The sequence below is a fragment of the Ruegeria sp. F12 genome (genome assembly GCF_056533885.1).
Window position 1 is genome coordinate 110,192 of the sequence record NZ_JBQFOV010000001.1, and the last position, 54,941, is coordinate 165,132.

60 protein-coding genes (2 of these 60 running past the window's edge) are annotated in these 54,941 nt (G+C 59.3%); 36 read left to right on the forward strand and 24 right to left on the reverse strand.

Annotated features, from left to right (window positions below; genetic code table 11):
* Positions 1-1,035: the 3' portion of a trigger factor gene (gene tig / locus ACR0CA_RS00570; RefSeq protein WP_170788826.1), read on the forward strand. It extends 297 nt beyond the left edge of the window; only the last 1,035 of its 1,332 coding nucleotides appear in the window; its start codon lies off the left edge, out of view; the stop codon is at positions 1,033-1,035.
* A 93-nt stretch (positions 1,036-1,128) separates the two neighbouring features.
* Here tig and ACR0CA_RS00575 read toward each other — a convergent pair whose 3' ends face one another.
* From ACR0CA_RS00575 to rpsF, 6 genes are all read right to left on the reverse strand, one after another.
* Positions 1,129-1,986: an acyl-homoserine-lactone synthase gene (locus ACR0CA_RS00575; protein ID WP_480897159.1), complete on the reverse strand. Its 858-nt coding sequence runs from the start codon at positions 1,984-1,986 to the stop codon at positions 1,129-1,131.
* Between the two features lie 97 nt (positions 1,987-2,083).
* Positions 2,084-2,785, reverse strand: coding sequence for a LuxR family transcriptional regulator (locus ACR0CA_RS00580; RefSeq protein ID WP_170782633.1), 702 nt, complete (start codon positions 2,783-2,785; stop codon positions 2,084-2,086).
* Positions 2,786-2,960: 175 nt separating this feature from the next.
* Positions 2,961-3,437 (reverse strand): transglycosylase SLT domain-containing protein, encoded by a 477-nt coding sequence (locus ACR0CA_RS00585; RefSeq protein WP_170770479.1) that lies wholly within the window; start codon positions 3,435-3,437, stop codon positions 2,961-2,963.
* A gap of 152 nt (positions 3,438-3,589) precedes the next feature.
* Positions 3,590-4,213, reverse strand: a complete 624-nt coding sequence (gene rplI / locus ACR0CA_RS00590; protein WP_170782632.1) for a 50S ribosomal protein L9 — start codon at positions 4,211-4,213, stop codon at positions 3,590-3,592.
* Positions 4,214-4,225: 12 nt separating this feature from the next.
* On the reverse strand, positions 4,226-4,453 hold the full coding sequence (rpsR, locus tag ACR0CA_RS00595) for a 30S ribosomal protein S18 (RefSeq protein WP_005608650.1): 228 nt from the start codon (positions 4,451-4,453) through the stop codon (positions 4,226-4,228).
* 28 nt (positions 4,454-4,481) lie between these two features.
* Positions 4,482-4,835, reverse strand: coding sequence for a 30S ribosomal protein S6 (gene rpsF / locus ACR0CA_RS00600; RefSeq protein WP_480694082.1), 354 nt, complete (start codon positions 4,833-4,835; stop codon positions 4,482-4,484).
* Between the two features lie 285 nt (positions 4,836-5,120).
* Here rpsF and ACR0CA_RS00605 point away from each other — a divergent pair, with 285 nt between their 5' ends.
* Positions 5,121-5,639: a hypothetical protein gene (locus tag ACR0CA_RS00605; protein WP_480897160.1), complete on the forward strand. Its 519-nt coding sequence runs from the start codon at positions 5,121-5,123 to the stop codon at positions 5,637-5,639.
* Between the two features lie 126 nt (positions 5,640-5,765).
* On the forward strand, positions 5,766-6,338 hold the full coding sequence (locus ACR0CA_RS00610) for a YceI family protein (protein ID WP_170770485.1): 573 nt from the start codon (positions 5,766-5,768) through the stop codon (positions 6,336-6,338).
* A 68-nt stretch (positions 6,339-6,406) separates the two neighbouring features.
* On the opposite strand, the gene ACR0CA_RS00615 is transcribed toward ACR0CA_RS00610, so the two are convergent.
* A complete protein-coding gene (locus ACR0CA_RS00615) occupies positions 6,407-7,633 on the reverse strand; it encodes a cytochrome b/b6 domain-containing protein (RefSeq protein WP_480897161.1) in 1,227 nt (408 codons plus the stop codon).
* 171 nt (positions 7,634-7,804) lie between these two features.
* Between ACR0CA_RS00615 and fabD the strand changes: the two genes are divergently transcribed.
* From fabD to mltG, 7 genes are all read left to right on the forward strand, one after another.
* On the forward strand, positions 7,805-8,743 hold the full coding sequence (gene fabD, locus ACR0CA_RS00620) for an ACP S-malonyltransferase (protein ID WP_480897162.1): 939 nt from the start codon (positions 7,805-7,807) through the stop codon (positions 8,741-8,743).
* Positions 8,744-8,784: 41 nt separating this feature from the next.
* Complete coding sequence (gene fabG / locus ACR0CA_RS00625) at positions 8,785-9,522, forward strand: 3-oxoacyl-[acyl-carrier-protein] reductase (RefSeq protein WP_170782629.1); 738 nt, start codon at positions 8,785-8,787, stop codon at positions 9,520-9,522.
* A gap of 208 nt (positions 9,523-9,730) precedes the next feature.
* A complete protein-coding gene (locus ACR0CA_RS00630) occupies positions 9,731-9,964 on the forward strand; it encodes an acyl carrier protein (protein ID WP_008756330.1) in 234 nt (77 codons plus the stop codon).
* A 141-nt stretch (positions 9,965-10,105) separates the two neighbouring features.
* The gene (locus ACR0CA_RS00635; protein WP_170782628.1) at positions 10,106-10,645 is read left to right on the forward strand and encodes a GNAT family N-acetyltransferase; all 540 of its coding nucleotides are present in this window, start codon (positions 10,106-10,108) and stop codon (positions 10,643-10,645) included.
* Positions 10,646-10,763: 118 nt separating this feature from the next.
* Complete coding sequence (locus ACR0CA_RS00640; RefSeq protein WP_170770496.1) at positions 10,764-11,507, forward strand: 1-(5-phosphoribosyl)-5-[(5-phosphoribosylamino)methylideneamino]imidazole-4-carboxamide isomerase; 744 nt, start codon at positions 10,764-10,766, stop codon at positions 11,505-11,507.
* Between the two features lie 185 nt (positions 11,508-11,692).
* On the forward strand, positions 11,693-12,958 hold the full coding sequence (fabF, locus tag ACR0CA_RS00645) for a beta-ketoacyl-ACP synthase II (RefSeq protein WP_170770498.1): 1,266 nt from the start codon (positions 11,693-11,695) through the stop codon (positions 12,956-12,958).
* Complete coding sequence (gene mltG, locus ACR0CA_RS00650; RefSeq protein ID WP_170770500.1) at positions 12,959-14,119, forward strand: endolytic transglycosylase MltG; 1,161 nt, start codon at positions 12,959-12,961, stop codon at positions 14,117-14,119.
* A 39-nt stretch (positions 14,120-14,158) separates the two neighbouring features.
* On the opposite strand, the gene ACR0CA_RS00655 is transcribed toward mltG, so the two are convergent.
* On the reverse strand, positions 14,159-15,415 hold the full coding sequence (locus tag ACR0CA_RS00655) for a DEAD/DEAH box helicase (protein ID WP_170782625.1): 1,257 nt from the start codon (positions 15,413-15,415) through the stop codon (positions 14,159-14,161).
* Between the two features lie 372 nt (positions 15,416-15,787).
* On the opposite strand from ACR0CA_RS00655, the gene ACR0CA_RS00660 reads away from it, so the two are divergent.
* Together ACR0CA_RS00660 and ACR0CA_RS00665 are read left to right on the forward strand one after the other, a co-directional pair.
* On the forward strand, positions 15,788-16,666 hold the full coding sequence (locus ACR0CA_RS00660; protein WP_170770504.1) for a DMT family transporter: 879 nt from the start codon (positions 15,788-15,790) through the stop codon (positions 16,664-16,666).
* A gap of 557 nt (positions 16,667-17,223) precedes the next feature.
* Positions 17,224-18,510 (forward strand): DNA-packaging protein, encoded by a 1,287-nt coding sequence (locus tag ACR0CA_RS00665; RefSeq protein WP_480897364.1) that lies wholly within the window; start codon positions 17,224-17,226, stop codon positions 18,508-18,510.
* Positions 18,511-18,597: 87 nt separating this feature from the next.
* Here ACR0CA_RS00665 and ACR0CA_RS00670 read toward each other — a convergent pair whose 3' ends face one another.
* Entirely contained in the window at positions 18,598-19,032 is a 435-nt protein-coding gene (locus tag ACR0CA_RS00670; RefSeq protein ID WP_480897164.1) for a hypothetical protein, read from the reverse strand.
* A gap of 159 nt (positions 19,033-19,191) precedes the next feature.
* Here ACR0CA_RS00670 and ACR0CA_RS00675 point away from each other — a divergent pair, with 159 nt between their 5' ends.
* The 16 genes from ACR0CA_RS00675 to ACR0CA_RS00750 all read left to right on the forward strand — a co-directional run bounded on the left by ACR0CA_RS00675 (position 19,192) and on the right by ACR0CA_RS00750 (position 31,729).
* Positions 19,192-20,352: a phage portal protein gene (locus ACR0CA_RS00675; RefSeq protein WP_480897165.1), complete on the forward strand. Its 1,161-nt coding sequence runs from the start codon at positions 19,192-19,194 to the stop codon at positions 20,350-20,352.
* Positions 20,345-20,563 (forward strand): GTA head formation protein, RCAP_rcc01685 family, encoded by a 219-nt coding sequence (locus ACR0CA_RS00680; RefSeq protein WP_170399828.1) that lies wholly within the window; start codon positions 20,345-20,347, stop codon positions 20,561-20,563. Before ACR0CA_RS00675 ends, ACR0CA_RS00680 begins: the two co-directional genes overlap by 8 nt.
* Before the next feature lie 26 nt (positions 20,564-20,589).
* The gene (locus ACR0CA_RS00685; RefSeq protein WP_170770512.1) at positions 20,590-21,135 is read left to right on the forward strand and encodes an HK97 family phage prohead protease; all 546 of its coding nucleotides are present in this window, start codon (positions 20,590-20,592) and stop codon (positions 21,133-21,135) included.
* 36 nt (positions 21,136-21,171) lie between these two features.
* Complete coding sequence (locus ACR0CA_RS00690; protein WP_480897166.1) at positions 21,172-22,350, forward strand: phage major capsid protein; 1,179 nt, start codon at positions 21,172-21,174, stop codon at positions 22,348-22,350.
* Positions 22,351-22,524: 174 nt separating this feature from the next.
* A complete protein-coding gene (locus tag ACR0CA_RS00695; protein WP_480897167.1) occupies positions 22,525-23,124 on the forward strand; it encodes a head-tail connector protein in 600 nt (199 codons plus the stop codon).
* The gene (locus tag ACR0CA_RS00700; protein ID WP_170782621.1) at positions 23,121-23,459 is read left to right on the forward strand and encodes a phage head closure protein; all 339 of its coding nucleotides are present in this window, start codon (positions 23,121-23,123) and stop codon (positions 23,457-23,459) included. Before ACR0CA_RS00695 ends, ACR0CA_RS00700 begins: the two co-directional genes overlap by 4 nt.
* Positions 23,456-23,869: a DUF3168 domain-containing protein gene (locus ACR0CA_RS00705; protein WP_480897169.1), complete on the forward strand. Its 414-nt coding sequence runs from the start codon at positions 23,456-23,458 to the stop codon at positions 23,867-23,869. Before ACR0CA_RS00700 ends, ACR0CA_RS00705 begins: the two co-directional genes overlap by 4 nt.
* 20 nt (positions 23,870-23,889) lie before the next feature.
* Entirely contained in the window at positions 23,890-24,303 is a 414-nt protein-coding gene (locus ACR0CA_RS00710; RefSeq protein ID WP_480857436.1) for a phage major tail protein, TP901-1 family, read from the forward strand.
* A gap of 4 nt (positions 24,304-24,307) precedes the next feature.
* Positions 24,308-24,625, forward strand: a complete 318-nt coding sequence (locus ACR0CA_RS00715) for a gene transfer agent family protein (RefSeq protein WP_480897170.1) — start codon at positions 24,308-24,310, stop codon at positions 24,623-24,625.
* Positions 24,622-24,834: a rcc01693 family protein gene (locus ACR0CA_RS00720; RefSeq protein WP_170788810.1), complete on the forward strand. Its 213-nt coding sequence runs from the start codon at positions 24,622-24,624 to the stop codon at positions 24,832-24,834. Before ACR0CA_RS00715 ends, ACR0CA_RS00720 begins: the two co-directional genes overlap by 4 nt.
* Complete coding sequence (locus ACR0CA_RS00725) at positions 24,818-25,483, forward strand: phage tail tape measure protein (protein WP_480897171.1); 666 nt, start codon at positions 24,818-24,820, stop codon at positions 25,481-25,483. The genes ACR0CA_RS00720 and ACR0CA_RS00725 overlap by 17 nt, the downstream gene beginning before the upstream one ends.
* Positions 25,484-25,498: 15 nt before the next feature.
* Positions 25,499-26,131 carry a DUF2460 domain-containing protein gene (locus ACR0CA_RS00730; RefSeq protein ID WP_170770530.1) on the forward strand — a complete coding sequence of 211 codons (633 nt, stop codon included), beginning with the start codon at positions 25,499-25,501 and terminating at the stop codon, positions 26,129-26,131.
* Positions 26,131-27,018, forward strand: a complete 888-nt coding sequence (locus tag ACR0CA_RS00735; RefSeq protein WP_480548356.1) for a DUF2163 domain-containing protein — start codon at positions 26,131-26,133, stop codon at positions 27,016-27,018. The genes ACR0CA_RS00730 and ACR0CA_RS00735 overlap by 1 nt, the downstream gene beginning before the upstream one ends.
* Positions 27,015-27,461: an NlpC/P60 family protein gene (locus tag ACR0CA_RS00740; protein WP_480502553.1), complete on the forward strand. Its 447-nt coding sequence runs from the start codon at positions 27,015-27,017 to the stop codon at positions 27,459-27,461. The genes ACR0CA_RS00735 and ACR0CA_RS00740 overlap by 4 nt, the downstream gene beginning before the upstream one ends.
* Positions 27,462-31,430, forward strand: coding sequence for a baseplate multidomain protein megatron (locus ACR0CA_RS00745; protein WP_480897172.1), 3,969 nt, complete (start codon positions 27,462-27,464; stop codon positions 31,428-31,430).
* A gap of 2 nt (positions 31,431-31,432) precedes the next feature.
* Entirely contained in the window at positions 31,433-31,729 is a 297-nt protein-coding gene (locus ACR0CA_RS00750; protein WP_170770538.1) for a DUF7742 family protein, read from the forward strand.
* On the opposite strand, the gene ACR0CA_RS00755 is transcribed toward ACR0CA_RS00750, so the two are convergent.
* A complete protein-coding gene (locus tag ACR0CA_RS00755) occupies positions 31,710-32,048 on the reverse strand; it encodes a TraR/DksA family transcriptional regulator (RefSeq protein ID WP_170770540.1) in 339 nt (112 codons plus the stop codon). The two genes, ACR0CA_RS00750 and ACR0CA_RS00755, sit on opposite strands and share 20 nt — an antisense overlap.
* An 84-nt stretch (positions 32,049-32,132) precedes the next feature.
* Here ACR0CA_RS00755 and cysE point away from each other — a divergent pair, with 84 nt between their 5' ends.
* Positions 32,133-32,942 (forward strand): serine O-acetyltransferase, encoded by an 810-nt coding sequence (gene cysE, locus ACR0CA_RS00760; RefSeq protein WP_170770542.1) that lies wholly within the window; start codon positions 32,133-32,135, stop codon positions 32,940-32,942.
* A 7-nt stretch (positions 32,943-32,949) separates the two neighbouring features.
* Here cysE and ACR0CA_RS00765 read toward each other — a convergent pair whose 3' ends face one another.
* The 6 genes from ACR0CA_RS00765 to ACR0CA_RS00790 all read right to left on the reverse strand — a co-directional run bounded on the left by ACR0CA_RS00765 (position 32,950) and on the right by ACR0CA_RS00790 (position 38,807).
* Positions 32,950-33,186, reverse strand: coding sequence for a hypothetical protein (locus ACR0CA_RS00765; protein WP_480897173.1), 237 nt, complete (start codon positions 33,184-33,186; stop codon positions 32,950-32,952).
* Positions 33,187-33,340: 154 nt separating this feature from the next.
* Entirely contained in the window at positions 33,341-34,639 is a 1,299-nt protein-coding gene (locus ACR0CA_RS00770) for a pyruvate dehydrogenase complex dihydrolipoamide acetyltransferase (protein ID WP_170788803.1), read from the reverse strand.
* 12 nt (positions 34,640-34,651) lie between these two features.
* On the reverse strand, positions 34,652-36,022 hold the full coding sequence (locus ACR0CA_RS00775) for a pyruvate dehydrogenase complex E1 component subunit beta (RefSeq protein WP_480897174.1): 1,371 nt from the start codon (positions 36,020-36,022) through the stop codon (positions 34,652-34,654).
* A 15-nt stretch (positions 36,023-36,037) separates the two neighbouring features.
* Complete coding sequence (gene pdhA, locus ACR0CA_RS00780) at positions 36,038-37,027, reverse strand: pyruvate dehydrogenase (acetyl-transferring) E1 component subunit alpha (RefSeq protein ID WP_480897175.1); 990 nt, start codon at positions 37,025-37,027, stop codon at positions 36,038-36,040.
* A 164-nt stretch (positions 37,028-37,191) separates the two neighbouring features.
* Positions 37,192-37,491: an FtsB family cell division protein gene (locus ACR0CA_RS00785; protein ID WP_480897176.1), complete on the reverse strand. Its 300-nt coding sequence runs from the start codon at positions 37,489-37,491 to the stop codon at positions 37,192-37,194.
* Between the two features lie 128 nt (positions 37,492-37,619).
* Positions 37,620-38,807 carry a phosphoglycerate kinase gene (locus tag ACR0CA_RS00790; RefSeq protein WP_480897177.1) on the reverse strand — a complete coding sequence of 396 codons (1,188 nt, stop codon included), beginning with the start codon at positions 38,805-38,807 and terminating at the stop codon, positions 37,620-37,622.
* A gap of 132 nt (positions 38,808-38,939) precedes the next feature.
* Between ACR0CA_RS00790 and ACR0CA_RS00795 the strand changes: the two genes are divergently transcribed.
* A complete protein-coding gene (locus tag ACR0CA_RS00795) occupies positions 38,940-39,446 on the forward strand; it encodes a peptidylprolyl isomerase (RefSeq protein ID WP_170770558.1) in 507 nt (168 codons plus the stop codon).
* On the forward strand, positions 39,439-39,987 hold the full coding sequence (locus tag ACR0CA_RS00800; protein WP_170770560.1) for a peptidylprolyl isomerase: 549 nt from the start codon (positions 39,439-39,441) through the stop codon (positions 39,985-39,987). Before ACR0CA_RS00795 ends, ACR0CA_RS00800 begins: the two co-directional genes overlap by 8 nt.
* Positions 39,988-40,026: 39 nt before the next feature.
* Here ACR0CA_RS00800 and aqpZ read toward each other — a convergent pair whose 3' ends face one another.
* From aqpZ to ACR0CA_RS00830, 6 genes are all read right to left on the reverse strand, one after another.
* The gene (gene aqpZ, locus ACR0CA_RS00805) at positions 40,027-40,713 is read right to left on the reverse strand and encodes an aquaporin Z (RefSeq protein WP_170770562.1); all 687 of its coding nucleotides are present in this window, start codon (positions 40,711-40,713) and stop codon (positions 40,027-40,029) included.
* Between the two features lie 66 nt (positions 40,714-40,779).
* Entirely contained in the window at positions 40,780-41,589 is an 810-nt protein-coding gene (locus ACR0CA_RS00810; RefSeq protein WP_170770564.1) for a M90 family metallopeptidase, read from the reverse strand.
* Positions 41,590-41,679: 90 nt separating this feature from the next.
* A complete protein-coding gene (locus ACR0CA_RS00815) occupies positions 41,680-42,180 on the reverse strand; it encodes a bactofilin family protein (RefSeq protein WP_170770566.1) in 501 nt (166 codons plus the stop codon).
* Entirely contained in the window at positions 42,170-43,495 is a 1,326-nt protein-coding gene (locus ACR0CA_RS00820; protein ID WP_480897178.1) for a DUF5930 domain-containing protein, read from the reverse strand. The genes ACR0CA_RS00815 and ACR0CA_RS00820 overlap by 11 nt, the downstream gene beginning before the upstream one ends.
* Before the next feature lie 180 nt (positions 43,496-43,675).
* Positions 43,676-44,491: a ferritin-like domain-containing protein gene (locus tag ACR0CA_RS00825; protein ID WP_480549082.1), complete on the reverse strand. Its 816-nt coding sequence runs from the start codon at positions 44,489-44,491 to the stop codon at positions 43,676-43,678.
* Between the two features lie 81 nt (positions 44,492-44,572).
* Complete coding sequence (locus ACR0CA_RS00830) at positions 44,573-45,034, reverse strand: peroxiredoxin (protein ID WP_480502542.1); 462 nt, start codon at positions 45,032-45,034, stop codon at positions 44,573-44,575.
* 68 nt (positions 45,035-45,102) lie between these two features.
* On the opposite strand from ACR0CA_RS00830, the gene ACR0CA_RS00835 reads away from it, so the two are divergent.
* The 4 genes from ACR0CA_RS00835 to ACR0CA_RS00850 all read left to right on the forward strand — a co-directional run bounded on the left by ACR0CA_RS00835 (position 45,103) and on the right by ACR0CA_RS00850 (position 51,649).
* Entirely contained in the window at positions 45,103-48,489 is a 3,387-nt protein-coding gene (locus ACR0CA_RS00835; RefSeq protein ID WP_480897179.1) for a YhdP family protein, read from the forward strand.
* Between the two features lie 44 nt (positions 48,490-48,533).
* On the forward strand, positions 48,534-49,583 hold the full coding sequence (gene queA, locus ACR0CA_RS00840; RefSeq protein WP_480897180.1) for a tRNA preQ1(34) S-adenosylmethionine ribosyltransferase-isomerase QueA: 1,050 nt from the start codon (positions 48,534-48,536) through the stop codon (positions 49,581-49,583).
* Positions 49,584-49,692: 109 nt separating this feature from the next.
* Complete coding sequence (locus ACR0CA_RS00845; RefSeq protein WP_170788778.1) at positions 49,693-50,964, forward strand: MFS transporter; 1,272 nt, start codon at positions 49,693-49,695, stop codon at positions 50,962-50,964.
* 109 nt (positions 50,965-51,073) lie between these two features.
* Positions 51,074-51,649: a DUF924 family protein gene (locus ACR0CA_RS00850; RefSeq protein WP_170774599.1), complete on the forward strand. Its 576-nt coding sequence runs from the start codon at positions 51,074-51,076 to the stop codon at positions 51,647-51,649.
* Here the strand turns inward: ACR0CA_RS00850 and ACR0CA_RS00855 are convergent.
* Positions 51,646-52,080 (reverse strand): hypothetical protein, encoded by a 435-nt coding sequence (locus ACR0CA_RS00855; protein ID WP_170782598.1) that lies wholly within the window; start codon positions 52,078-52,080, stop codon positions 51,646-51,648. The two genes, ACR0CA_RS00850 and ACR0CA_RS00855, sit on opposite strands and share 4 nt — an antisense overlap.
* A gap of 216 nt (positions 52,081-52,296) precedes the next feature.
* On the opposite strand from ACR0CA_RS00855, the gene lpdA reads away from it, so the two are divergent.
* Positions 52,297-53,691 carry a dihydrolipoyl dehydrogenase gene (lpdA, locus tag ACR0CA_RS00860; RefSeq protein WP_480897181.1) on the forward strand — a complete coding sequence of 465 codons (1,395 nt, stop codon included), beginning with the start codon at positions 52,297-52,299 and terminating at the stop codon, positions 53,689-53,691.
* A gap of 132 nt (positions 53,692-53,823) precedes the next feature.
* On the opposite strand, the gene ACR0CA_RS00865 is transcribed toward lpdA, so the two are convergent.
* Positions 53,824-54,941, reverse strand: partial view of a dipeptidase gene (locus ACR0CA_RS00865; RefSeq protein WP_480897182.1) — the 3' portion only. Its footprint extends 268 nt past the window's final position; 1,118 of the gene's 1,386 nt are visible here — the last part of the coding sequence; its start codon lies off the right edge, out of view; it ends in the stop codon at positions 53,824-53,826.

Genomic DNA, 54,941 nt, shown 5'->3' on the forward strand with positions numbered 1-54,941 from the left:
AAAGAAGGCGACGACGTCCATGTCGAGATGTCCTATGAGGCGCTGCCTGCCATTCCTGAAGTTGACCTGAAATCGGTCGAACTGGAAAAGCTGGTCGTCAAAGCCGACGACGCGGCGATCGAAGAAGCGTTGAACAACCTGGCTGAAACCGCGCAGGATTTCAAAGCGCGCCGTAAAGGTTCGAAAGCCAAGGACGGTGATCAGGTCGTGATCGACTTCGTTGGCAAAGTAGACGGCGAAGAATTCGAAGGCGGTTCGGCCGAGGACTACCCGCTGGTTCTGGGCTCGAATAGCTTCATCCCCGGCTTTGAAGAACAGCTGGTTGGTGTGAAAGCCGAAGAGGAAAAAGACGTCAACGTCACTTTCCCGACCGAATACGGTGCCGAGCATCTGGCCGGTAAGGAAGCTGTTTTCACCTGCACCGTCAAAGAAGTGAAAGAGCCTGTCGCCGCCGAGATCAACGACGAGTTGGCCACCAAATTCGGTGCCGAAGATCTGGATGCGCTGAAGGGTCAGATTTCGGAGCGTCTTGAAGCCGAATATAACGGCGCATCGCGGGCCGTGATGAAGCGCGCTCTGCTGGACGTGCTGGATGAGAAGGTGTCGTTCGACCTGCCGCCGTCGCTGGTAGAAGCTGAAGCCAAGCAAATCGCGCACCAGCTGTGGCACGAGGAAAACCCCGATGTCGAAGGCCACGATCACGACCCGATCGAGCCCACCGACGAGCACAACAAACTGGCCGAGCGCCGCGTGCGTCTGGGTCTGCTGTTGGCGGAGCTGGGCCAGAAGGCCGAGGTTGAAGTCACCGATGCCGAGATGACACAGGCGATCATGAATCAGGCGCGTCAGTACCCTGGTCAAGAACGTCAGTTCTTTGAGTTCGTGCAGCAGAATGCCCAGATGCAGCAGCAACTGCGCGCGCCGATCTTCGAGGACAAAGTCATCGACTATATCGTCGAGCTGGCTCAGGTTGCTGACAAGGAAGTCAGCAAAGACGACTTGCAAAAAGCCGTTGAGGCGCTGGACGAGGAATAATCCCTTGTCGCCCGCGTAGCCGGGCAAAAGAATACGGAGCCGCCTGATAAAGGCGGCTCCGACTAAGTGGCTCTAACTTCTGAGGTGAGGGGGTCAGGCCCCATGAGCTAGAGCACGGGGGGAACGCATCAGGGCTATCTTCTGCTCGGGTGTGAACTTGTCCGAGAGTTCTTCTATCAAGCGCAATACGGCATTGACCTCTTCCTGGGTGGTTGCGGCGCTCATTTGTTCTACGAAGTATTTTTCCATTTGACTCAGTGGCTTGTGATCGAAGTTTGCGGGTTTGGGTTGTGGTTTGACGTTGGACTTGGCGAAAAGCTGGAGCGCTTGTTCGTCGGTCAGAAACACGTCATGGGCGATGCCAGCATAGTCGCGAATTCCTGAAATACGCTCGTCCGAGCAATCCATGAGGGCGGCCATCGCCACCACTTTCCCCATGGGTTTCGCGGTGCCCAGATAGTCATAAGGCGCGTTCCCGGATCGTTGCAGGACGCGGTTCATCACCGGGTCGATAACAGCGATCGAGTCCAGCACTCCGGCTGTCTTGGCGTATTCGAACGAACCGATCATGACCTCGCTGGTGACATAGGAGACCGAATTCTCACCCCTCCCGCGCCCCAACTTTTTAGTGTCGACACAAAACCGGGTTGCCTCCCAAATCTGGGCGCTGCGCACAGGCGGCTCGCCATCCAGGATCGCGTTAAACACATCGGCCAGCATATGAGGCCCTGTGGTCTGCAGCAGACGCATACAGCCAACGACGTTCCCCTCGTCGTTCAGACTGACCACGTGTGCAGGATTGAGCGTATCGAACCTGTCGATCTCTCGCCCGTCCTGGATGGTTACGTCCCATCCCAAGCGGTCGCCGAAGACCCGTGCGCGCAGTTGATACATCTCATCCAAGATGTCTTTGAATTTGTGTTGGTTCATCCCATCAATCACGATGATCATGTTCCATCCCCCTACAGATTGGTTACCGTGAACAGAGGATTAACAAAGTTGTGATCTGAGACTATTAGGGGATTCCCGTAGAATTTTAGTTTTTTTGTTAACCGGGAGCTATCAGGCCGAGACTAACGGCCCGTCCGATCGCCTGCGGCGTGGTCAATGCGCCTAGTTTTTCCCGCCCTGACCGCATATGCACTTCGACGGTCCGGTGCGAGATGGACAGGATATCACCGATATCCTGCTGAGATTTACCCACGGCCGCCCATTGAAGGATCTCTTTCTCGCGCGTTGACAGGGCAGGTAGGTATAGTGCTTTGCCCAACAAACCCGACTGCATGACCGTGTCATGGGCGTGTACGGCGGCAAGTTGCAGGTCCCCCATCACGTGCCGCTTGAGCTTGTCCCATTCGTCGTCCGAGCAGTCACGCGTTACGTTCAGCAGCCCGCATTCGCCGTAAGGGCCGCGCACCGGAACCGAAAGGCCTCGGGTCGTGATGCCAAAGTCATGGGCGTCCCGAAACACGGTGTGGAACTTGTCATCATGGTTAAAGCGACCCCAGTCTACGGGGGCGATACTGAGCACGGATTGATACAAAGTCGGGTCAAATTTATGAAAACCCTGCGTACCATAGTGAATCTTCCATTCGTCAGGATAGTTCGCGTAGCCTTGAACATCTCCCTTAACGGGGTTGAATGTCGCATAGGATGCGTAATCAAAGCCAAGCTCGGAACAAACCGCGTCAATTATGTCAGCGGCTGACTTTTCCTCGTGGTCGATAGCGGCCAAGTCGATCAGCTTCAACTTTTCAACCTTTACGGAGGTTAACCTCGGTTCAGAGGTTAACGGCGTTAATGTTCAGTAAATCTTACGAGGCGTAAGGCAGCGCGCAAGCAGTTTGTTCACATGTGTAGTGTTATTATCCGCCATTCGCGACGTCATAACGCATTAATACAAGGTTTTCGGCAGCCTCGGACGGCTATTCGGGAACCAACCCTGTTTCAACCAACAATCCGCGTGCTTTTGCCTCGGGCCAGTAGCCTTTGGCATAGAGAAAGATCGCGCGTTGCTGATCGCCGTCGGACAGCAGCCATGCGCCGCGCAGGTACTTGCCGGCAAATTCCAAATTGGTGTCGGCGTCGAGGAGCCCCTGCGGATCGCCCTGGTAGCCCATGGACCGTGCAGTGGCCGGAAGGATTTGCAGCAGCCCGTAATAGGGTCGGTTCACGGCCCAGGGGCGATGCGTACTTTCGCGAATAGCCAGTTTGTGCACCAGCTCGCGCGGCAATTCGTAGTGATCGGCCCATTTATTGATCGATGCCCGCAGCTCGGGCGTTTCGTTCGGGTAAAGCGGGGGATCAAAGGCCGCACGCGTCGGTGTGTCGGGGGTGCCGCAAGCCACCAGCGGCGCGGCAAGAAGAAGGGCTAAGACACTGCGGCGCGGGATCTGAGTCATCAAGGGCTCCGGAATTTTGGACTAAATACTAGGAAACTTGTCTCTGGCCGCAAGGGTAGCTGGAAATTCAGGCTGAATTATGCCGCCCAGTTCGTGCATGAAAAAAGGCCGCCCAAAATGGCGCGGCCTTTTCGAAGTTCGCAGGTTGAAGGTTACGCTTTCGCGTCGTCTTCTTCCGCAGCCGGTGCTTCTTCGGCAATCAGGTCTTCGTCGTCAGACGCGGCGGAACCGATATCGTCGAACAGCTCGGCGATTTCGAATTCTGCGGCGGCTTCTTCTTCAGCGGCCAGTTCCTGGATCGATTTACCCGAAGCTTGCAGTTCGGCTTCTTCTTCCGAACGGGCGACGTTCATCTTGATTTCAACTTCGACCTCGGGGTGCAGTTTGACTGCCAGCGAATGCAGACCCAGCTCCTTGATCGGTGCGATCAGGGCGATCTGTTTCTTGTCGACGGTGAAGCCAGCTTCGGTCGCGGCCTCTGCAGCGTCACGCGGAGTGACCGAGCCGTACAGAGCACCGGCATCCGACGCCGAGCGAATCACGATGAACTGCTGACCGTCCAGCTTTTCAGCCAGTGCTTCAGCTTCTTTCTTGGTTTCCAGGTTGTGCGCTTCAAGCTGCGCCTTGCGGGCTTCGAACGAGGCGATGTTCGACTCGGATGCGCTCAGAGCTTTGCCTTGGGGCAGCAGGAAGTTGCGGGCGTAGCCGGGCTTGACGTCAACGACGTCGCCCATCTGACCCAGTTTCGCAACGCGTTCCAGCAGGATAACTTGCATATCAGTCTCTCCTTACTTCACGGCGTAGGGCAGCAGGGCGAGGAAGCGGGCGCGCTTGATAGCACGGGCCAGTTCACGCTGCTTTTTCGCCGAAACGGCGGTGATGCGCGAGGGAACGATCTTGCCACGCTCAGAGATGTAGCGCTGCAGCAGACGAGTGTCTTTATAGTCGATCTTCGGCGCGTTCTCGCCCGAGAACGGGCAGACCTTGCGGCGGCGGAAAAATGGTTTTGCGGCCATGGTTTGGTGTCCTTTCGTCAGGCGTTGATCAGCGGCGCTCGCGGCGGCCTTCGCGCTCATCGCGCTTCTGCATCTGGACCGAAGGGCCCTCGGCATGCTCGTCGACCTTGATGGTCAGAACACGCATGACGTCTTCATGCAGGCGCATCAGGCGCTCCATTTCCTGAACCGCGCCAGCAGGCGAGTCGGTTTTCAGGAAGGCATAGTGGCCTTTGCGGTTCTTGTTGATCTTGTAAGCCATCGTCTTGACGCCCCAGTACTCGCTTTCGACGACGCTGCCGCCGTTGTCAGCCAGAACAGTGCCGAAATGTTCGACAAGGCTTTCTGCCTGCGCGTTGGACAGATCCTGACGCGCGATCATTACATGCTCATACAGTGGCATGTGCACTCCTGTTTATATCAAGGCGCATTTCATAGGCGGGGCCGTTTGGTCCTTCGCGACCCTGCCACGAGAGGCTGCGCGATTCATGTGATTAGCGAAGGATGGCCCCGTATACACGTTTATGGCGGCGGGGCAAGACCTGACACACGTGCCTTGGTGAAGTCCTGCTATTTCCTTTGCACCGCCCAATTCCTGACGCTTTTCAAGTCGATCTTGAATTTCATACCGGGGACAGACCGGACACACCGGACCCACGACGGCAACCTGAGAAACAGGGTGAGAGAAATGACCGCGATGAATACGAATACACTTGAACAGTCGGCGACCGGCGCGCGTTTTGAGAAATCCGTTCCAGTACTGATCACATTCGCTCCGAACTGGAAAGTGCGCATGATTTTGGCGCGCATGGTTGGTGCCTTTCTGATCGTGATGTCCTTTTCCATGTGGCTGGCACCGGGTTCGGCCATGGCCGCCGAAGTTTGGCCGATCAAGATGGCAGCGTCGCTTGCTTTCCTGATCGTTGGTGTCAGTCTGCTGACCATTCAGCTGCTGGACTCGCGTCCCGATGCCTATTTTGACCCGATCCGTCGCGAAGTCCGCGTTCTGCAAAAGAACGAAAACGGCCGCCCGCAAACGGTTCTGCGCCGCAGCTATGACACGCTAGGCGGTGCCAAATTCAGCGATGATCAGGTCGAACTGTTTGATGTCGATGGCAGCCTGCTGATGAAGCTGCCCCTGCAGTCGGCGGATGTCAGCCGAGCGCTCAAGGGTCAATTGAGTGGAAGTGTAACAATCTTCGCCTGAATTTTATTCTGTTCATATAGGAACAGAAGTTGTGAGCGAATAAAGCTTGTGTGCCGCCCCTTGGCGGCACATTTTCGTTACCGAGCAACCCAACAGGTTTGCATCCACAACATTGCGGAGTTTGTCATGAAACCCATCCTTCTTGCTGCTGCACTGGCCGTGTCGGCGACTTCGGCGTTTGCAAGTGCCGAGAAATACGTTCTGGACCCAAGCCACAGCCAGGTCATTTTCAACTATAACCACCTTGGTTTTTCGACCACCTATGGCATGTTCTCGGGCTTTGAAGGCGAGATCCTGTTCGACAAGGAAAACCCGGCTGCGTCCAGCGTGACGGTTTCGATGCCCGTTATCGAGATGTTCACGGGCTGGAAACCGCGCGAAGATCACTTCATGACCGAAGACTTTTTCGGTGCCGCTGAAGGCGATCTTGTCACCTTCACGTCTACCAGCATCGAAGTGACAGGCGAGAACACCGCCAATATCACCGGCGATTTGACCATGAATGGTGTAACCAAATCGGTCGTACTGGACGCCAAGCTGAACCAGGCGGGTGAGCATCCGATGGCAGGCAAGCCGTGGGCTGGCTTCGACGCGACGACCACTCTGATCCGCAGCGATTTCGATCTGGGCCAGTTCGCACCCTTCGTGGGTGACGAGGTTAATGTTCAGATCTCGGTCGAGGCGCAGAAAGCCGAGTAAATAAGGCTACTATTCTAGAATCGAAACCGCCGGAGCTTTTTGCCCCGGCGGTTTTCGTTTGTTCGCCGCTATTCACCGCGCGTAGCAGTCAGCTCGACGCTTACAGTGACTGCGAAGCCCAGTGAAGCTTCGGTGGGTTGCGATGTGCCCACATCGAAATCCATGCGGTTCAACTCCAATTCACCAGAAACCGTCGCGGTGTCGCCTTGCAAATCCAAAGTGAACGGCAGCACAACGTCCAAGGACTTGTCGCGGATGGTCAAGGGGCCGCGTGCCTCATACCCGGTTTCGGTTTTGAATAGATCTGCCTTAAACAGCGCCGTGGGATATTGTGCGCTGTCGAAAAAATCCGCGCCCATAGCTTGATCACTGACCGTGCCTAGGCTGAGCGACGGGATTGAGATCGTCACCTCGACCGAACCGGCCAAGCCGGGCTCGGCGGGCTCATCAAAGGCTATGGCGGCCGTCCAGTCCTGGAAGCTACCGGTGACTGGGCTACCCAGCTGGTTGATGGTAAGGCCCAGAGTTCCTTCCTGAACCTGCCAGTCCGATTGGACTTCGGCCAGTGCCGTGGCTTCGCCCTGAGCGTAAGAGTGATGGCTGAACGCGCCGATGCCCCAGCCGCCGATCAAAACCGCACCCCAGACGACGAGCGCGGCAAGCGCGGGTGTCTTCGAATGGTGTTGGGCCGGGGGCTCGGGGGCCTGGGCTGAGCCAGGCAGCATACGCCGCAATGTGCTGTCTTTGTCGATGACGTGGTGTTTCAGCGCCCCGGCAATATGCAGCACAAGCGCGCCACCTAGGGTCCAGACGAACAGCCAGTGCAGGCTGGCGGTGAATTCGGCCAGATGCTGGGATTTGGGGACTAGCGGCAGGTTTTGACCAAAGGGCCAAAGGATCGGCGCGAACCCTTCGGCTGCGGCGTGGTGTATCCAGCCGGTCAGCGGTGCCAGCACCAACGAGCCGTAAAGCAGCCAATGCACGGTTTCGGCAGCAAAGGCCTCGGGCTTATTGTCGGCGTTCAGTAGGCCGGGTTTGGTTTGGGTCAGGGCCCAGAGAATGCGAGCAAGGGCTACGAAAAAGACGGCAACGCCCAATGTTTTGTGCAGTGAGAATAGGCGCGCCGCGCGGGTGATGTCATCCTCGGTCGTCGGGATGTTCGGGTCATAAATGGCCTGCGCCAGATCATTGGCGAAATAGCCCAGCGGAAAGGCGGTGAAGATCAGCAGGGCGGTCAGCCAGTGGAAGGTCTTGGTGACGCTGCCATAGCTGGAAAACGTGTTGGTCGAGGGCATCGGGTGCTCCGGCGAAAAGATGGTTGGGTTCAACCTATCGCCGTGAGGGCAGGACTCAAGGGCGCAGGGCGCACAGATACGGTGCCTTTGTGCAGAGATCAGGCAATGCTTGTGCCGCGCGATCACACAGTTTACACCCCGCCGCAACCTAACGTCATCCAAGAGGTTGCAATGACACGCGCATTTGTTTTCCCGGGGCAGGGCGCCCAGACCATCGGAATGGGCAAAGCTCTGGCCGAGGCTTACCCCGCTGCTCAGGCGGTGTTCGACGAAGTGGACGAAGCCCTGGGCGAAAAGCTGAGCGGCCTGATTTGGGACGGCGATATTGCTGAATTGACCCTGACCCAAAACGCACAACCTGCGTTGATGGCAACGTCAATGGCGGCAATGAGGGCGCTGGAGGCCGAGGGCGTCTCAGTCACCGATGCAGCCTTTGTGGCCGGGCATTCGCTGGGGGAATATTCCGCGCTGGCCGCTGCTGGTGCGCTGTCGGTTGCAGATACTGCGCGTCTTCTGCGCACCCGTGGCCAGGCTATGCAAAGCGCCGTGCCGGTGGGCGAAGGTGCGATGGCGGCGATCCTTGGGCTGGACCTTGATGCAGTGCGCGCCGTGGCGGATGAGGCCGCGAAGGGTGAGGTTTGTCAGGCGGCAAACGACAATGACCCGACGCAGGTTGTGGTCTCGGGCGCGAAGGCTGCTGTGGAACGTGCGGCCGAGATTGCCAAGGAAAAGGGCGCCAAGCGGGCCGTCATGCTGCCTGTCAGCGCGCCTTTCCATTGTGCGCTGATGCAGCCTGCTGCCGACGTGATGGCCGAAGCTTTGGCAGGGGTTGAAATCAAAGCGCCTGCCGTGCCGCTGATTGCCAATGTACGCGCCGAAGCAGTCAGTGACCCCGATCTGATCCGACAGTTGCTGGTCGAGCAGGTCACCGGCTCGGTCCGCTGGCGCGAAAGCGTGCAGTATATGGCCGCGCAGGGCGTGACCGAGACGTGGGAGATCGGGGCAGGGAAAGCTCTGTCCGGGATGATCCGCAAAATCGACCGTTCGATCGCGGGTAAAGCTGTCGGCACGCCGGATGACGTGCAGAATGTGACACAAGCCGAATCGTAAGACACCGCGCGCCGCGTGGCGCGTAGCAAAAGGACAAGAGAATGTTTGATTTGACAGGTAAGAACGCACTGATCACCGGTGCCTCGGGCGGGATCGGTGGTGAGATCGCGCGCTCTCTGCACGCTGCCGGTGCTACGGTGGCGCTGTCCGGCACACGGATTGAACCGCTTGAGGCGCTGGCCGCTGAGTTGGGCGACCGTGCCCACGTGCTGCCCTGTAACCTGAGCGACCCTGAGGCTGTGGCCGCACTGCCCAAGCAGGCGGCGGATGCGATGGGGTCAGTCGATATTCTGGTCAACAACGCGGGTATCACCCGCGACAACCTGTTCATGCGTATGTCGGATGACGAATGGCAGAGCGTAATCGACGTCAACATGACCTCGACCGCGAAACTTTGCAAAGGCGTGCTGCGCGGCATGATGAAGGCGCGTTGGGGTCGGATCATCAACATCTCGTCTGTGGTGGGCGCGACGGGCAACCCCGGTCAGGCGAATTATGCGGCGTCCAAAGCGGGGATGGTCGGGATGACCAAGTCGCTGGCATACGAGGTTGCAAGTCGCGGAATCACGGCCAATGCGGTGGCTCCGGGCTTTATCACTACGGCGATGACCGACAAGCTGACCGACGATCAGAAGGCGGGCATTCTGGGTCAGGTCCCGGCCGGACGTATGGGGGATGCATCGGAAATTGCTGCGGCAGTTCTGTACCTTGCCAGCCCCGAGGCCGGATATGTGACCGGAACCACCTTGCATGTAAACGGCGGTATGGCCATGTTGTGACCACCTGTCGGGGCAGGCGCGAAAGCGTTTGCCTTGGGCGTTGTCTGTGCTATAGGCGGCGCATCAATTCGGGGGTCGGCCATAGGGTCGGCCTTCTAGTTTCCCGGCAATCGGGAACCCAAACCGCCCAGACGGGCACATCAAGGCCAGCCTGAGCGGGCAAGGGCAGAACCGGGCACTATGCCCTGAAATGGAATGAGGAATAGACATGAGCGACGTCGCAGATCGCGTTAAGAAGATCGTTGTTGAGCACCTGGGTGTTGAAGAAGACAAAGTAGCGGAAAACGCTTCCTTCATCGACGATCTGGGCGCAGACAGCCTGGACACCGTTGAGCTGGTTATGGCCTTCGAAGAAGAGTTCGGCATCGAGATCCCTGATGACGCAGCCGAGACCATCCAGACCTTTGGCGACGCCGTCAAATTCATATCTGAAGCGTCCTAAGACCTTCGAAATCTTATGAAAGCGGCGCTTCCGGGCAACGGAGGCGCCGTTTTTTGTTGCCTGACGCGTATTCAGGCTTGTCAGATGTACATTTCGCACGCACGCTTTCAGCTGAGGCAAAAATTTCAGAGCGGGCAGGGCATGATACGATCCACCCCGATGATAAACACGGCACGCTTGACGCTTTGCGCCATGCGGCCTGAGGATTTCAACCGGTTCGCCGAGATCTGGCGTAACCCGTGTGTCGTGCGGCATATTGGCGGCAAACCGCGATCGCGTGGCGAAGCGTGGGATTCGTTTTTGCGCAATGCCGGGCATTGGCAGATGGCCGGGTTTGGTCAGTGGGCGGTGATTCAGCAATCGAATCGGCAGATGATCGGGCAGGCCGGCTTTTTCTATGGCAACCGTGCGTTGGGCGAGGATTTCGACAGTTTTCCCGAGGCAGGTTGGGTTCTGGCCCCCGAGGCTCAGGGACAGGGCATGGGCCTTGAGGCCGCTCAGGCCGCGCATGAATGGTTTGACCGCATCATGCCGGGGCCATTGGTTGCAATGATAAATTCCGAAAATGAGACTTCGCAAAGATTGGCGGAAAAACTGGGGTACCAGCCTCTGCGCGACTGCGATTATCAAGGAACGTCGGTCAAATTGCTGCGCCGGACAGGTCCACCGACACGTCACTGATCCCCGTGCTGCGATGCCGCAAAATGCCCGTGGTTTGCCGAAACTGGTTGCCGCACGGGTAATTTCTTCGGCTATGATACTGGGGTATAGCACAAGGATTGAGCGGAGGATCAGGCTCATGAGGATTTACCCAACGATGGAATTGCAGAACGGCCGGTGCGTCACACTGGACAAGGGCCGCCTGGACGAAGCTATGATCTGGCATGTGAACCCTGCCGAAACAGCCCGTAGCTGGGCTGCCGCAGGGGCGGAATGGATGCACCTGACGGACTTCGACGCCATCGAAGGGCGTGATACTAATGCGGAACTGGTCGAAGAGATCATCCGCTCGGCCGAGATCCCGGTGCAGTTGGCGGGCGGCATGCGCACCCGTGAGCAGGTCGAACATTGGATCGACAAGGGCGCGGGTCGGATCGTCATCGGTACATTGGCCGCCTGGGACCCTAATCTGGTTAAAGAGCTGGCAAAGCTGTATCCGGACCAGATCGTTCTGGCGGTCGATATCTGGCAAGGTCACGTGATGACCGAAGGTTGGCGCAGTCAAAGCGCATTTACCGCCGAAGCTTATATCGAAGCCTTCGCCGATACTCCGTTTGCCGCAATTCTGGTGACAGATATCGACAGCGACATGGAAGATGTCGAGGCGCAGTTGGGTTTGATCTCGGGGGTTGCCGAGAAATCGCGCACGCCTGTCATCGCCAGCGGTGTTGTACGCACGGCCGACGATATCTCGCGCCTGGCCTATATCCCCAATATTTCGGGAGCGATTGTCGGGCGGGCGTTGTTCCGCAAGACGCTGGAGCTGTCGGATGCACTGGCTGTGGCCTCGACCGCACATGAGCCGGTGGCCGAATTCCAGTAAAATCGGTTCCATCATGAATTTGCCGCCCTCTCAAACGACCTGAGGGGGCGGTTTTTGTTTTTCGGTGTCTGTGCAACGCACATGATGATAACTGGTTCTGGGCTGAATGCGCCCTTGCTCTTGCCCCCGGCCCCTACGCCGGGGTATGAGCGTTTCTTAAACACGAAGCAGGCAAGAGGCATTTCATGCGCAGAGTCGTTGTAACCGGTCTGGGATTGGTCACTCCGTTGGCCAGCGGGGTCGAGGAAACCTGGTCGCGGCTGTTGGACGGAGAATCCGGTGCGGGCCCGATCACTCAGTTTGATGCCGAAGGCAGTGGGGTCACGACGACCTATGCCTGCGAGGTTCCACGCGGTGATGGCACGAACGGAACGTTCAACCCCGACGATTGGATGTCGCCGAAAGAACAGCGCAAGATTGAGGACTTTATCCTGTACTCGATTGCGGCTGCCGATATGGCCTGCGAAGATGCTGGCTGGATGCCCGAAGACGAAGAAGCGCGCTTGAGCACAGGTGTTCTGATAGGCTCGGGTATTGGTGGGCTTGGGTCTATCGCGGATACCGCGAATCTGATCCGTGACAAGGGCCCGCGCCGTGTTTCGCCCTTCTTTATTCCTGGCGCGCTGATCAATCTGGCCTCGGGTCAGGTGTCGATCCGTCGCGGGTTCAAAGGGCCGAACCATTCGGTCGTGACTGCTTGTTCGACCGGTGCTCATGCAATTGGCGATGCAAGCCGTATCATTCGTGCAGGTGATGCGGATGTCATGGTTGCGGGCGGCGGCGAAGGCTGCATCTGTGAGATTGGAATTGCCGGGTTCAACGCGTGCAAGGCATTGTCGACCAAATATGCCGATGATCCCAAGAAAGCCAGCCGCCCTTATGACATCGACCGCGACGGCTTCGTCATGGGCGAAGGTGCGGGCATTGTCGTGCTGGAAGAATACGAACACGCCAAGGCGCGGGGCGCGAAGATTTACGCCGAGGTGCTGGGCTATGGCATGTCCGGTGACGCCTATCACATCACCGCACCGTCCGAGGATGGTGACGGGGCCGAGCGCTCGATGAAAGCCGCGCTACGCAGCGCCGGGCTGGAGCCGAAAGATCTGGACTATATCAACGCGCATGGCACCTCGACCATGGCGGATACGATCGAACTGGGCGCGGTCGAACGCCTGCTGGGCGATCACGCGGCGAATGCGACCATGACCTCGACCAAATCGGCGACCGGCCACCTGCTGGGCGCGGCGGGCGCGATCGAGGCGATCTTCTCGATCCTGGCAATCCGCGATCAGGTTGCACCGCCTACGATCAACCTAGATAACCCGGCTGTCGAGACGCCGATTGACTTGGCCCCCAACGCCAAGCGCGAGCGTGAGATCAACGTGGCGCTGTCGAACTCGTTCGGGTTCGGTGGCACCAATGCCAGCGTGATCTTCGGAAAGGTCAGTTAAATGTGGCGGGCCCTTGCATCGAACATGCTGACCGTTTTGGTGGTTGGCTTGTTCCTGATGGGTGGTCTGATCTTGTGGGGGCAATCCCGTTACAAAAACGCGGGCCCGCTTGAAACTGCGATCTGTCTTCAGGTCCAGCGCGGTTCGAACATGGGTGCGGTCAGCCAACAGCTGCAGGAGCAAGGCGCCATCACCAGCGCCGTGCTGTTTCGGATGGCGGCAGACTACACCGACAAGGCGCCGCAGCTTAAGGCTGGCAGCTTTCTGGTGCGCGAAGGTGCGTCGATGGAACAGATCATAGATGAGATCACCAGCAGCGGTGCCAGCACCTGCGGGTCAGAGATCGAATATCGCATCGGCGTCACCCGAATTCAGACCCGCGTGCGCGAGCTGAACCCGGCGACGCTGGATTTTGATGAGATTGCGACTTTTGATGTGACCTCGGACGAGGTGCCTGCCGCCTATGTCGAGAAACGCGAAGATGCGGATACGCGCTATCGTGTTTCGGTGGCCGAGGGTGTGACCTCGTGGCAGGTGGTCGAAGGGCTGAAGCAGATCGACGCGTTGACGGGCGAGGTGGCTGAGATACCCGCCGAGGGGATGTTGGCGCCTGACAGCTACGACATCGCGCGCGGAGCCGACCGGACGGCCGTGCTGAGGGGGATGCAGGACAAGCAGCAACTTCGGATCAACGCGATCTGGGAAAGCCGTCAGGATGATCTGCCGATCTCGAACCCCGAAGAGATGTTGATCCTGGCTTCGATCATCGAAAAGGAAACCGGCGTCCCGCATGAGCGTGGGCAAGTGGCCAGCGTCTTCGTGAACCGGTTGGAGCGGGGTATGAAACTGCAAACGGACCCGACGGTTATCTATGGCGTGACCGAGGGCAAGGGCACGCTGGGGCGTGGCTTGCGCCGCAGTGAACTGCGGCGCGCAACACCTTGGAATACCTATGTGATTGACGGTCTGCCACCGACCCCGATTGCCAATCCGGGGCTGGCCAGTCTTGAGGCCGCCGTGGCACCGGAGGAGACAAACTTTGTGTTCTTCGTCGCGGATGGAACAGGTGGGCACGCTTTTGCCGAAACGCTGGACGAGCACAATCGAAACGTCGCCAAGTGGCGCGAGATTGAGGCCGAGAGAAACAGTTCGGGCAACTAAGAAAAAAAGGACCGCGTCGAAATCGCGGCCCTTTCTTTTTTACGCAGCGGGGCGTCTGCGCGGACGCCGCCGTTTAGACGCCGAAGGCTTGGAAGATGTGTTGCCCCCCTGTGGCCTACGCGCCCGAAAACCGCCCTGTTTGCGCGGCTTTTTGGGCTCGGCGAATTCGGGCATGGTGCCGCTGGCGACCGGAATGTCGATCTTCATCAGCTTCTGGATCTGCTTCAACTGGTCCAACTCGTCCGGGGCACAGAAGGCGATGCCTTCGCCCTCGCGTCCCGCGCGGGCTGTACGACCAATGCGGTGGACATAGTTATCGGGCACCTCGGGCAGGTCATAGTTGATCACATAGGCTACGCCGGGGATGTCGATGCCACGCGCGGCAACGTCCGTCGCGACGAGGATGTTGATCTCGCCAGCGCGGAACGCCTTGATGGCGCGATCCCGCTGACCTTGGCTTTTGTTGCCGTGGATCGAGGCCGCGTTGAAGCCATCCCGAACGAGGTCCTTCATCAACCGCTCGGCCCCGTGTTTGGTGCGGGAGAAGACCAGCGTCAGAGCGTCCAAGTCGGCCGAGAGGATTTCACGCAACTTGCGGGGCTTGTCCGCGCGGGACAGGAAGTGCACGGACTGAGTGATCTTGTCCGCCGCCTTGCCAGGAGGCGACACCTGTATGCGCTGTGGGTTGGTGAGGTAGGACTGGCTTAGCTCCTCCATCTGCTTGGGCATAGTGGCCGAGAACAGCATCGTCTGGCGCGGCGTGCCCAAAGCGGGCGCGATTTTGCGGAGCGCGTGGATAAAGCCCATGTCCAGCATTTGATCAGCCTCGTCCAGCACCAGATGGCGCACAGAACCAAGATCGACGGCTCCACGCTCCATCAGGTCGATCAGTCGTCCCGGGGTGGCGACCAAAATATCGGTGCCGCGCGATAGGAAAGAAATCTGCTTGCCGATTGATTGCCCACCAACAACGGTGGCGACGCGTAGTTTTGTCTTTTGCGTGAGGGTACGCAGGCTGTCAGCGATTTGGTTCACCAGTTCGCGCGTCGGGGCAAGGATCAGCGCCTTGACTGTCTTGGGGGCAGGTTTGGCCGGTTGCGCCAGAAGGTGATCAATCAGCGGCAGACCAAAGGCCAGCGTTTTACCAGTGCCGGTCTGGGCCAGCCCAAGAATGTCATGTCCATTCAGCGCCATTGGGATGGCCTGGTTTTGGATCGGTGTGGGTTGAGTAAAGTTTGCCCGTTTCAGGGCGTCATTCAAAGCCGGGGCAAGGCCCAGCATGTCGAAGTCGAACACGTAATAATCCTTTGATATCCGCAACTTTGCGCGCGGACGCGTGTGACCGCGCAAAAGCGCGGCAGGCAGGGTTTAGCGAGACCTCGGGACGCACAGGCGTATCCTGCGCCATCCGGCCATCGCATCAAGAACCCTGCGTGAAGGGGAACCAGGAGAGATATGGTGCGCCGTGGGGGCAAAGGCCCGGATGCTCACGCGGCGGCGCTGATGGACGGCACATGAGCGTTGGCGCGGGCATTGTCAAGTATTTGTCTGATGGACTGGCGGTCGGAGTTCTAAATTCTGCTGGCGTTCTCAATCAGTTTGAGCCATCGATTTCCGAGTGGCGGTTCAGCGCGTCGTAACATTGCGAGGCGAAGTTTGGGGTTGGGAATGACGGGAAGTGCACAGCAGGGCCATAGCCTCAAGCTCGCCAGTGGTGCCCTGGTTCTTGGCGGTATGATGTGGGGACTGTACTGGATCCCTGTCCGCTACTTCGTGGATCAGGGGTTGGAAGGGGCTTGGCCGGGGATCGTGATGTATTCGGCAGCGCTGCTTTTCCTTTTGCCGCTTTTGTGGCGCGACCGTCATGGTTTGGCACGGCGCTGGCAGGATTTGATGTTCAGCGGCATGTTCACGGGTGCGGCCTTTGGTCTGTTCACGATCAGTCTGGTCTATACGGATGTCGTTCGAGCCATCCTGCTGTTTTACCTGACGCCGGTTTGGGGCACGATCTTAGGCCGGGTTTTTCTAGGCGAGCATCTGACCAGAACTCGCGTTTTGGGGTTGATATGTGGCTTAGGCGGCATGGCGATCGTCCTTGGCAGCGGTCAGGGGATCCCTTGGCCCAGCAATGTCGGAGATTGGGCGGCGCTGGTATCCGGCATGGCTTGGGCGGTGGGCACGCTGGGTTTGTATCGCTCCTCGGGCATTTCGGTTCCGGGGCAGGTTTTTGCGTTTATTGCCGGGGCTCTGATGCTGTCGCTGATCAGCCTGGTGTTCAGCGCGGGCGGAGTGCAAGAGCAAAGCGCGATTGTCGGTGTGCTGCCCATTGCGATACTGTCGGTGCTGTACACTCTGCCAATGATCTTTCTGACGATCTGGCCCGCGACCTTACTGACACCGGCTCGGGTGGGGTTGTTATTGATGAGCGAGGTTGTGGTCGGCCTGATTTCGGCTGCTGTATTTTCGGGCGAGCCCTTTGGACTGCGCGAGGCCACGGGGGCAGTGCTGATTGTGAGTGCCGCTGTGCTGGAGATCGCTCGGGGTTGAGCGAGTTTACCGCTGGATAGACAGATCAAACGCCAACAGTCTTAACAGGCAGTGCGGTTCCTGTTGCATGGGTGTTGCGCAACATATTGACTTTGCGTGCTTTTTGTCGTATTGATTGTGTCATGCTAGAAGAAATGAGCAACGGCCGCGGGGCAACCCGGCGGTCGTTTTTTCGTTTCTCTCGTGCGGAGAAAACTCACGCATGAGGTCACAGGCACACATGACTTTAATTACCCCGGAAGAGCGGATGTCCCAGACGGCGGAACTGTTGCAGTCGCTGGAAACATCTATTCGCGGTTTGCGCCAAGCAGCAGAAGAACTGCGCAGGCAAATCGGAACCGGGGAGGATGCAGATCTTGCCGGAACGGCAAAACAACTGGGTCAGTTAGAGGGGCTGATCCGAAGTTGTCAGAAAGTGGAGACAAGCTTTGTCGAACAACATTACAGACAAGCCGGAATTGCCCAAGGGGGATACGCGCTCGACCTTGAGCGCGCTCGATTTGAAATCGGGTGCAGGCTGGCTCGCCTCCGCCGATGCTGCGGTGAGGGACAGATTTCTGAGTGAGATCGGGGAGGGGGGGCTGTGTGCCCTCCCTTTCCTGTTTGAATTTTGGGCGCTGCCGCATCAACTACCGCCCGAGGGCGACTGGCGGTCCTGGGTGATCATGGGCGGGCGCGGGGCTGGCAAGACGCGGGCGGGGTCAGAATGGGTGCGGTCGATGGTCGAAGGGTCCAAGCCGCTGGACAAGGGCGAGGCCAGCCGGGTGGCGCTGGTTGGGGAGACCTTTGATCAGGTGCGCGATGTGATGATCTTTGGCGATAGCGGCATATTGCAATGCTCGCCCCCGGATCGTCGGCCGGTGTGGAAAGCATCGGAGCGCAAGCTGATCTGGCCAAACGGGGCCGAGGCGCAGGCGTTTTCGGCGCATGATCCTGAGGGGCTGCGGGGCCCGCAGTTCGATGCGGCCTGGGTGGACGAGTTGGCCAAGTGGAAAAAGGCGGGCGAGACCTGGGATATGCTGCAATTTGCATTGCGGTTGGGCGATCAGCCTCGGGTCTGTGTAACCACGACGCCGCGCAATGTGAAGGTCTTGAAGGATCTGCTGGCGTCGCCCTCCACCGTGCAAACCCATGCGCCGACCGAGGCGAACCGGGCCAATCTGGCGGACTCGTTTTTGGCCGAAGTGCGCGCGCGCTACGCGGGCACGCGGCTTGGGCGGCAGGAATTGGATGGAGTGCTGTTGTCAGATGCCGAGGGCGCGCTGTGGACCGGCTCGATGCTGGATACGGCGCGGGTGGAGGTTGTGCCCGAACTGGACCGTGTCGTGGTGGCTCTGGACCCGGCAGTAACGGCGGGGTCCAGTGCGGATGCCTGCGGGATCGTGGTTGTGGGGGCTCAGCTACAGGGGCCGCCCGAGGAATGGCGGACCTACGTGCTGGCTGATCGCACAGTACAGGGCGTTGGCCCGGCGGGCTGGGCGCGCGCAGCAATTGACGCGATGGACGAATTCGGGGCCGAGCGGCTGGTGGCCGAGGTCAATCAGGGCGGGCAACTGGTGGAAGAGGTCGTGCGGCAGCTGGACCCTCTGGTCCCTTTCCGTGCGGTGCGGGCGTCGCGCGGCAAGGTTGCGCGAGCCGAGCCTGTGGCGGCTCTGTATGAACAAGGACGGGTAAGCCATGTGGCAGGGCTGGACGCGCTGGAGGAACAGATGTGCCAGATGACGGCGCGCGGGTATGAGGGGCCGGGCTCGCCTGACCGGGTCGACGCGCTGGTCTGGGCGCTGCATGAGTTGGTTGTGGGGCCTGCGGGGGGGTATCGGAGGCCTAGGGTGCGGAGTTTGTGAAGGCTTTTGGAAAGTCTGGTTCATCACAGCTTGACTAGGCGAGGCGTTCGGATTTGTCAGCTTTGGTTTTTTTTACCGAACGACAAGCTAAGTCTTTGATGAACTTGGATTGATCAGAAAAAAGCCGCCACTTACGACGCAAGCCCAAAACAAATGTGTTTTCAGAGAATACATGTCGATTCCTGCATCCAAGTAAGAATTGGCCGCCCATCCGACGAAAGAAGGCAACGAAAGAAACCCGAGTGCCGAAAGCGATTGGGTAAGCCTTTGTTCGATATCGGGCTTACGTGGGAACAATCTCCTGCTCAAACGATGCGCGGCAAACCCACCCACCGCGACACCTAAAGGCATGCTGGCTAAAAAGGCTACACCTGCGATACCAAGGAGACCTTCTCCGACAATAATCGCGCAAACTAAGAAAATCAGGATTGGAGTTAACCCGATCCACGGCAACCATTTCGAACTGCCAACTTTTTTAAAGAACTCAATCAACATGTTAGGTTGATACAGATTTTCTGACATTCATGTCACGTGTTTTTATCATGGCAGGTAAAACGTCGTAACCACACGATAATGCCACCGTTGCCCAACCCCCGTACGCCCCATTCCCAAGGCTTAAACTTCTTTCCTGCATAACTCCTTTCAACAAGCCGGGCAGAGCAGCGGCAGAAAGGAGCACAGATGGTATTCGATTTCTTGCGTCGTGGATCGGCGGGCGAAGCGCCCGATGCGAAGGCCAGCGCGGCGGGTCCCGTGGTGGCGTGGCAGACAGGCGGGCGCGTGGCGTGGAGCCCTCGGGACGCGGTGTCGTTGACCCGCACGGGGTTTTCGGGCAACCCGGTGGGGTTTCGGTCGGTCAAGCTGATTGCCGAGGCGGCGGCGGCGCTGCCTCTGGTCCTGCAGGATCAGGCGCAGCGCTATGATGCGCATCCGATCCTGTCGTTGATGCGTTGCCCTAACGCGGCGCAGGGGCGGGCGGAGTTGATGGAGGCTTTGTTCGGGCAGTTGTTGCTGTCGGGCAATGCCTATGTCGAGGCCGTGCAGGCCGAAGAAGGCTTGCCGCTTGAGCTGCACGTCCTGCGTTCTGACCGGATGAGCGTGGTGCCGGGTGCGGATGGTTGGCCCAAGGCGTATGATTACACGGCGGGCGGCAAGACACACCGCTTCCCTGCGGATGCGATCTGTCACATCAAATCTTTCCACCCTCAGGATGACCATTATGGCTTTTCGCCCATGCAGGCGGCGGCGATGGCGATTGATGTGCATAACAGCGCGTCGCGGTGGTCAAAATCGCTGCTCGACAACGCGGCGCGGCCTTCGGGGGCTTTGGTGTGGAAGGGCGATGGCCATGGGGTGATGGCCGAGGAACAGTTCCGGCGATTGTCGGATGAGATCGAGCAGAACTATCGCGGGGCGCGCAATGCAGGTCGTCCGATGGTTCTGGAAGGGGGGCTGGATTGGAAGCCGATGGGCTTTTCGCCGTCCGATATGGAGTTTCAAAAGACCAAGGAAGCCGCCGCCCGCGAGATCGCGCTGGCCTTTGGTGTCCCGCCGATGTTGCTGGGGATACAGGGCGACGCGACCTATTCGAACTATCAAGAGGCCAATCGGGCGTTTTACCGCCTGACCGTGCTGCCTCTGGTAACGCGGGTGGCGGCGGCGGTGTCGGAATGGCTGGCCGGGTATTCGGGCGAGGATCTGGTGCTGAAGCCCGATCTGGATCAGGTGCCTGCGCTGTCGGCGGAACGCGATGCGCAATGGGCGCGGGTCAATGGCGCCGACTTCCTGTCCGACGCTGAAAAGCGCGCCTTGCTGGGGCTGCCGGAGCGCGCGGATGGCTGAGGGGTATCCCCCGTTCGATTGCGCGCCGGGCCTGCGTCTGGCCGCGCATGAGAGAGTGGCCGAGATCCAGCACGCACATCTGTGCCGCAGGCTGGATCAGATCGAAGAGATGATGGAACGGCTGGAGAAACGGTTGTGGCTGACGGTCTATGGCGTGGCGGCAGTGATCCTGGCGCAGGTGTTTCAGTCATTCCTTGCGGCGACACCGTGAAATCAGAGGCTTACGAGGAGGTGTTCATGGATTTGGAACACAAATTCGCGCGGTTCGGAGACGGGCTTTCGGTAACGGACGATGCTGTGATCGAGGGCTATGCCAGCCTGTTTGGTCAGGTAGATCAGGGCAGCGACGTGGTGCAACGCGGGGCGTACCGAGCCTCGCTTGACGGTCTGGCGAAAGCGGGGCAGCGGGTCAAGATGCTGTGGCAGCACGATCCGGCGCAACCCATCGGCGTCTGGGAAGAGGTGCGCGAGGATGACCGGGGCCTTTGGGTCAAAGGGCGTCTGCTGGAGGCAACGCAAAAGGGCCGTGAGGCAGCCGAACTGATCCGCGCGGGTGCGATGGATGGTCTGTCGATTGGCTATCGCACCAAGCGGGCCGTGAAGAATGACAAGGGCCAGCGGGTCCTGACCGAACTGGAGCTGTGGGAAGTGTCCTTGGTGACGTTCCCGATGCTGCCCAGTGCGCGGGTGGCAGCGAAGGGCGTTGAGCCTGACGTTGAAAACACCTGGCGCAGTATTGCCGAGGTGTTCAACACCGCCCGGCAGGAGCTGGCGCGGACCTAGCGCGCCTCAACCCCCACCCAAGAAATGGAAGTGCTGATGAGCAAGACCGAAACCCCGGCCTTGACCGGAGAGGGTGCGCCCCTGGTTCAGGAGGTGAAGCAGGCGATGACTGGCTTCGTGAATGAATTCAAGGGCCTCAAGGCTGAAGTGAAAACCCAACTGCAACAGACAGAAGAGCGACTGACCATGCTGGATCGTAAATCAACCATCGCGGCGCGTCCGCACCTTGCGGCCTCGATCGAGGACGGCGCACCGCACCAGAAGGCCTTTGACGCCTATGTGCGTTCGGGCGAGGATGACGGCCTGCGCGGGCTTGATATGGAATCGAAATCCCTGTCCAGCGCCGTGAACAGCGATGGTGGCTATCTGGTTGATCCGCAGACCGCTGAAATAATCAAGTCGGTGCTGAAATCCACCGCCTCGATCCGCTCGATCGCGTCTGTGGTGAATGTCGAGGCGAACTCGTTCGATGTGCTGATCGACCATACCGATGTGGGCGCGGGCTGGGCCGATGAGAACACCGCTGCGAGTGAGACCGCGACCCCGTCGATTGACCGTATCTCGATCTCGCTGCACGAGCTGAGCGCGCTGCCCAAAGCCTCGCAGCGTTTGCTGGATGACAGCGCCTTTGACGTCGAAGGCTGGCTGGCAGGCCGCATTGCAGACAAGTTCGCCCGCGCCGAAGCCTCGGCCTTTATCAACGGTGATGGGGCAGACAAGCCCAAAGGTATCCTGAGCCACACCAAGGTCGACAATGACGTTTGGGACTGGGGCAACATTGGCTACGTGCCCACCGGCATCGACGGCGGTGTTGATGCGGATGCGATTGTCGATGTGGTCTATGCGCTGGGCGCGCAGTACCGCTTGAACGGCACATTCGTGATGAACTCGAAAACCGCGGGTCTGATCCGCAAGCTGAAGGACAGCGATGGCCGCTTCCTGTGGTCGGACGGTCTGGCGGCGGGTGAGCCTGCGCGCCTGATGGGTTATCCGGTGCTGATCGCCGAGGACATGCCGGATGCGGGCACCGACAGTTTCTCGATCGCGTTTGGTGATTTTCAGGCGGGTTACACCATTGCCGAGCGTCCCGACCTGCGCGTGTTGCGCGACCCGTTCAGCGCCAAACCGCATGTCCTGTTCTACGCGACCAAGCGCGTCGGCGGCGACGTGAGCGACTTTGCCGCGATCAAGCTGGTGAAATTCGGCACCGCCTAAAGCGGGCTGAATCCTCGGGGGGCCATTGGCCCCCCGGGGCGGCGGGCGCGTGCCGGGGTGAGATCCCTTGCGTTGTCTAGCTGCTCCCCTCCGTCCGAGCAACGTGGGGCGGCGCGTGCCCGTCAATTCCTGAAGTTACGGCCCCGGAGGGGTCCGAGATTGCGGAGTGAATGGATGATGTTGATCGAAGAAACCGCCATCGCGGATGCGGCGCTGCCGGTGGACCAGTTCAAGGCTCATCTGCGGCTGGGAACGGGTTTCGCCGAAGACAGTGTGCAGGACGATGTTCTGAAAGGATTTTTGCGGGCAGCGATTGCAGCGATTGAGGCGCGCACCGGCAAGGTGCTGATCGCGCGCGCGTTTTCGTGGGATTTGAACGGCTGGCGTGATGCGGCGGGTGAGGTGTTGCCGGTGGCCCCGGTCACGGCGATCAGCGCGGTGACTGTGACCGACGCAACCGGCACTGACACGGTGGTGAACAGTGGCCGGTATCGTCTGGCCCAAGACAGCCAACGCCCGCGTCTGCGTCCTGCCGGAGCAAGCCTGCCGACCATTCCCACGGGTGGGTCGGTCAAGATTGCATTTACCGCCGGGATGGCTGCGGATTGGGGGGCTCTGCCCGCTGATCTGGGGCAGGCGGTGCTGCTGCTGGCGGCGCATTACTATGAATACCGCGATGAGACGGCGCTGGGCGCGGGCTGTATGCCCTTTGGCGTCACCAGCCTGATCCAACGCTACCGGATTGTGCGCTTTGGTGCCGGGGTGGCGCAATGAAGACGCCCCGGTTGAACAGAAAACTGGTGCTTGAAGCGCCGGTACGCAGTGCCGACGGGGCGGGTGGCTATACCGAGACATGGGCTGCCCTGGGCACGGTCTGGGCCGAGGTCACCGCGCGAAGTGGGTCCGAGCGGTCTGTTGCGGGCGTTCCGATCTCGCGCGTTGGCTATCGCATCGTGGTGCGCGGCGCGCCTCAGGGATCGTCGATGCGCCCAAGCCCTGATCAGCGGTTCTCTGAGGGCTCGCGCCGGTTCGTAATCCGCGCCGTGGCCGAGCGCGACCCACGCGGCCAGTACCTGACCTGTTTTGCAGATGAAGAGGTGGCAGCATGAGTTATGGCGTTTCGGCCGCATTGCAGGCGGCGGTGTTTCAAAAGCTGTCCGGTGACGCTCAGGTCAGTACGCTGTCAGGCGGCGCGATCTATGACGCGGTTCCGGCGGGTGCGGTGCCCCAAACCTATGTGACGTTGGGCCCGGAAGAGGTGCGCGATGCCTCAGACCGGTCGGGCACGGGGGCCGTGCATCGGTTCACTGTGTCGGTGGTGTCCGAGGCCGCAGGCTTTGGAACCGCCAAGACGTTGGCGGGCGCGGTGTGTGATGCGCTGGAAGGCGCGGCTCTGAGCTTGGACCGGGGCCGCCTTGTGGGGCTGTGGTTCGAACGTGCCAGCGCCCAGCGCACGGGAACGGGCGGCGCGATCCGCCAGATCGACCTGAGATTCCGCGCCCGCGTGGAAGACGACTAAGCAATCAACGGAGAGAGCATATGGCTGCCCAGAACGGAAAAGACCTGTTGGTCAAAGTGGATATGAACGGCACTGGCCTGTTTGAGACCATCGCGGGCCTGCGCGCCACGCGGGTCAGTTTCAACGCGGAAAGTGTGGATGTCACCAGCCTTGAAAGCCAGGGCGGATGGCGCGAGCTGCTGTCGGGGGCTGGGGTCAAATCGGCCTCGATCTCGGGCTCGGGTGTGTTCAAGGACGAAGGCACCGATGAACGTGCGCGTCAGTTGTTCTTTGACGGTGAGACGCCAGATTTCCAGGTGATCATCCCCGATTTCGGCATTGTCGAAGGCGCGTTTCAGGTGACTGGCATCGAGTATGCGGGCTCGCATAACGGCGAGGCCACCTATGAGATGAGCCTGGCCAGCGCCGGGGCTCTGACCTTTACGGCGCTGTAAGCCGATGGCCAATCCGTGGACGGGTGAGGTGGCATTGACCATCGATGGCGAGCCGCGGGTGCTCAAGCTGACGCTGGGTGCTTTGGCGGAACTGGAACAGGAGCTGGGCACCAGGACGTTGGTGGAACTGGTGCAGCGGTTCGAAGGCGGAGCCTATTCCAGCGGCGATGTTTTGGCGCTGATCGTGGTGGGGCTGCGGGGCGGTGGGGCGGATGTATCGCGTGCCGACATGCTGCGGGCTGAGATCGATGGCGGCCCCATGGCAGGGGCCCGCGCTGCAGCCGAGCTTTTGGCCCGCGCCTTCATGGTGCCGGATCGTTGAGCGGGTTCGACTGGCCCACCCTGATGCGGGCCGGGATGACCGGCTTGCGTCTGACGCCGGACCAGTTCTGGCGTCTGACCCCGGCAGAGCTGCGGCTGATGCTGGGGCAGGGCGCAGGGATGCCTGCGATGAACCGCAAGGGGCTGGACGCTTTGCTGGCGGCCTACCCGGACAAGAAACAAGGAGAGCGTGATGACGACGGATCGTGATGGGCTGGACGACCTTCAGGAGCGGGGTGAGGCGTTGGGCGACGCGCTAGGCGATGCCGCTTCCATGGCGGCAGCATTTGACAGCCAGATGAAGCGGATCAGCGCAGCCTTCGAGGAAACTGGCAAGGACGTCGCCACGCTGGAGCGCGGCATGTCTGGCGGGTTGCGGAGGGCCTTTGATGGTGTGCTGCTGGATGGGATGAACCTGTCGGACGCGCTGGGTGTCCTGAAGAACTCAATGATTCAGACAGCTTACGCGGCGGCGATCAAACCGGTAACGGATCATTTCGGTGGCCTGCTGGCAAACGGGGTCGGCAGTTTTGTCCAAGGCATCCTGCCCTTTGCAGACGGCGGCAGTTTTAGCCAGGGCCGGGTAATGCCCTTTGCCAATGGCGGGGTGATCACCGGCCCGACGACTTTCCCGATGCGCGGCGCGACCGGCCTGATGGGTGAGGCTGGCCCTGAGGCGATTATGCCTCTGGCGCGCGGACCAGATGGCAAGCTGGGCGTTCGCACATCGGGCGGAGGTGGAGCGGTGAATGTGGTGATGAACATCACCACACCTGACGTGCAGGGCTTTCGACGCAGTCAAAGCCAGATCGCCGCACAGATGAGCCGCGCCTTGGGTCGCGGCAATCGCAATAGGTAAATCACGGAGCAGGTCATGAATTTCCACGAGGTGAGATTTCCCGCCAGCCTGAGTTTCGGCTCGGTCGGCGGACCGGAGCGGCGAACGGACATCGTGACGCTGGCCAATGGTTTCGAAGAACGCAACACCCCTTGGGCTCATTCGCGCAGGCGGTATGACGCTGGGTTCGGGATGCGGTCGCTGGATGATATCGAGACTTTGATCTCGTTTTTCGAGGCCCGGCAGGGCCAAATGTTCGGGTTCCGCTGGAAGGACTGGTCCGACTACAAATCCGGTGCAGCAACCGCTGACGTGGACAAAGGCGATCAGGTCATCGCGCGCGGAGACGGCGTGAAGACCGACTTTCAGCTTGTTAAAACCTACAGTTCGGGCGGATTCCAGTATGTGCGCCCCATCACCAAGCCGGTTCTGGGTACGGTGCGGTTGGGCCTGGAACAGGATGAAATGCGCGAAGGGGTGGATTTCGAGGTTGATCTGCTGCGCGGGCAAGTGATGTTCGCCGACCCGCCGCCCGAGAATGTCGAGATCACCGCGGGGTTCGAGTTTGACGTGCCCGTGCGTTTTGACACCGACAAGATTCAAACCAGCGTTGCCAGCTTTCAGGCCGGTGACGTTCCCAATGTACCGGTTGTCGAGGTGCGTATCTGATGAGCGTGGATCGGGAAAGCTTGCAAGCGCATCTGCAAACCGGGCTGACGACTACGTGCCGGTGCTGGGCCATCACGCGACCGGACGGGCAGGTCTATGGGTTTACGGATCATGATCTGGAATTGCAGTTCGAGGGGCTGACCTTCAAAGCCAGCACCGGCTTGACCGCCGCAGCGGTAGAACAAGCTACGGGCCTGTCCATCGATAATTCCGAGGCGATGGGCGCGTTGTCCGATGCAGCGGTTCGGGAACAAGATATTGAGGCGGGTCGTTTTGATGGGGCCGAAGTCAAAGCCTGGTTGGTGAACTGGGCGCAGCCAGAACAGCGTATCCTGCAATTTCGCGGCTCGATTGGTGAGATACGTCGTGCGGGTGGGGCGTTTCATGCTGAACTACGGGGCCTGACGGATCTGTTGAACCGGCCTCTGGGGCGGATCTATCAAAAACCCTGTACGGCGGTTCTGGGCGACCGAAGTTGTCGGTTCGACGTTGAAGCACCGGGGTTTCAGGCCGAAGCCCAGATTACTCGTTTGACCGATGGTAGTGTGCTTGAGGTAACGGGTGCTGAAGCCGCTTTAGCCGCGTGGTTCGAACGAGGCCGCGTTGACGTTTTGTCGGGGCAGGCCGAGGGCCTATGGGCGTCGGTCAAGCAGGATGAGCCGATCTCGGGTGGTCGTCGCATCACGTTGTGGTCCGGGATAAGCGGTGGTCTGGCCGCTGGAGACCACGTTCGCCTGACCGCAGGTTGCGATAAGCGCATGGAGACCTGTCGATTAAAATTTAGCAATCTCATAAACTTCCAAGGATTTCCTGATCTTCCGAGCGAGGATTGGGTGATGGCCGTACCCAAGAAAAGCAATCCGAACGCAGGGGGAAGCAGACGATGACCGAAGAAAGGCAGGATATCGTGACCGAGGCGCGAAGCTGGCTGGGCACGCCCTATGTTCATCAGGCCTCGACCAAGGGGGCGGGCGCGGATTGTCTGGGTCTACTGCGCGGCGTCTGGCGCGCGGTCATGGGGGTCGAGCCGGAGGCGGTGCCTTCCTACTCTATGGATTGGTCTGAACCGCAGGGTGAGGAACGGATGTGGGATGCGGCCCGCCGCCACCTGATCGCAAAGCCAGTTAAGGAGGCGGCAGTCGGAGATGTTTTGCTGTTTCGGATGCGTGACGGACGCGTGGCTAAGCATGTCGGACTTGTCAGCCAGATCAAACCGTTACCGCAGTTTATTCATGCGTATTCCGGCCATGGCGTTGTCGAGAATACCCTGAGCGATCCGTGGCGCCGCCGCGTGGTCGCCTGTTTCTGTTTTCCGCGGAAGGATATGTAAATGGCGACGATTGTACTTTCTGCGGCCGGTGCCGCGATTGGCGGCGCGATTGGGGGCACGGTCGCGGGGTTGTCTACGGCGGTCATAGGGCGCGCCATCGGGGCGTCGCTGGGTCGTGTAATCGACCAGCGGCTGATGAGCCAATCGGTCATGGGCAGTGGCAGCGAGGTCGTTGAAACCGGACGGCTGGACCGGTTCCGACTGACAGAAACGGGTGAAGGTGCCTCGGTCGCTACCTTATTCGGGCGGATGCGGGTTGGTGGGCAGGTCATCTGGGCCTCGGACTTTCTGGAAACGCTCAGTACCAGCACAACCACGCAGTCGGGCGGCGGCGGCAAAGGAAGCCCGAAAGCACCCGAGGTCACGACCACCACTCACAGCTACAGTTATTCGATCTCGTTGGCGATTGCAGTCGGGGCGGGACAGATCGCCGATGTGTCCCGCGTCTGGGCCGACGGAGAGGAGCTGGAACGCGCAGGCCTGAACATGCGGGTCTACCCAGGCGATGACGCGCAATTGCCTGATCCCCTGATCGAAGCGATTGAGGGGGCCGGTAGTGTTCCGGCCTACCGGGGGACAGCCTATGTAGTGATCGAAGATTTGCAGCTGGCGGCCTTCGGCAACAGGGTGCCGCAATTCTCGTTCGAGGTGGTGCGTCCGGATCAACCCAGCCTGCCAGAGACACCGAATGCACTGTCCAGTATCGTGCGGGGCGTGGCCCTGATGCCGGGCACCGGCGAATACGCGCTAGCGAGCACTCAGGTGAATTACACCAAGGGACGGGGGCAAAGCTGGGCGGCCAATGTGAACTCGGCGTCTGGCGTGCCGGACCTTGTAACCTCGACCCGCGCGTTGGAAGCCGAACTGCCGTCTTGCGACGCGGCCTCTTTGATCGTGTCGTGGTTCGGGAATGACCTGCGTTGCGGCGAATGTCAGTTGCAGCCCAAGGTTTTGCACAAGGAATATGAGGGCGAGAATATGCCCTGGACGGTTGCTGGCGTGTCTCGTGCCGAGGCGCAGCTTGTACAGCATGAAAATGACCGACCGGTCTATGGGGCGACCCCGGCCGATGCGTCGGTCGTGCAGGCCATCCAGCACCTGAAGCAATCGGGCAAACGGGTGATGTTCTACCCGTTCATTCTGATGGACCAACTCAGCGGCAATAACCTGCCAGACCCCTGGTCGGGCGGAACCGGTCAGCCCCATCTTCCGTGGCGCGGACGGATCACGCTTAGCACCGCACCGGGACGCGCGGGCTCGCCGGATGGCACCGCTCAGGCCGATGCGCAGGTCAATGCATTCTTCGGTCAGGCGCGGGCGTCGGATTTTGCCATCGCCGATGGTGCAGTGACCTACACCGGCCCGCAGGACTGGGGGATGTTCCGTTTTATCCTGCACTATACCGCGCTGTGTAAGGCCGCAGGTGGGGTCGAGTCCTTCTGCATCGCGTCCGAGATGCGTGGTCTGACGCAGATCCGAGGGGCTTCGGGGTTTTCGGCCGTTGCTCAGATGCGCACCCTCGCGGCCGAAGTGCGCGCAATTCTGGGGCCTGACACCAAGATCGGATATGCAGCGGATTGGAGCGAATACTTCGGTTATCAGCCTGCGGATGGCAGCGGGGATCGGTACTTTCACCTCGACCCACTGTGGGCGGATGACAATATCGACTTCGTCGGCATCGACAACTACATGCCACTGTCGGATTGGCGGGACGGCGAGGATCATGCCGACCTGAAGGCCGGCGCGAATGCGATCTACGATCTGGACTACCTGCGCAGCAATATCGAAGGCGGCGAGGGGTATGACTGGTTCTATGCCTCACCCGAAGAGGCCGAGGCGCAAATCCGCGCGCCCATTGAAGACGCGCAACACAACGAGCCGTGGATCTGGCGCTACAAGGACCTGCGCAGTTGGTGGTCCAACCCGCATCACGAACGCATCGGCGGTGTGCGACAGGCGAACCAAACAGCATGGGTTCCAGGGTCGAAACCGATCTGGTTCACAGAGCTTGGCTGTGCGGCCATCGACAAGGGCACGAACCAGCCGAACAAATTTCTGGACCCAAAGTCCTCGGAATCCAGCTTGCCAGCCTATTCCAATGGGTTGCGGGATGATTTCATGCAGTTTCAATATCTGCGCGCGGTGCTGGGGTACTGGTCCGACCCGACCCTGAACCCCGTATCAGATGTCTATGACGCACCGATGATTGACATGTCCAACGCCTATGTCTGGGCCTGGGACGCACGGCCCTATCCCACCTTTCCCAATCTGCGCAGCCAGTGGAGCGACGGTGAAAACTATGCCCGTGGTCATTGGCTGAACGGACGCTCGGGCGCGCGCAGTCTGGCGTCCGTGGTGACGGAAATCTGCCACGGAGCCGGAGTGACCGATATCGACACCACCCAGCTATATGGTGTTGTCCGCGGTTATGTGATCGAGCAGGTCTCGGACGCGCGGGCGGCTTTGCAGCCTTTGATGCTGCGCTATGGGTTCGATTCCATTGAACGCGACGGCGTTTTGATTTTTCGGATGCGGGCGGCGCAGACGCCGCAGGTGCTTGACACCGAGCAACTGGCCATCAGCCCGGATGTCGAAAACACCATCGAGCACCGGCGCGAAGCCGAAGCTGAGATGACGGGTCGCGTGCGGTTGCGTTTCGTGCAATCGGATGCCGATCACGACATCGTCTCGGAGGAGGCCGTTCTATCAGACGATCAGACACATTCCGTCTCGGTCAACGAGATGCCCCTGTCGATGACCCGCACCGAAGGGCGTCAGACGGTCGAACGTTGGCTCAGCGAGGCGCGCGTGTCGCGCGAAACTGTCCGCTTTGCCTTGCCTCCATCGATGCTGACCATCGGTGCGGGCGATGTTATCAGCCTGTCAGGGGACGAACAGGGCGCGCGTTATCGCATAGACCGTCTGGAACAGGCCGAGCTGCAATTGGCGGACGCGGTCCGGGTTGAGCCGGGCGTCTACCGTGCCTCGGACTTGCCCGGGGATCCCGTTCCCGAACGACCCTTTGTCGCTCCGGTTCCGGTTCTGCCCGTATTTCTGGACCTGCCGCTGATCACGGGGGCCGAGGCGCCTCATGCGCCCTACATCGCGGTGTCGGCCGAACCGTGGCCGGGCGGGGCGGCTGTCTATTCCTCTGGCAGTGATGAGGATTACAGCTTGCAGGATGTGATCTCGCGGCAGGCGGTGATCGGCTTCACGCAAACACCTCTGCGGCGCGCAAGTGCCGGAGTATGGGACAATGGCGCACCTTTGCGTGTCGAGCTGATTGCAGGGCTATTGGAATCCCGACCGCGCGACGCATTGCTGAATGGAGCCAATCTGGCAGCAATTGGCGACGGATCGCCCGACAATTGGGAGGTGTTTCAGTTCGCCCAGGCAACATTGGAAAGCCCCGGCACTTACGCGCTGTCTGGCCGCCTGCGTGGTCAGTTGGGCAGCGACGCCGCAATACCGGATGTTTGGCCAGAAGGTTCGACCTTTGTCTTGCTGGATCAACGGATCGCGCAGACCAACCTTCTGAGGTCCGAACGTCGTGTCGCCAAGCATTATCGCATGGGCCCGGCAGCGCGAGGGTACGATGATCCGTCCTATGTGCATCAGGTTCTGGCTTTCAACGGCAATGGCTTGCGGCCCTATGCTCCGGTTCATCTGCGCGCGCATCGCGCTGCGTCCGAGGATCAGATCAGCTGGATTCGCCGCACCCGTCTGGATGGCGACGACTGGGAGGGGTTGGACGTACCACTGGCGGAAGAAGCTGAAACCTATCTGGTACAGGTTCGCTCCAGCGGGTCCTTGATCCGAGAAGAGATCACTGCAGAACCGCGTTGGGTCTATAGCGCCGCGATGAAGCTAAGCGATGGTGTCTCAGCGGGGTACGACGTACAGGTCGCGCAGGTTTCCGCCAGCTTTGGCCCCGGCCTGTTTGCGCGACTGTCGGTCGGGCAGGGCTGACCATGCGCCCGGTGCTTCACGGCGATGTCAGTGCCGCCGCGCGGGTGCTGTTACGGGTTGACCCGCTGGACCGGGACCGCCTGTGCCAACGTATGATCCAAGAAGCAGAACTGGCCGATGCCTATGTCGGCCAGACCGGGTGTATGCATCCGCTGTTTGGAAATGGTTCCCTGATGGCGGCGGCGCGTAACAGGAAGCTGGCGGATGAGCCCAGCTTTGACGATCTGCGCTATTGTCAGTGCTTTGAACTGGTGCTGCGTCACCTGATCGACACTCGGATCAACCAGACGCGCAACTGACGCATTTGCTGGCCGCCAGGTCCAAATTCAGGCGGCCAGCGGGGATATCCTCTCCACAATCCTCGCAAAACCCGTATTCCCAGTCCTCCATACGCTGCAATGCGGATTGCAACCTACGCATTTCCAGATTCCTGTTTGCTTGCTGCGCCTTGGCCATGGCCTGATTTTGCAAAGCGTCCATTCGGCTCAGGCGACCGACGGCTTGCTGGTCCAGCTCGACAACCGCTTGCGCGTCCTGTCCAGCGGCTGAATCCTCCGCCAGTTCTTCCAACCGCGCTCGAATTTTGGCTTCGAATTCTGCCAGTTGCGATGCATTCATTTTCGTTGCCTTGCAGATCACGGGTTTGCGTTTGGCGTTTTTGCCACTAAATGGCATTCTAGGCGCAGCAAAGGATGAAAAGCCATGTTGGAAAAGCGCAGTCTTGTGACCCCCGTCGACCCCGTCTGGGACCGCATCACGACCGAGGCCGAAGCGGCCGTTGAAAATGAGCCCCTGATGGGCGGGCTGGTGCATGCCTGTATCCTGCATCACCGCAGTCTTGAGCGCGCGTTGTCGTATCGTGTAGCGGCCAAGCTGTGCTCGAACGAGATGTCGATGATGGTGCTGCGCGAGATTGTGGACGAAGCCTATGCCGACGATCCGTCATTGATCGAGGCGGCTCGCGCTGACCTTATGGCGGTCTACGAACGCGATCCAGCCTGCCACCGCCTGCTGCAGCCGATCCTGTACTTCAAAGGTTATCAGGCGATGCAGGCCTACCGTGTGGCGCATTGGCTGTGGCAGAAGAAACGCTACGATCTGGCTTATTTCTTCCAGATGCGCTCGTCCGAGATTTTCGGGATCGACATTCACCCCGCCGCGAAAATCGGCAAAGGGATCATGATCGACCATGCCCATTCCATAGTGATTGGCGAAACTGCTGTGGTGGGGGACAATGTCTCGATGCTGCATTCAGTGACGCTGGGCGGGACCGGTAAGGAAGAAGAGCAGCGTCACCCCAAGATTGGCAACGGTGTTCTGATCGGGGCCGGGGCCAAGGTTCTGGGCAATATCGAAGTGGGTCATTGCAGCCGGATCGCTGCGGGCTCGGTTGTGTTACAGGAAGTGCCCGCGTGCAAAACAGTGGCGGGCATTCCGGCCAAGATCGTGGGCGAAGCAGGGTGCGATCAGCCCTCGATCTCGATGGATCACATGCTGGGAAAGGACCAGTAAGTGAGTATTAGTTTGAGCGGTTGTTCTTTTCGTTCAACCGCTTGAGCCGCCGTTCTTCCCGCCGTTTCTTACGCTCTTCAATTCGTTTGGAACGTTCTGCTTCCCATTTGGCAACCGCGCTTTTTGAATTGTATTTCGAGTTTTCGCCGGGATAGCTATTGGGCTTGGCATAGGCGTCGGCGGGTGCAATCGAAGCCAGCATCAGCAAAACCAATCCTGTTCGAGTAATTCGCGTGAAGGTCATGGGGCACCTGTGCATTCGTTTCTGATCTGCACTCAATTTGGTGTGCTGCGCAGAACCTAGCAACAGTCGGGCAGATCACGCTTGCTCACATCCCGTCAGGGCACCAAAAAGCCGCGCCGGAAAATCGGGCGCGGCTGTTTTGTGTTATTAGATGTTAGGCCAGCATAACCATCGGGTTTTCAAGGTTTTCCACGATAGCTTGCAGCAGTTCTGCCCCAAGCGCACCATCGATAACCCGATGATCGACGGACATGGTTACGGACATTACGGTTGCTGCGGTCAGCTCTCCATCATCGCCTACAACCGGTTTCTTGACACCGGTGCCCACAGCCAGAATTCCAGCGTGCGGCGGGTTCACGATAGCGTCGAAATTGTCGATGCCAAACATGCCCAGATTCGAGATCGCAAAGGTACCGCCCTGATATTCATGCGGTGCCAGTTTGCGTTCACGCGCGCGCCCGGCCAGGTCCTTCATCTCGGTCGACAAAGCAGACAGCGACTTGGTGTCGGCATCCTGCAGCACCGGGGTGAACAACCCGCCCTCGATCGCGACGGCCACGGCCACGTCCGAGGGTTTCAGTTGCAGCACCCGATCACCGGCCCAAACCGCGTTACAGGCTGGAACTTGTTGCAGCGCGTTGGCGACAGCTTTGATGATGAAGTCGTTGACGCTGAGCTTCACGCCACGGCCTTCCAGCTGCTTGTTCAACTGGCTGCGGAACTTGAGCAGCGCGTCCAGTTTGATATCGCGGCGCAGGTAGAAATGCGGGATGGTCTGCTTGGCCTCGGACAGGCGCGCGGCGATGGTCTTGCGCATGCCGTCGAGCTTGATTTCCTCGTAGTCGCGACCCTCGTACATCTTGGCAACTGCGTCTGCCGAGGGGCCAGCCGGTGCCGCCGCCGCCGGAGCCGCTGCTGCAGGTGCGGGCGCTGCCGCTGGGGCCGTCGCCGTTGCGCCTTCCACATCCGCTTTGACGATACGTCCATGCGGACCCGAGCCGGTGATCTGCGCCAGATCAAGGCCCTTTTGCGCGGCGATCCGGCGGGCCAGAGGCGAGGCAAAGATACGACCGCCATCGGCCTTGACCGGAGCAGCCGGGGCGGGGGCGGGTGCCTCGGACGCCGCAGGGGCGGCCTCGTTACCCGCAGCGACTGCCGGGGCAGCCGCGGGGGCTGCTGCGGGTGTTGCGCTGATATCATCGGCGCTTTCACCATCTTCCAGCAGGATCGCGATGGCCGTGTTGACCTTCACGCCTTCGGAGCCTTCCGGGATCAGGATTTTGCCAATGGTGCCTTCGTCAACGGCCTCGAATTCCATCGTCGCCTTGTCGGTTTCAATCTCGGCCAGCAGGTCGCCAGACGACACGGTATCGCCCTCTTTGACCAGCCATTTGGCAAGCGTGCCTTCTTCCATGGTCGGCGACAGGGCGGGCATCAGAATTTCTGTGGGCATCTGTGTCGCTCCTTACCGGTAGGTCACTTGTTTGACGGCGGCGATCACCTCATCGGTGGTGATCAGCGCCAGCTTTTCGAGGTTCGCGGCGTAAGGCATCGGAACATCCTTGCCGGTGCAGTTGATGACCGGCGCGTCGAGATAGTCGAACGCCTCCTGCATCACGACCGAGCTGATATAACTACCGACCGAGCCTTGCGGCCAGCCTTCCTCGACCGTCACCAGACGGTTGGTTTTCATCACCGAGTTGATGATCGCGCCGGTGTCCATCGGGCGGATGGTGCGCAGGTCGATGACCTCGGCGCTGATACCTTCCTCGGCCAGCTTGTCGGCGGCTTCTAGCGCGTATTGCATCCCGATGCCGAAGCTGACGATGGTCACATCCGTGCCTTCGCGCCAGATACGCGCTTTGCCCAGCGGGATGGTCAGATCATCCACTTGGGGCACGTCGAAAGACCGGCCATAGAGGATTTCGTTTTCCAGGAAAATCACCGGGTTGGGGTCGCGAATGGCCGATTTCAGCAGACCTTTGGCGTCGGCTGCCGAATAGGGCATGACGACTTTCAGGCCGGGGATTTGCATATACCACGCCGCGTAATCCTGGCTGTGCTGCGCGGCCACGCGGGCGGCGGCACCGTTGGGGCCACGGAACACGATGGGACAGCCCATTTGACCGCCGGACATATAGAGCGTCTTGGCGGCGGAGTTGATGATCTGGTCAATCGCCTGCATGGCGAAGTTGAAGGTCATGAACTCAACGATGGGTTTCAGGCCGCCAAAGGCAGAACCAACTGCGATACCGGCAAAACCATGTTCGGTGATCGGCGTGTCGATCACGCGTTTGGGGCCGAATTCATCCAGCAGACCTTGGCTGATCTTGTATGCGCCCTGATACTCGGCAACCTCTTCGCCCATCAGGTAGACGTCGCCGTCACCGCGCATTTCCTCGGCCATCGCATCGCGTAGGGCCTCGCGGACGGTTTCGGATTTCATCTCGGCATCGGCTGGCCAATCCGGCGACAGATCGACGACCGGAGCCGCCGGTGCGGCGGCGGGAGCGGGGGCCTCAACCGCCGCAGGGGCGGCCTCGGTCACCGCTGCGGCTGCGGGCGCAGCCGCGGGCAGGGCGGAGGCGTCTTCGCCTTCGTCCACAAGCACGGCTATGGGGGTATTCACCTTGACCCCTTCCGTGCCTTCCGCGATCAGGATCTTGCCAACGATACCTTCATCGACAGCTTCGAACTCCATCGTCGCCTTGTCGGTTTCGATCTCGGCCATGATATCGCCGGATGATACAGTGTCGCCTTCTTTGATCAGCCATTTGGCCAGCGTGCCCTCTTCCATAGTGGGCGAAAGGGCGGGCATGAGAATTTCGGTTGCCATGTCTTAATCGTCCTCTCAGGCGTAGATATCTGTCCAGAGCTCTTCCACGGAAGGCTCGGGGCTTTCTTTCGAGAATTCGGCGGCCTGGTTGACGATCTCTTTGATCTCTTTGTCGATCGCCTTCAGGTCATCTTCGCTCGCGTGTTTGCCGGTCAGTAGCAGCTCACGCACATGTTCGATCGGGTCGCTTTGTTCGCGGACCTTCTGAACCTCTTCGCGGGTGCGGTATTTGGCCGGGTCGGACATCGAGTGGCCGCGGTAGCGGTAGGTTTTGACCTCAAGGATATATGGGCCTTTACCCGCGCGGCAGTGGGCGACGGCTTTTTCACCGGCAGCTTTGACCGCAAGCACATCCATGCCGTTCACGATCTCGCCGGGGATGCCGAAAGCCTCGCCACGATGGTAGATATCTTTGGTCGAGGTCGAGCGTGCCTGTGATGTTCCCATTGCGTATTGGTTGTTCTCGATCACGAAAACCACGGGAAGGTCCCACAGGGCCGCCATGTTAAACGTCTCGTAAACCTGACCCTGGTTCGCAGCACCATCGCCAAAATAGGTAAAGGTGACGCCGCCGTTTTCTTTATACTTATCTGCAAACGCCAGACCTGCACCCAATGGAACCTGCGCGCCAACGATGCCGTGGCCGCCATAGAAATTCTTCTCTTTCGAGAACATGTGCATCGAGCCACCCTTGCCCTTGGACAGGCCGCCAATACGTCCGGTCAGTTCGGCCATCACGCCGCCCGGATCCATGCCGCAGGCCAGCATGTGGCCATGGTCGCGGTAAGAGGTAATTCGCTTGTCACCCACTTTCGCTGCGGCCTCGAGACCCACAACAACGGCTTCCTGACCGATATAAAGGTGGCAGAAGCCGCCAATCAGGCCCATTCCATAAAGCTGGCCCGCCTTCTCCTCGAATCGGCGGATCAGCAGCATTTCCCGGTAATATGTGGTGAGTTCTTCAGCAGAAACATTTGGCTTCTTTGTGGTTTTTCGCGCAGCCATATTGGCGATCTCCCCCTCTCGGCAAGATAGTTTAGCGTTAAACTATTTCATAAAGCATTTCCGATGCTCTGGCGAGGGAAAATATGCGGCGACACTGACCCTGCAAGCACGGGTATCAAAGGGTGCGACGTCAGAGATTTTTCGTCGAAAAATCTTGGTCGGGCTTAGCGGATAACAATTTCGTCCGAGCGGATCATGCCCAGTACCGAGCGTGCCTGTTGATCCAGCAGATCCAGATCCAGATAAGTGTCCGAGAGGCGACGGGTCAGGTTCTCCATCTTGGCGATCTTGGCTTCCAGCTTTTCCAGATCGCGCGACAGGGCGTCCCGTTCCGCTGCAATCTCGACCCGTCGGAACAGGCCATAGTCCCCCTGCACGGCAGCGAAGGTGAAGTAAACACCCAGCATAAAAGCTACCATGAAGAAAACGACTGCGCCCAAACCGGGCCGATTGGAACGGGACACTCTGTTTACCGCCGTATGAAACGCCTCAATAACGGGCCCTTTTCGGACCTCTGAAAGCACTATGTCACAGGTGATTCGGGTTGTGAATCCCCTGATTCGCAAAAAAGTGTCAGGGGCCGTGAATTTTATTACTCTAGCGCGGCGACGCCCGGCAGGGTCTTGCCTTCCATCCACTCCAAAAACGCGCCGCCTGCGGTCGAGATATACGAGAAATCTTTGGCCGCGCCGGATGCGTTCAGCGCCGCAACCGTGTCGCCGCCGCCGGCGACGGACACCAACTGGCCCGAGCGGGTCAAAGCGGCGGCTTTCAAGGCTGCGGCGTTGGTGGCAGCGTCAAAGGGCTCGATCTCAAATGCGCCCAGCGGGCCGTTCCAAATCAGCGTTTTGCTTTCTGCGAAGATCTGGGAAATTGCGGCAACACTGTCAGGGCCGGCGTCTAGGATCATGCCGTCATTGGTGCATTGATCTATCGAAAGAACCTGATGCGGAGCACCTGCCTCGAACTTGTCGGCCACAACGATATCCGTTGGCAGAACGATCTTGCAGCCCGAGGTTTCCGCTTTGGCCATGATTTCGGCTGCGGTGTCCTTCATGGCGGTTTCCGCCAGCGACTTGCCGACATTCAGGCCTTTGGCAACGAGGAAAGTGTTGGCCATTCCGCCGCCGATGATCAGGAAGTCCACTTTTTCGATCAGATTTCCCAGCAGTTCCAGCTTGGTGGACACTTTGGCCCCGCCCACAACCGCCGTCACCGGGCGTTTTGGCGCGCCCAGAGCGCCCTCAAGGGCCTCGAGCTCGGCTTGCATCAGGCGACCGGCGCAGGCGGGCAGAAGGCGGGCAATGGCCTCGGTCGAACTGTGCGCGCGGTGCGCGGCCGAGAAAGCGTCGTTGCAATAGACTTTGCCGAGTTTGGCCATTCCAGCGGCCAGATCAGCGTCATTCTTGGTTTCAGCAGCGTGGAAACGGGTGTTTTCCAGCAACAGAACCTGGCCGGGCTGCAGCTGCTCTGCAGCCAGCTCGGCCTCGGTGCCGACGCAATCTGCGGCAAACAGCACATCTGCGCCAAAGGCAGTGGTCAGGGTGGGGATCAGCTGCTTCAGCGACAGGTTCTCACGTCGCTCGCCACCCGGGCGGCCGAAATGCGCTAGCAGGATCGGTTTGCCGCCTGCCGCAAGGATATCGCGCACGGTGGGCACGATGCGCTGTATGCGGGTGGCGTCGGTCACAACACCGTCAACGACCGGCACGTTGATATCGACGCGCACCAGCACGCGTTTGCCGTTCAGGTCCATATCGTCCAGTGTTTTCCAGCCCATCACTCTGTCCTTGTCGTTACAACCGATTTAGGCGGTTCTTTTCCTGCATTTTGCCCTCAGGTCAATGCGTCACTTGGCATTCACGCCCATGCCGCATAGGTATTTGCGCAAGATAAACGACAGGAGGGCCACATGGCCGAGATCAAGGATCCCGAAAACACCATCATCATCGAGCTGAAAGACGGCAATGTCGTCATCGAACTGCTGCCTGACGTGGCCCCTCAGCACTCGGCCCGGATGAAAGAGCTGGCCCGTGGTGGCGAGTATGACAACGTGGCCTTCCACCGTGTGATCGACGGCTTCATGGCGCAGACCGGCGATGTGCAGCACGGCGACATGGAAGACGGGTTCAACATCCGTATGGCGGGTACAGGCGGCTCGTCGCTGCCGAACGTTCCGGCAGAGTTCTCGAAACTGCCGCACGACCGGGGCACGCTGGGCGCGGCACGCTCGCAGAATCCGGATTCGGCCAATTCGCAGTTCTTCATCAACTTCAAGGACAATCACTTCCTGAACGGCCAATACACCGTCTACGGTCGAGTCATCGAAGGGATGGAACATGTCGATGCCATCACTCGTGGTGAGCCGCCGATGAGCCCTGACCGCATGATCAGCGTCAAGGTGGCCGCCGATGTATAAGCTGGCCGCTGCTTTTGCCTTGCTGGCTAGCCCTGCGCTTGCCACAGGCCTTGAGATTGAGATCGAGGGCGAGGGTGCCAATGGCACCGTGACCGTTGATCTGTTTGACGATCTGGCCCCTAAACATGTGGAACAGATCAGCACTCTGGCTGCCGAAGGTAAGTATGACGGGGTGGTCTTTCACCGCGTGATCGAAGGCTTCATGGCGCAGACCGGGGACGTAGAGCATGGACGTCTGGGCAGTGATCTGCGTCGGGCGGGCACCGGCGGGTCGGATCGCCCGGATCTGCCTGCTGAGTTCTCGGACTTCAATTACGACCGGGGTGTTGTAGGCATGGCGCGGGCGCAGGATCCCAACAGCGCAAACTCGCAGTTCTTTATCATGTTTGCGCCCGGTCCGTTCCTGAACGGTCAGTATACGGTTGTGGGTCAAGTGACCGGCGGTATGGACGTGGTGGACTCGATCAAGCGCGGCGACGGTCCCAACGGCGCGGTGATCGGCCAGCCGGATGTGATGAAAAAAGTCACCGTCACGGAATAATAGTAAAAGCCCCGATGCATTGCATCGGTGCTTTTTGCTTCAGTCGTCGCCCATTGCTTTCCAGATCAGTGCCCCGATTGCGGCCCCGATCAGGGGTGCAACCCAGAACAGCCAAAGCTGCGCCATCGCAGGACCGTCTGCAAAGAGGGCAACGCCGGTCGAGCGCGCTGGGTTTACCGATGTATTCGTCACGGGGATCGAGATCAGGTGGATCAGCGTCAGGCCCAGGCCAATGGCGATCGGCGCAAAGCCTTCGGGTGCAAAATTCGATGTCGCACCAAGGATGATGATCAGAAAAAACGCGGTCATCACGATCTCGATCACCAGCGCGGATAGCATCGAATAGCCTTCCGGTGAGGCCTCACCATACCCGTTTGAGGCAAACCCGCCTGCGCCTTCAAACCCCGGCGCGCCGCTGACGATCAGATATAACACAGCCGCTGCCGCAACCGCGCCTATCACCTGCGCGATCCAGTAGGGAATCAGATCCTTGGCGTCAAACCGTCCGCCGATCATCAGACCAAGGCTGACCGCCGGATTGAAATGCCCGCCCGAGATGTGACCGACCGCATAGGCCATGGTCAGAACCGTCAGGCCAAAGGCGAATGAAACGCCCAGCCAGCCGATACCCACATCGGCCACTCCGGCTGCCAATACCGCACTGCCGCACCCGCCCAGCACCAGCCAGAACGTGCCGAAAAACTCGGCCAGAAGTTTTGATGACATGAAAAGCCCTCCAAAAATCAATAGGCTTAGCGTAATTCAAAAATTCATTTTTGTTAAATGTTTAGGTCATTCCCAGTCTGCCGGGTTCAGTTGGAACAGCTTTGAAAGCTGGTCGTAGACCTCGGGCGCGTCGGCTTTCAGGGCTTTGGGCCGCTCGAAAAAGACCTCGACAGAGACGGCAAAGAATTCCTCGTGTCCGGTTGCGCCATAGGGGTCGATGACCGTGGGGCGGCCATGTTCCACGGCGTGTACATGAGTGTCATAGGCGGTCAGAAAAACCCGTTCCCATTCTGCGAAACTCTGCCCGTCGCTCAGGATCGGGACACCATTGGTGCCGCCGGACAGATCATCGACCTGATGCGCGAATTCGTGCAACACGACGTTTTGCCCATCCCGGTCGTCCAACGCACCTTGCTGGCTGTGGCGCCACGACAGGATGACCGGGCCGCGATCCCAGCTTTCGCCGGTGCGCACGATCTCTTTCTCGCTGATCACATAGCCGTCTTGCCTGCGCTGACGCGACTTGAAGGCGTTGGGATAGATCAGAATGGTGGTCAGGTTGTCGTACCAGATGTCACGGTTGACCAGCAGCAGTGAGGCCTGCGCAGCAATGGCCAGCTTCATCTCCTCGGTGACGTCCAGTCCGTCGCAGCCGTGGAATTGTACCTGATCCAGGAATAGGTTGATTTTGCCATCCAGCTTGTCCCGCAGACCGACGGGCAGGCGGCGCAACAGCGGAACCTGTGCGTCGATGATCCGACGCTGATGCTTGGTCAGAGGAGCTGCCAAAAGCGCATTGCGTGCTTGGATTTTGGACCAATGACGATAGGCGAAGAAGCCAGCGATCAGCAAAAGAACCGAGAAAAAAATCAACATTTGCAAAGACTACAAGGGACAATGGCGGTGTGAAACCAAAAACGCCGCAGGTTTCCCTGCGGCGTTGATAGAATTGATTGCGTGTCGGCTTTACTGCTTGACTTCAGCAGCCGGGTTCGCGCCGCCTTTGCCGCCGCGACCAGGGTTCAGCGGGTCGTCCTGACGCTGCACCGAACCTTCGAAATGCGCGCCGCTTTCGATAGCGATGGTCTTGTGAATGATGTCGCCTTCGACCCGTGCGGTCGACGTCAGACGGACTTTCAGACCACGCACCCGGCCTACGATACGGCCATTGATCACCACGTCATCGGCGGTCACTTCGCCCTTGATGGTGGCGGTTTCGCCAATAGTCAGCAGATGGGCGCGGATGTCGCCTTCGACCGTGCCTTCGACCTGGATATCGCCCGAGGTTTTCAGGTTGCCGGTGATGTGTAGGTCCGCAGACAGAACCGACGCCGGAGGCTTGGGCTTGGGTGCAGTGCTGGCCTTGGTTTCAGACGGGGCAGGTGCCGCCGGTGTGGCCGGAGCCGCAGGCTTTGCCGCCTCGGACGCATTGGATGCGGGCTCGTTGATTTTGCTCTTAGAAAACATTTCTCGCAGCCTTAATGTAAGTCATTGGGTTAACAGGTTTTCCGTTCACGCGCACCTCATAGTGAAGATGCGTGCCGGTCGACCGTCCGGTGCTACCCATATCAGCAATATGATCCCCGCGCGAGACCCTTTGACCAACCTTTACACGTATCTTGGTGTTATGAGCGTAAAGTGTCTCAATTCCGAAGGCGTGCTTGATTTTCACCAGCCGTCCGAACCCGGACTGCCAGCCAGCATGGGTGACCACACCATCGGCGGTCGCAAAGATATCCGTCCCGTGCGCACCAGCGAAGTCTGCACCGTTGTGCATGCGCCGGCCACCGGTTTTGGGGTCCCGGCGGGTGCCGAAGCCACTGGTGTAACGCACAACCGCGTTCACGGGGCTGGCAAACGGCGCCTTCTCGGCAGCGATACGGTACAGGTTCAGCTGGTCCATCTGCTGTAGCAGAGTGTTGGCGCGGATTTCGTCGGGGGTCAGTTCCTCACCGCGCGTGCTGAAGGATATGGGGGTCAGGGGGCCACCCATGCCGCTGTAACCACGCCGCACTTCTTCGATGATGCGGTCTGTGGGCATTCCTGCCTGACGGAACATCTTGTCGAGCGGTTCGACCGAGATGACCATTGCCTCTTCCAGTTGACGGAAAATCTCGTCACTGCGTTCCTGCATGAGCCGGATTTCCAGCTCAAGATCGTCACGTTCTTCCAGCGCATCCTTGGCATCAGCTGCGATCTGGTCCCGTTCCAGCGCCGTACGGGCCAGCGCTTGGGTCATGAAATCCATCTGGACGGGGGCGCTTGCGCTGGCCATATAGGCCTCGTCCGCGCCGCCTTCCTGCTTGAGCTGAGCCAGTTCCAGACGCGCGTCTTCGCGCTGTTTCATCGTCGCGCGCAGGGTGGTCTGAATGACCTCAATGCCCGTTTCCAGCTCGCGGCGGCGGTTTTCCGAAGCTAGCAATTCGGATTGCATGGCCGAAATCTGCTGAAGCGCCGCGTTGAACCGGTCCTGCGCCAACAACGCCTCGGCGGCGCGCATGTCACGTTCCGCTGACAGGACGTTTAGACGTTCTTGGTAGGTCGCCTGATCCCGTTTCGCCTGATCGCGGAAATTGCCCGATCCGATACTGTCCATCAACAGGATCGCGGTTGCCACGGCGGTCCAGCCGACGATCAGCGCGACCCCAGCAACAGCTGCCACCTGCGTTTCGGAGCTGAGACGGATGAACCGTGTATCATTGTCGGATTTCAGAAATACCCGGCGTTCTGGTAGGTGCCGCTCGAGCAATGAATGTAGTTTAATTGCCAGACGTGTTCGCACGCGTCTTCCCTCTGTCCATCCCCAATTCGGGACCGGTTGTGAGTTGTCTCCGTCCCTTGGGCCAACTGCATAGAGGGGACGTGCGATTTGGGCAAGTTTGTTAACCAGTTCACACAACGAACCGGTTTTTTCCCGCCCATTTTAGGCGGGAAGTTGCCGATAACGTCAACTTGTGCAGGTTTAACGCGCTTGACCGGGCGCAGGTAGGTCCTCGGTCAGGGGCCAGTAGAAATCGGGGGGCAAACCGGCCTCGGCGCGTTTTTCTTCGTTGAAGGGTGGTTTCAGCACACCGTGGAAGTAGCGCCGCACCAAGGAGTGGAACACATCCTTGGGGTCGGCATTCTCGCGCCCGCAAAGGAAATGGAACCATTTCGAGCCATAGGCCACATGTCCTACCTCTTCGGCATAGATCACCTCGAGTGCGGCAATGGCGTGCTCATCCTTAGCTTTGCGGAAAATGCCGATCATGCCCGGTGTGACATCCAGCCCGCGCGCCTCGAGCACCATGGGGACGACGGCCAGACGGCCCATCAGGTCCTCGGCGGTGTCTTCTGCGGCGCGCCACATCCCGGCATGGGCAGGCAGGGCACCATAGTGGCTGCCCATGCGTTCCAAACAATCACAGACCATCTCGAAATGGCGCGATTCTTCTTCGGCGCATTTGACCCAGTCGTCATAGAATCCGATGGGCATGGGGACATGCCCGAAACGTGCGATGATGTCCCAATGAAGGTCCACTGCGTTCAGTTCGATATGGGCAACCGCATGCAACAATGCGATCCGGCCCGCCTCGGTGCCGGGTTTGCGCTTGGGCACCTCGCGCGGGGACAGAAGCTCGGGCTTATCTGGGCGCGCGGGGGACAAAGGCGGAGACGCCGTGCCGATTTCAATTGCGGGCGCATCCCCGCCGCGGGCGGCGAACCATTCGGCGGCATAGCGTTTGGACAGCGCGGTTTTTGCGTGTCCATCCGCGGTCGTCAGAACTTCGGTCGCCATCTGGGTCAGGGTTTTAGACACCGTTTTTCTCCGCTTGATCGGACTGCGTCATAGACCGGATGGCGACCGCAAGAAAAGGGGTCAGAGGTCGCGGACGGCCTCAAGCACCTCATCCACATGGCCGGGTACTTTGACCTTGCGCCAGACCTTGGCGACCTTGCCCTCGGCGTCGATCAAAAAAGTGGCTCGTTCGATCCCCATCGACTTGCGCCCATACATGTTCTTTTCAACCCACACGCCATAATCCTCACATACGGTCGAGCTTTCGTCGGACAAAAGTGGCGTGGTCAGGCTGTGTTTGGCGACGAATTTGTCGTGCTTGGCCACGCTGTCGCGCGAAATGCCGAAAACGTGAGCGCCCGCATCCGCAAAGGCCTGAAGTTGTTCCGAGAAACCGATGGATTCCTTGGTGCAGCCCGGCGTATCATCGCGGGGGTAAAAGAACAAAACGACGGCACCGCCGCGCAGGTCTGACAACGTGACCTCGCCACCGCCGTCGCGAGGCAAAGTGAAATCAGGGGCGATGTCTGTAACGTCGGGCATTGGAAACTCCGCTAAAGGTTTTTAAGTGCTGCCCGTGATCATAGGGCGGTGCGAGCGGGTTGAAAGGCGTGGATAGCAATTTGGTGCAGCACGACGACAAAAGTGCAGACCAGAGCAAGACACCCCGGCGTCGCAGGTCGCGCCGTCGGCTGGTTGCCTATGTGACCCTTGGCTTTACGTTGATGCTTGGCGCGCTGGCTGTCGCCGGTTGGTTCTTTCTGATCGGTCACCAGTTACACGCGCCCCAATGGATGCGCACGCAGGCTGAAAAACGGCTGGATCAGACACTGGGCGGGCTGAAAGTTCGGTTCGGTGATGCGACGTTTTTCGTGAATGAACAATGGCTTCCGCGGCTAAGGTTACGTGACGTGACGATCAGTGACGCGGCGGGTCAGCAGATCGCGCAGGTCGGCGACTTACGGACGCGCCTGTCTATGCGCGGCCTGTTGCGTGGCCAGATCCGCCCGCGTCGCATCATCCTGCAAGATGCCCAGATAGCCCTGACGCGCAACAAGGACGGGGCGTTGTCGCTGACGGTCGGGTCCGGCAGCTCTCCGGTGCAGCAGGCCCCGACGCTAGCTGAACTGATCGAGGAATCGGATGATGTGTTTCTGTCGCCAATCCTGTCGGGTCTGCGGTCGGTCGAGTTGCAATCGCTGACGCTGGACTACCAGGATTTGCGACTGGGTAGGGCCTGGGTTTTCGATGGCGGCCACATTACCGTCACACGCGACGGTGACGAAATGCGCCTTGCCACCGGCTTTTCGGTTCTGACCGGGCGGGACTATGCCAGCTCGATCGAGGCCAATTATACCAGTCTTCTGGGTAGTCCTCAGGCAAGTTTCGGATTTTCGATCACCGATTTACCTTCCGAGGATATTGCTGGGCAAAGCCTTGCGCTAGCCTGGCTGCAAGTGCTCAAAGCGCCGATTTCAGGGTCCTTGCGGGGCAGCATCGACGATCAAGCCGCGCTGGGCCCGCTGTTTGCCACCCTGAACCTCGGCGCAGGGGCCGTTCAGCCTACGCCCGAGACAAAACCCATTCGCTTCGAGTCTGCCCGGACGTATTTCACCTATGACCCAAGCCAGCAGGTGCTGGATTTTAACGAGGCCTCCGTGGTCTCGGACCTTGGAGCCATTCAGGCGGAGGGCAAGGCGTTTCTGCAAGGCATCGAAGACGGTGCGTTGGAAAGCCTGACCGCTCAGTTGCAGCTCAACAGCATCGACATCTATCCCGGCGGCCTGTTTCCGGAATCGTTGGAATCCGCACGGGCCGAACTGGATTTCCAGATGAAGCTTTTACCGTTCGAATTGCGTTTGGGACAATTGACGCTAACGGATGCCGATCACACATTGCGGGCCTCGGGGCGCTTGCTGGGGCGACCCGACGGGTGGGTCGCGTCGCTGGATGCACATCTGGATACGATGACCTCGGACCGGCTTTTGAACTACTGGCCCGAGATTTTGGCCCCCAAACCCCGCCTATGGGTGTCTGAAAACCTGTATGAGGGTAATTTCGCGGACATCGAATTCTCGCTTCGGGTCCGTCCCGAAACCAAACCTGATCTCTATCTGGGTTTCGGGTTCGACAATGCGAAGATCAAATTTGCCAAGACCCTGCCGCCCATTCAGGACGCACAAGGCCGGGTAAGTCTTCTGGAAAACCGCTTCACCGCCTCGGCCGAAAGCGGGGTGGTAATGGCCCCCGAAGGGGGCGCAGTAGATGCGTCGGGGACGTCCTTCATCATACCCGATACGTCGATCAAAAAGGACTCGCCTGCGATTGCCCGGATCAAAGCCAAGGGCAAGGCGACTGCTGCGCTGTCACTTCTGGACCTGCCGCCGCTGGAATTGCTAAGCAAGGCCAATTTGCCCGTTGATTTAGCAGCGGGTGATGTCAGCCTGTCGGGCACGCTGTCCCTGCCGTTGATAAAAGGGCTGAAATTCGAAGATACCGAGTTTCATTTCACCGGTGACATCGACAATGTAAAAAGCGACCGGCTGGTTCCTGGTTTTACGGTCAGTGCCGACCGATTGACATTGTCTGGCGATCAAACTGCTGTCGAAATTGGCGGCTATGGTCTGTTTGGCGACGTGCCCATGCACGCAACATGGCGCCAACCCATCGGTGGCACCGAGCCGCAACGCAGTCAGCTGTCGGGCGAGATTGAACTGTCCCCGCGACTGATGACCGAATTGAAGGCGGGCCTGCCTCAGGGGATGCTGACCGGGCAGGGTAAAGCCGATATCAATCTGGGAATTGGAGCGGGTGAACCGATCGCGCTGACGGCGACTTCGGATCTGGTCGGTGTCGCGCTGTCGATCCCCGAGTTGGGTTGGCGCAAGGGGCGGCAAGCTCAAGGCAAAATGACGCTCGACGCGACCTTGGGCGATCAACTGCGGGTTAATACGCTGAAACTGGATGCGGCAGGGCTGCGCAGCACCGCGTCGATCTCATTCCGCGAGGATGGTGAATTCGACAAGGTCGAGTTCAGCTCGTTCGATTTGGGCAATTGGCTTGCCGTCCCGGCCGAGTTGGTCAGCCGTGGCGCCTCGGTGCCTGATATTCGGGTGCAAGGCGGGGTGGTCAATCTGGGTGGCGCCACCTTTGGCGGCGGTAGCAGCGGCAGCGGGGGGACCGGGAACGGGCCGAATCTGGATGTGGTTCTGGATCGGTTGCAAGTGACGGAAAGTATAGCACTGACTGGTTTCAAGGGCGATTTCCGTACCACGGGCGGTGTCACGGGCGGCTTCACTGCGCGGATCAACGGCAGTGCCCCGGTACGCGGGACGATCACTCCACGCGGTGCACGCAGCGCGGTCGAGTTGATCTCGGATGATGCAGGCGAGGCGCTTCGCGCTGCCGGGGTAATCACACAGGCGCGGGGCGGCACACTGACCATGACGCTGGAGCCGGTCGGCAACGGCAGTGACTATGACGCCAACTTGAAAATCTCGAACACGCGGATCACCGATGCGCCCGCCATGGCGGCCCTGCTGAACGCAATCAGCCTGGTCGGGTTGATTGACGAAATGGCCGGGCAGGGGATCTTTTTTGCGACAATTGAAAGCCGAATGCGCATCACACCGACCGAGATCAAGGTCCTCAGCGGCAGCGCGGTTGGTCCTTCAATGGGGCTGTCCTTCGATGGAACAGTCGACCTTGCGAATGGGCTGCTGAACCTGCGCGGCGCGATTTCACCAATATACCTGGTCAACGCGGTGGGCAGCCTGTTGACCAAAAAGGGTGAAGGGGTCATCGGGTTCAACTATTCCCTGACCGGTCCGCTCACCGCGCCCAAGGTTGCGGTCAACCCTTTGTCGGGCCTTGCGCCTTTGTTCTTGCGTAATTTGCTTAGACCACCACCGCCAAAAGTGACGGACGGGCCGAATTCTCAGCCGGTCAAGTCGGACAACACGAAAGCAGCCTCTGGGACCCGCGGCGAGGACCGCTAAATTGGGTTGTTGCTGAATCCAGCGGGGCCTTGTAATGCGCCCGCATGAAACTCAGCGATTTTGATTTCCATCTACCCGAAGACCTGATTGCCACGCGGCCCGCGACCCCTCGGTCGTCGGCGCGTTTGTTGGTTGCGCACGGCAATGCCATTTCGGATGCGCATGTGTTCGATCTTCCCGGCTGGTTGCGGGCCGGGGATCGCCTTGTCCTGAACGACACCCGCGTCATTCCCGCCCGACTGAATGGTCGCCGCCACCGCGACAGCGCGCAGGGGCCGGTCTCGGCCGCGATCGAGGCCACCTTGTTGGAGCCGCAGGCGGATGGCACGTGGACCGCGCTGATCAAACCGTTGAAAAAGGTCAAACCGGGCGAGGATATCCGGTTCTCGGACGACCTCAGCGCGACGCTGGACCGGGTCGAAGAGGGGCAGGCCTATCTGCGGTTCAACCTGACGGGTGAGGATTTTGATGCCGCGCTTGAACAGGCCGGGGCGATGCCTTTGCCGCCCTATATCGCCGCCAAGCGCCCGGCGGATGAGCAGGACAAGACTGATTACCAGACCATCTGGGCGCGTAATTCTGGCGCGGTCGCAGCCCCGACCGCATCACTGCACTTCGACACCGCGCTGATGCAGGCCCTTGAAGCGCGTCGCGTGGAGTTCAGCCATGTCACTTTGCATGTCGGCGCGGGCACCTTCCTGCCGGTCAAGGTCGAGGATGTGACAACCCACAAGATGCACGCCGAATGGGGTCGTGTCAGCGAAGAGGCCGCGCAGCAGATACGCGCCACCAAGGCTGCCGGAGGCCGCGTGATCCCGGTGGGTACCACCGCCTTGCGCCTGATCGAGAGCGCCGCGCGCAGCGGAGAAATCGCGCCGTGGGAAGGCGAGACCGACATTTTCATCTATCCCGGTTTCCAGTTCCACGTCACCGATGCGCTAATGACAAACTTCCACCTGCCGAAATCCACTTTGCTGATGCTGGTCTCGGCACTGATGGGGCAGGACAGGATTCACGATGTTTATGCTCATGCAATTGAACAGAAATATCGGTTCTTCTCATACGGCGATGCATCGCTTTTGATCCCGGAATAAGTCGCGTGTCGGGATCAAAACATGGTAATGTCGTAGACAAGCACGACCCCAACCGCTTTTCATCTGAAACTGATCGAAACTGTCAAACCGCTTCAACTCGGAGGCCCCAATGATTCAGGTCCTTTCCAGCGCGTGGGCGCTTCTTCTTGGTATGGGCCTGCTTATGGTTGGCAACGGCCTGCAGGGTACAATTCTGGGCGTGCGGGGTGAGATCGAAGGGTTTTCAACCCTCGAGATGTCCTTTGTCATGTCCGCCTATTTCCTGGGTTTTCTGGGCGGCTCACGTCTTGCCCCCGAGATGATCCGCCGCGTGGGCCATGTAAGGGTCTTTGCGGCGCTGGCCTCTTTCATTTCAGCGGTGATGATCATGTATCCGCTGTTGACCAATGAAATCGCATGGATTTTGGGTCGTATGGTGATCGGGTTCTGCTTTTCCGGCGTTTACGTCACCGCTGAAAGCTGGCTCAACAATGCGGCCAATAACGAGAACCGAGGACAAGCGCTGTCACTTTACATGATTGTGCAGATGACGGGGATTATCGCTGCACAGGGGCTGGTTCTGATTGGTGATCCGTCAGGCTATGAAACCTTTGTCATCGCCTCGATCCTGGTGTCCGTATCATTTGCTCCGATCTTGCTGTCGATCTCTCCAACGCCCGCTTTTGACAGCACCAAACCAATGACCCTGCGCGAGTTGATGGGCAATTCACCTCTGGGCTGTATCGGCATGTTCCTTCTGGGGGGGGTGTTCTCGGCCCAGTTCGGCATGGCGGCCGTTTACGGCGCACGGGCCGGGCTGACACTGGTCGAGATATCGACCTTCGTCGCCGCGTTCTACGTGGGCGCCGTGCTGCTGCAATATCCGCTGGGTTGGTTTTCAGATCGGATGGACCGGCGCTTCCTGATCATGCTCGTGGCTCTGACCGGGGCGGGGGGCGCAGTTACGGCCATGCTGTTTGGGACGGTCTTTCCGATCCTGCTCGCCTCGGCCTTTGTGATTGGGGGCATGTCGAACCCGCTCTATTCGCTACTGATTGCCCATGCGAATGACTTTCTGGACAATGAAGATATGGCAGCGGCTTCGGGCGGTTTGGTGTTTATCAACGGTATGGGGGCAATCGCGGGTCCGCTGATCACCGGTTGGCTGATGGGCGACGCAATCTTTGGGCCTCCGGGCTTCTTCCTGATCATTGCCGCCCTGCTGGTGGCCCTGGCCGGATACGCCATGTACCGCATGACACAGCGCGCCGCTATTCCGGTGGATGAGACGGGCACTATGTCGCCGCTATATCCAACCGCCTCTCCGGTGGCGTTCGAGGTCGCGCAGGAAGTGGCCATCGAAGCCGCCGAGGCCGATCAGGATACGCAAGATGTTGCCTAAAACACGGAATTATTGCGCAAATGTTGCAATATGTTACTGTCATAAATCTGTAAAACGCCCTTAAATGACGTTACGTCCCTGGGGAGGCGAACAGACGGAGTATTGGGCAATGGCAGGGCCTGAAGACGTACTGAGTTTTTGGTTGGATGAAGTTGGTCCCAAAGGGTGGTATGAGCAGGATGAGGCGCTTGATGCCGAAATCCGCGAAAAATTCCTGACCACATGGGGACAGGCGTGCGAGGGCAAATTCTCGCTATGGCTGACCTATCCCAGCGGATCATTGGCTTACATCATCCTGATGGATCAATTCCCACGCAATATGTTCCGAGGCAGTGCTAAAGCTTTTGCATCGGACCGCGCCGCTCTGACGGCTGCGAAATGCGCGGTGGACAAGGGTTGGGACCTCAAGATCGACGAACCCGCACGGCAATTCTTTTATCTACCGATGATGCATTCGGAAAACTTGTGCGATCAGGAACGCTGCGTGCGGTTGATGTGTCAGAACATCAATTCGGACTCCAGCAATCTGCTGCACGCGCGGGCCCATCGTGAAGTGATCCGCCAGTTCGGTCGCTTCCCCTATCGGAACGAGGCTTTGTCGCGCCCCATGACCGCGCCCGAAGCCGCCTATGTGGACATGGGTGGCTACGGTGCAACGGTCCGTGAATTGCAGGCCGCGAACTAAGACGAAGGCACACAGCCACGAATGGCAATCACGCGGTCGGCGATTGCGTCGGCCGTCGTGTTTATGGCGGTATTAATTAAGTGGTCCGGCGATTCAGTGAGATCGGCGATACGCGCCTGTGACGTTTGCAGCTTGGTTTCAAGCTGGTCAAGCTTGGCCAAGGCCAACGATATTTGTGCGGCGACGGCGCTGTCTGCAACAACCGCCGCTGATTGTAATGACGACAATTCACTGCGCAGGGCGGTCAATTCGCCACGCACTCCCTTCACCTCTTCTTTCAGCGGAGCAACGATTTGAACCTTTTCCGTGAGGGTCGTCGTGACATCGTCAACCGTCGAGGCGAGCTTCCACCCCAGAAACAGGCACAGGGCCACCAGGATCAGGGTCGCGTTCAATAGGGCAAGCAACAGGTCAGTCAGCGTTCTGGCCATGGTCGAAACTTCCAATACAATACAATCAATGAGTGCCGGGCGGGCCCGACGTCTATGTTCTAGCCATTGTGTCTTGCGCGGTATAGGCTGAAAACAGCGTTTATCTTGTGCGCTGACCCTGCGTCGCTTTTGCCGCGGGACGATATTGTTGATGCATTTTTTTATTTAGTTTAATGGTAAACTAATCTCTGAAACGACCTGCGCCGAGAGGGAACAATGGCAGCACACTCTTTTGATCTGATCGTAATCGGCGCCGGGCCCGGCGGGTATGTAGCAGCAATTCGCGCATCGCAGCTCGGTCTGAAAACGGCCGTTGTCGAGCGTGAGCACCTGGGCGGTATCTGCCTGAACTGGGGCTGTATTCCAACAAAGGCGCTGCTGCGATCTTCAGAAGTGTTTCACCTTATGGAACGCGCCAAGGATTTTGGTCTGAAGGCCGACAAGATCGGGTATGATCTGGATGCGGTGGTTAAAAGGTCGCGCGGGGTTGCGGCGCAATTGTCAGGCGGCATTGGTCATCTGCTGAAAAAGAACAAAGTGACCGTTGTGATGGGCGAGGCAACGATCCCGGCCAAGGGCAAGGTCTCGGTCAAAACCAAAAAAGGGACCGAGGACCTGACGGCCAAGAACATCGTGCTAGCGACGGGCGCGCGAGCGCGCGAGTTGCCCGGTCTTGAGGCGGACGGCGATCTGGTCTGGACCTACAAACATGCACTTCAACCTCCCCGGATGCCTAAAAAGCTGTTGGTGATCGGGTCAGGCGCAATTGGGATCGAATTTGCCAGCTTCTACAATACACTGGGCGCGGACACGACCGTGGTCGAGGTGATGGATCGGGTTCTGCCGGTCGAGGACGCTGAGATCAGCGCCTTTGCCAAAAAAGCCTTCACCAAGCAGGGCATGACCATCATGGAAAAAGCGATGGTCAAGCAGCTTGATCGCGGCAAAGGCAAAGTCACCGCGCATATCGAGGTGAAGGGCAAGGTCGAAAAGCACGATTTCGATACGGTAATCTCAGCGGTTGGCATTGTCGGTAATGTCGAGAATCTAGGGCTCGAGGCCTTAGGGGTGAAAATCGACCGTACCCACGTGGTCACAGATGAGTTCTGCCGGACCGGTGTCGAAGGACTGTATGCCATCGGCGACATCGCCGGCGCACCCTGGCTGGCGCATAAAGCAAGTCATGAAGGCGTGATGGTCGCCGAGCTGATCGCAGGTAAACACGCACACCCGGTCAAACCCGAAAGCATTGCGGGCTGCACCTATTGCCAGCCGCAGGTCGCCTCAGTTGGATATACAGAAGCCAAGGCCAAAGAACTGGGTTATGACATCAAAGTCGGCCGCTTCCCGTTTATCGGCAACGGCAAGGCCATTGCCTTGGGTGAGCCTGAGGGGATGATCAAAACGATCTTTGATGCCAAAACTGGCGAATTGCTGGGTGCGCACATGGTTGGCGCGGAAGTGACGGAAATGATTCAGGGCTATGTAGTCGGTCGTCAATTGGAGACCACGGAAGAAGATCTGATGAACACAGTTTTCCCGCATCCAACCTTGTCTGAGATGATGCATGAAAGTGTATTGGATGCCTATGGGCGCGTGATCCACATGTAAGTGAAGGGGGGCTCTGCCCCCGCCGCGGCAAGCCGCGACTCCCCCGGGATATTTTTAGCCAGATGAAGCGGGAATCCTTCATTCATCTGGCCTTAAATATCCCGGAGCGCGAGGCAGAGCCTCGCTTAGCCCCTAGTTGCTCAGTGCGTGCAGGATACGGGCCCAGGACCGGATGCCTTTGTGGAAGCTCTTTACGTCGTATTTCTCGTTCGGCGAATGAATCGCATCGTCGTCATTGGCAAAACCGACCAGCATGGAATCCAGCCCCAATTCGGTGCTGAAATATCCAACGACCGGGATTGATCCTCCCATGCCAGTAAAGACAGCCTCGCGCCCCCATTCGTCCGATAGCGCGCCGCGTGCGGCCTCGAATTCGGGGCGATCCAGGTTCATCACCGATGCCGGGGCGCCTTCAAGGTCGTTATCCCATTCAACCGTTGCATCTGCCGAAAGGCGATCCACCACATGTTTGCGGATTTTGTTGCGCAGATCGTCAGGGTCCATATCGCCAACAAGGCGGCAGGTGATCTTGCAATGGGCGCGCGAGGGGATCACCGTTTTGGACCCCGCACCGTTGTACCCGCCCCAAAGCCCGTTGACCTCGAGTGTCGGGCGCGCCCATTGTTGTTCAAGGGTGGAATAGCCCTTTTCGCCATGCGGTTGCGAATAGCCGACGGAGTTCAGATAGTCAGCTTCGTCGAAACCGCAGTCTTGCCATTGGCGCAACTGGTCAGCGGGAACCTCGTGGACGCCATCATAAAAGCCGTCGACTGCAACCCGACCGGTTTCGTCATCATAGAAAGAGGCAACAATCTTCGACAATTCTCGCAACGGGTTCAGACCCGGTCCCCCGTAGTGGCCCGAGTGCAGGTCGATCCGGGGGCCTACGATGGTGAATTCGTCCTTGAGCATCCCGCGCAGCTGAGACGCGATTGAAGGCACCCCACGCGACACCATCGAGGTATCGCAAACCAGGGCCAGATCGGCTTTCAACTCGGCCGCGTTTTCGCGCAGGAAGGGCACAAGTGAGGGCGAACCGGATTCCTCTTCGCCTTCGAAGAAAAAAGTAATGCGGCAAGGCAGGGTGCCGTGAACGGCTTTCCAGGCGCGGCAGGCCTCGACAAAAGTCATCAACTGTCCCTTATCGTCCGAGGATCCCCGCCCCCGGATGACGGGGCCGTTGTCGGTGTCTTCGATGGCCGGGTCGAACGGGTCGCGGTTCCACAGGTTCAGCGGGTCCACTGGCTGCA

What these genes read in the sequence shown, in the direction of transcription:
- ACR0CA_RS00575 (WP_480897159.1), bottom strand. Translation starts at nt 1,986, where the DNA reads ATGATCATCGTGATTGATGGGATGAACCAACACAAATTCAAAGACATC.
- ACR0CA_RS00585 (WP_170770479.1), bottom strand. Translation starts at nt 3,437, where the DNA reads ATGACTCAGATCCCGCGCCGCAGTGTCTTAGCCCTTCTTCTTGCCGCG.
- rplI (WP_170782632.1), bottom strand. Translation starts at nt 4,213, where the DNA reads ATGCAAGTTATCCTGCTGGAACGCGTTGCGAAACTGGGTCAGATGGGC.
- rpsR (WP_005608650.1), bottom strand. Translation starts at nt 4,453, where the DNA reads ATGGCCGCAAAACCATTTTTCCGCCGCCGCAAGGTCTGCCCGTTCTCG.
- rpsF (WP_480694082.1), bottom strand. Translation starts at nt 4,835, where the DNA reads ATGCCACTGTATGAGCATGTAATGATCGCGCGTCAGGATCTGTCCAAC.
- ACR0CA_RS00605 (WP_480897160.1), top strand. Translation starts at nt 5,121, where the DNA reads ATGACCGCGATGAATACGAATACACTTGAACAGTCGGCGACCGGCGCG.
- ACR0CA_RS00610 (WP_170770485.1), top strand. Translation starts at nt 5,766, where the DNA reads ATGAAACCCATCCTTCTTGCTGCTGCACTGGCCGTGTCGGCGACTTCG.
- ACR0CA_RS00615 (WP_480897161.1), bottom strand. Translation starts at nt 7,633, where the DNA reads ATGCCCTCGACCAACACGTTTTCCAGCTATGGCAGCGTCACCAAGACC.
- fabD (WP_480897162.1), top strand. Translation starts at nt 7,805, where the DNA reads ATGACACGCGCATTTGTTTTCCCGGGGCAGGGCGCCCAGACCATCGGA.
- fabG (WP_170782629.1), top strand. Translation starts at nt 8,785, where the DNA reads ATGTTTGATTTGACAGGTAAGAACGCACTGATCACCGGTGCCTCGGGC.
- ACR0CA_RS00630 (WP_008756330.1), top strand. Translation starts at nt 9,731, where the DNA reads ATGAGCGACGTCGCAGATCGCGTTAAGAAGATCGTTGTTGAGCACCTG.
- ACR0CA_RS00635 (WP_170782628.1), top strand. Translation starts at nt 10,106, where the DNA reads ATGATACGATCCACCCCGATGATAAACACGGCACGCTTGACGCTTTGC.
- ACR0CA_RS00640 (WP_170770496.1), top strand. Translation starts at nt 10,764, where the DNA reads ATGAGGATTTACCCAACGATGGAATTGCAGAACGGCCGGTGCGTCACA.
- fabF (WP_170770498.1), top strand. Translation starts at nt 11,693, where the DNA reads ATGCGCAGAGTCGTTGTAACCGGTCTGGGATTGGTCACTCCGTTGGCC.
- mltG (WP_170770500.1), top strand. Translation starts at nt 12,959, where the DNA reads ATGTGGCGGGCCCTTGCATCGAACATGCTGACCGTTTTGGTGGTTGGC.
- ACR0CA_RS00660 (WP_170770504.1), top strand. Translation starts at nt 15,788, where the DNA reads ATGACGGGAAGTGCACAGCAGGGCCATAGCCTCAAGCTCGCCAGTGGT.
- ACR0CA_RS00670 (WP_480897164.1), bottom strand. Translation starts at nt 19,032, where the DNA reads ATGTCAGAAAATCTGTATCAACCTAACATGTTGATTGAGTTCTTTAAA.
- ACR0CA_RS00675 (WP_480897165.1), top strand. Translation starts at nt 19,192, where the DNA reads ATGGTATTCGATTTCTTGCGTCGTGGATCGGCGGGCGAAGCGCCCGAT.
- ACR0CA_RS00680 (WP_170399828.1), top strand. Translation starts at nt 20,345, where the DNA reads ATGGCTGAGGGGTATCCCCCGTTCGATTGCGCGCCGGGCCTGCGTCTG.
- ACR0CA_RS00685 (WP_170770512.1), top strand. Translation starts at nt 20,590, where the DNA reads ATGGATTTGGAACACAAATTCGCGCGGTTCGGAGACGGGCTTTCGGTA.
- ACR0CA_RS00690 (WP_480897166.1), top strand. Translation starts at nt 21,172, where the DNA reads ATGAGCAAGACCGAAACCCCGGCCTTGACCGGAGAGGGTGCGCCCCTG.
- ACR0CA_RS00695 (WP_480897167.1), top strand. Translation starts at nt 22,525, where the DNA reads ATGATGTTGATCGAAGAAACCGCCATCGCGGATGCGGCGCTGCCGGTG.
- ACR0CA_RS00700 (WP_170782621.1), top strand. Translation starts at nt 23,121, where the DNA reads ATGAAGACGCCCCGGTTGAACAGAAAACTGGTGCTTGAAGCGCCGGTA.
- ACR0CA_RS00705 (WP_480897169.1), top strand. Translation starts at nt 23,456, where the DNA reads ATGAGTTATGGCGTTTCGGCCGCATTGCAGGCGGCGGTGTTTCAAAAG.
- ACR0CA_RS00710 (WP_480857436.1), top strand. Translation starts at nt 23,890, where the DNA reads ATGGCTGCCCAGAACGGAAAAGACCTGTTGGTCAAAGTGGATATGAAC.
- ACR0CA_RS00715 (WP_480897170.1), top strand. Translation starts at nt 24,308, where the DNA reads ATGGCCAATCCGTGGACGGGTGAGGTGGCATTGACCATCGATGGCGAG.
- ACR0CA_RS00725 (WP_480897171.1), top strand. Translation starts at nt 24,818, where the DNA reads ATGACGACGGATCGTGATGGGCTGGACGACCTTCAGGAGCGGGGTGAG.
- ACR0CA_RS00730 (WP_170770530.1), top strand. Translation starts at nt 25,499, where the DNA reads ATGAATTTCCACGAGGTGAGATTTCCCGCCAGCCTGAGTTTCGGCTCG.
- ACR0CA_RS00735 (WP_480548356.1), top strand. Translation starts at nt 26,131, where the DNA reads ATGAGCGTGGATCGGGAAAGCTTGCAAGCGCATCTGCAAACCGGGCTG.
- ACR0CA_RS00740 (WP_480502553.1), top strand. Translation starts at nt 27,015, where the DNA reads ATGACCGAAGAAAGGCAGGATATCGTGACCGAGGCGCGAAGCTGGCTG.
- ACR0CA_RS00745 (WP_480897172.1), top strand. Translation starts at nt 27,462, where the DNA reads ATGGCGACGATTGTACTTTCTGCGGCCGGTGCCGCGATTGGCGGCGCG.
- ACR0CA_RS00750 (WP_170770538.1), top strand. Translation starts at nt 31,433, where the DNA reads ATGCGCCCGGTGCTTCACGGCGATGTCAGTGCCGCCGCGCGGGTGCTG.
- ACR0CA_RS00755 (WP_170770540.1), bottom strand. Translation starts at nt 32,048, where the DNA reads ATGAATGCATCGCAACTGGCAGAATTCGAAGCCAAAATTCGAGCGCGG.
- cysE (WP_170770542.1), top strand. Translation starts at nt 32,133, where the DNA reads ATGTTGGAAAAGCGCAGTCTTGTGACCCCCGTCGACCCCGTCTGGGAC.
- ACR0CA_RS00765 (WP_480897173.1), bottom strand. Translation starts at nt 33,186, where the DNA reads ATGACCTTCACGCGAATTACTCGAACAGGATTGGTTTTGCTGATGCTG.
- ACR0CA_RS00770 (WP_170788803.1), bottom strand. Translation starts at nt 34,639, where the DNA reads ATGCCCACAGAAATTCTGATGCCCGCCCTGTCGCCGACCATGGAAGAA.
- ACR0CA_RS00775 (WP_480897174.1), bottom strand. Translation starts at nt 36,022, where the DNA reads ATGGCAACCGAAATTCTCATGCCCGCCCTTTCGCCCACTATGGAAGAG.
- pdhA (WP_480897175.1), bottom strand. Translation starts at nt 37,027, where the DNA reads ATGGCTGCGCGAAAAACCACAAAGAAGCCAAATGTTTCTGCTGAAGAA.
- ACR0CA_RS00790 (WP_480897177.1), bottom strand. Translation starts at nt 38,807, where the DNA reads ATGGGCTGGAAAACACTGGACGATATGGACCTGAACGGCAAACGCGTG.
- ACR0CA_RS00795 (WP_170770558.1), top strand. Translation starts at nt 38,940, where the DNA reads ATGGCCGAGATCAAGGATCCCGAAAACACCATCATCATCGAGCTGAAA.
- ACR0CA_RS00800 (WP_170770560.1), top strand. Translation starts at nt 39,439, where the DNA reads ATGTATAAGCTGGCCGCTGCTTTTGCCTTGCTGGCTAGCCCTGCGCTT.
- aqpZ (WP_170770562.1), bottom strand. Translation starts at nt 40,713, where the DNA reads ATGTCATCAAAACTTCTGGCCGAGTTTTTCGGCACGTTCTGGCTGGTG.
- ACR0CA_RS00810 (WP_170770564.1), bottom strand. Translation starts at nt 41,589, where the DNA reads ATGTTGATTTTTTTCTCGGTTCTTTTGCTGATCGCTGGCTTCTTCGCC.
- ACR0CA_RS00815 (WP_170770566.1), bottom strand. Translation starts at nt 42,180, where the DNA reads ATGTTTTCTAAGAGCAAAATCAACGAGCCCGCATCCAATGCGTCCGAG.
- ACR0CA_RS00825 (WP_480549082.1), bottom strand. Translation starts at nt 44,491, where the DNA reads ATGGCGACCGAAGTTCTGACGACCGCGGATGGACACGCAAAAACCGCG.
- ACR0CA_RS00830 (WP_480502542.1), bottom strand. Translation starts at nt 45,034, where the DNA reads ATGCCCGACGTTACAGACATCGCCCCTGATTTCACTTTGCCTCGCGAC.
- queA (WP_480897180.1), top strand. Translation starts at nt 48,534, where the DNA reads ATGAAACTCAGCGATTTTGATTTCCATCTACCCGAAGACCTGATTGCC.
- ACR0CA_RS00845 (WP_170788778.1), top strand. Translation starts at nt 49,693, where the DNA reads ATGATTCAGGTCCTTTCCAGCGCGTGGGCGCTTCTTCTTGGTATGGGC.
- ACR0CA_RS00850 (WP_170774599.1), top strand. Translation starts at nt 51,074, where the DNA reads ATGGCAGGGCCTGAAGACGTACTGAGTTTTTGGTTGGATGAAGTTGGT.
- ACR0CA_RS00855 (WP_170782598.1), bottom strand. Translation starts at nt 52,080, where the DNA reads ATGGCCAGAACGCTGACTGACCTGTTGCTTGCCCTATTGAACGCGACC.
- lpdA (WP_480897181.1), top strand. Translation starts at nt 52,297, where the DNA reads ATGGCAGCACACTCTTTTGATCTGATCGTAATCGGCGCCGGGCCCGGC.